Origin of the sequence: Desulfobotulus sp., assembly GCF_034006065.1 — a bacterium.
Taxonomy (GTDB): domain Bacteria; phylum Desulfobacterota; class Desulfobacteria; order Desulfobacterales; family ASO4-4; genus Desulfobotulus.
Window position 1 is genome coordinate 1 of sequence record NZ_JAVETM010000010.1, and the last position, 57,671, is coordinate 57,671.

47 protein-coding genes and 1 pseudogene (1 of these 48 running past the window's edge) are annotated in these 57,671 nt (G+C 55.3%); 19 read left to right on the plus strand and 29 right to left on the minus strand.

The features are described 5' to 3' along the window. Positions 1–275: pseudogene (locus tag RBR60_RS05725) on the plus strand (hypothetical protein); the annotation flags it as partial. Positions 276–343: 68 nt separating this feature from the next. Here RBR60_RS05725 and RBR60_RS05730 read toward each other — a convergent pair. Further along, positions 344–721 carry a hypothetical protein gene (locus RBR60_RS05730; RefSeq protein WP_320354924.1) on the minus strand — a complete coding sequence of 126 codons (378 nt, stop codon included), beginning with the start codon at positions 719–721 and terminating at the stop codon, positions 344–346. Positions 722–930: 209 nt separating this feature from the next. Continuing rightward, positions 931–2,184 (minus strand): hemolysin family protein, encoded by a 1,254-nt coding sequence (locus RBR60_RS05735; protein WP_320354925.1) that lies wholly within the window; start codon positions 2,182–2,184, stop codon positions 931–933. A gap of 208 nt (positions 2,185–2,392) precedes the next feature. Here RBR60_RS05735 and RBR60_RS05740 point away from each other — a divergent pair, with 208 nt between their 5' ends. Further along, positions 2,393–3,433: a lipid A deacylase LpxR family protein gene (locus RBR60_RS05740; protein WP_320354926.1), complete on the plus strand. Its 1,041-nt coding sequence runs from the start codon at positions 2,393–2,395 to the stop codon at positions 3,431–3,433. Positions 3,434–3,452: 19 nt separating this feature from the next. Here RBR60_RS05740 and RBR60_RS05745 read toward each other — a convergent pair whose 3' ends face one another. The 5 genes from RBR60_RS05745 to RBR60_RS05765 form a co-directional block, all read right to left on the minus strand. Beyond that, complete coding sequence (locus RBR60_RS05745; RefSeq protein ID WP_320354927.1) at positions 3,453–4,472, minus strand: oligopeptide/dipeptide ABC transporter ATP-binding protein; 1,020 nt, start codon at positions 4,470–4,472, stop codon at positions 3,453–3,455. After that, positions 4,465–5,496 (minus strand): ABC transporter ATP-binding protein, encoded by a 1,032-nt coding sequence (locus tag RBR60_RS05750; protein ID WP_320354928.1) that lies wholly within the window; start codon positions 5,494–5,496, stop codon positions 4,465–4,467. Before RBR60_RS05750 ends, RBR60_RS05745 begins: the two co-directional genes overlap by 8 nt. 6 nt (positions 5,497–5,502) lie before the next feature. Further along, positions 5,503–6,420, minus strand: a complete 918-nt coding sequence (locus tag RBR60_RS05755; protein WP_320354929.1) for an ABC transporter permease — start codon at positions 6,418–6,420, stop codon at positions 5,503–5,505. Then, positions 6,421–7,395 (minus strand): ABC transporter permease, encoded by a 975-nt coding sequence (locus RBR60_RS05760; protein ID WP_320354930.1) that lies wholly within the window; start codon positions 7,393–7,395, stop codon positions 6,421–6,423. Between the two features lie 120 nt (positions 7,396–7,515). Continuing rightward, positions 7,516–9,069 (minus strand): ABC transporter substrate-binding protein, encoded by a 1,554-nt coding sequence (locus RBR60_RS05765; RefSeq protein WP_320354931.1) that lies wholly within the window; start codon positions 9,067–9,069, stop codon positions 7,516–7,518. A 459-nt stretch (positions 9,070–9,528) separates the two neighbouring features. Here RBR60_RS05765 and RBR60_RS05770 point away from each other — a divergent pair, with 459 nt between their 5' ends. Beyond that, positions 9,529–10,980 (plus strand): sodium:proton antiporter, encoded by a 1,452-nt coding sequence (locus RBR60_RS05770; RefSeq protein WP_320354932.1) that lies wholly within the window; start codon positions 9,529–9,531, stop codon positions 10,978–10,980. Between the two features lie 75 nt (positions 10,981–11,055). Here the strand turns inward: RBR60_RS05770 and RBR60_RS05775 are convergent, their stop codons facing one another. Genes RBR60_RS05775 through RBR60_RS05785 form a run of 3 tightly spaced genes read right to left on the minus strand, consistent with a single transcriptional unit; the run spans position 11,056 to position 13,815 of the window. Beyond that, the gene (locus tag RBR60_RS05775) at positions 11,056–11,520 is read right to left on the minus strand and encodes a methylated-DNA--[protein]-cysteine S-methyltransferase (protein WP_320354933.1); all 465 of its coding nucleotides are present in this window, start codon (positions 11,518–11,520) and stop codon (positions 11,056–11,058) included. A gap of 15 nt (positions 11,521–11,535) precedes the next feature. Continuing rightward, on the minus strand, positions 11,536–12,939 hold the full coding sequence (gene gltA, locus RBR60_RS05780; RefSeq protein WP_320354934.1) for an NADPH-dependent glutamate synthase: 1,404 nt from the start codon (positions 12,937–12,939) through the stop codon (positions 11,536–11,538). An 18-nt stretch (positions 12,940–12,957) separates the two neighbouring features. Further along, positions 12,958–13,815 carry a sulfide/dihydroorotate dehydrogenase-like FAD/NAD-binding protein gene (locus tag RBR60_RS05785; protein ID WP_320354935.1) on the minus strand — a complete coding sequence of 286 codons (858 nt, stop codon included), beginning with the start codon at positions 13,813–13,815 and terminating at the stop codon, positions 12,958–12,960. A 220-nt stretch (positions 13,816–14,035) separates the two neighbouring features. Between RBR60_RS05785 and RBR60_RS05790 the strand changes: the two genes are divergently transcribed. After that, positions 14,036–14,833 carry a TatD family hydrolase gene (locus RBR60_RS05790; RefSeq protein WP_320354936.1) on the plus strand — a complete coding sequence of 266 codons (798 nt, stop codon included), beginning with the start codon at positions 14,036–14,038 and terminating at the stop codon, positions 14,831–14,833. On the opposite strand, the gene RBR60_RS05795 is transcribed toward RBR60_RS05790, so the two are convergent. Both RBR60_RS05795 and RBR60_RS05800 read right to left on the minus strand, forming a co-directional pair. After that, positions 14,830–16,023 carry a hypothetical protein gene (locus tag RBR60_RS05795; protein WP_320354937.1) on the minus strand — a complete coding sequence of 398 codons (1,194 nt, stop codon included), beginning with the start codon at positions 16,021–16,023 and terminating at the stop codon, positions 14,830–14,832. The genes RBR60_RS05790 and RBR60_RS05795 overlap by 4 nt on opposite strands. An 85-nt stretch (positions 16,024–16,108) precedes the next feature. Continuing rightward, positions 16,109–16,960, minus strand: coding sequence for a MoxR family ATPase (locus tag RBR60_RS05800; protein ID WP_320354938.1), 852 nt, complete (start codon positions 16,958–16,960; stop codon positions 16,109–16,111). A 346-nt stretch (positions 16,961–17,306) separates the two neighbouring features. Here RBR60_RS05800 and RBR60_RS05805 point away from each other — a divergent pair, with 346 nt between their 5' ends. Both RBR60_RS05805 and RBR60_RS05810 read left to right on the plus strand, forming a co-directional pair. Next, positions 17,307–17,498 carry a twin-arginine translocase TatA/TatE family subunit gene (locus RBR60_RS05805; protein WP_320354939.1) on the plus strand — a complete coding sequence of 64 codons (192 nt, stop codon included), beginning with the start codon at positions 17,307–17,309 and terminating at the stop codon, positions 17,496–17,498. A gap of 446 nt (positions 17,499–17,944) precedes the next feature. Next, on the plus strand, positions 17,945–19,765 hold the full coding sequence (locus RBR60_RS05810) for an acyl-CoA dehydrogenase (protein WP_320354940.1): 1,821 nt from the start codon (positions 17,945–17,947) through the stop codon (positions 19,763–19,765). A gap of 145 nt (positions 19,766–19,910) precedes the next feature. On the opposite strand, the gene RBR60_RS05815 is transcribed toward RBR60_RS05810, so the two are convergent. From RBR60_RS05815 to pilM, 6 genes are all read right to left on the minus strand, one after another. Then, a complete protein-coding gene (locus RBR60_RS05815) occupies positions 19,911–22,931 on the minus strand; it encodes an Ig-like domain-containing protein (RefSeq protein ID WP_320354941.1) in 3,021 nt (1,006 codons plus the stop codon). A gap of 80 nt (positions 22,932–23,011) precedes the next feature. Beyond that, positions 23,012–25,684, minus strand: a complete 2,673-nt coding sequence (gene pilQ / locus RBR60_RS05820; protein WP_320354942.1) for a type IV pilus secretin PilQ — start codon at positions 25,682–25,684, stop codon at positions 23,012–23,014. A gap of 21 nt (positions 25,685–25,705) precedes the next feature. Continuing rightward, positions 25,706–26,464, minus strand: a complete 759-nt coding sequence (locus tag RBR60_RS05825; RefSeq protein ID WP_320354943.1) for a pilus assembly protein PilP — start codon at positions 26,462–26,464, stop codon at positions 25,706–25,708. A 131-nt stretch (positions 26,465–26,595) separates the two neighbouring features. Continuing rightward, positions 26,596–27,270, minus strand: a complete 675-nt coding sequence (locus RBR60_RS05830; protein ID WP_320354944.1) for a type 4a pilus biogenesis protein PilO — start codon at positions 27,268–27,270, stop codon at positions 26,596–26,598. A 125-nt stretch (positions 27,271–27,395) separates the two neighbouring features. Next, complete coding sequence (locus tag RBR60_RS05835; RefSeq protein WP_320354945.1) at positions 27,396–27,944, minus strand: PilN domain-containing protein; 549 nt, start codon at positions 27,942–27,944, stop codon at positions 27,396–27,398. Then, positions 27,941–28,996 carry a type IV pilus assembly protein PilM gene (pilM, locus tag RBR60_RS05840; RefSeq protein ID WP_320354946.1) on the minus strand — a complete coding sequence of 352 codons (1,056 nt, stop codon included), beginning with the start codon at positions 28,994–28,996 and terminating at the stop codon, positions 27,941–27,943. Before pilM ends, RBR60_RS05835 begins: the two co-directional genes overlap by 4 nt. A 616-nt stretch (positions 28,997–29,612) precedes the next feature. On the opposite strand from pilM, the gene RBR60_RS05845 reads away from it, so the two are divergent. Continuing rightward, entirely contained in the window at positions 29,613–31,118 is a 1,506-nt protein-coding gene (locus tag RBR60_RS05845) for an ATP-binding protein (RefSeq protein WP_320354947.1), read from the plus strand. Further along, positions 31,093–32,499 (plus strand): sigma-54 dependent transcriptional regulator, encoded by a 1,407-nt coding sequence (locus RBR60_RS05850; RefSeq protein WP_320354948.1) that lies wholly within the window; start codon positions 31,093–31,095, stop codon positions 32,497–32,499. The genes RBR60_RS05845 and RBR60_RS05850 overlap by 26 nt, the downstream gene beginning before the upstream one ends. 514 nt (positions 32,500–33,013) lie before the next feature. On the opposite strand, the gene RBR60_RS05855 is transcribed toward RBR60_RS05850, so the two are convergent. The 11 genes from RBR60_RS05855 to RBR60_RS05905 all read right to left on the minus strand — a co-directional run bounded on the left by RBR60_RS05855 (position 33,014) and on the right by RBR60_RS05905 (position 45,126). Beyond that, on the minus strand, positions 33,014–33,685 hold the full coding sequence (locus RBR60_RS05855; RefSeq protein WP_320354949.1) for a tetratricopeptide repeat protein: 672 nt from the start codon (positions 33,683–33,685) through the stop codon (positions 33,014–33,016). Positions 33,686–33,700: 15 nt separating this feature from the next. Further along, a complete protein-coding gene (locus RBR60_RS05860) occupies positions 33,701–34,732 on the minus strand; it encodes an adenosine kinase (protein ID WP_320354950.1) in 1,032 nt (343 codons plus the stop codon). A gap of 32 nt (positions 34,733–34,764) precedes the next feature. Then, entirely contained in the window at positions 34,765–35,229 is a 465-nt protein-coding gene (locus RBR60_RS05865; RefSeq protein WP_320354951.1) for an SH3 domain-containing protein, read from the minus strand. A gap of 148 nt (positions 35,230–35,377) precedes the next feature. Continuing rightward, positions 35,378–36,376: a FeoA domain-containing protein gene (locus RBR60_RS05870; RefSeq protein WP_320354952.1), complete on the minus strand. Its 999-nt coding sequence runs from the start codon at positions 36,374–36,376 to the stop codon at positions 35,378–35,380. Between the two features lie 69 nt (positions 36,377–36,445). Next, positions 36,446–37,633, minus strand: a complete 1,188-nt coding sequence (locus RBR60_RS05875) for a hypothetical protein (protein ID WP_320354953.1) — start codon at positions 37,631–37,633, stop codon at positions 36,446–36,448. A 46-nt stretch (positions 37,634–37,679) separates the two neighbouring features. Beyond that, positions 37,680–38,657: a polyprenyl synthetase family protein gene (locus tag RBR60_RS05880; protein WP_320354954.1), complete on the minus strand. Its 978-nt coding sequence runs from the start codon at positions 38,655–38,657 to the stop codon at positions 37,680–37,682. Then, the gene (rimO, locus tag RBR60_RS05885) at positions 38,645–39,988 is read right to left on the minus strand and encodes a 30S ribosomal protein S12 methylthiotransferase RimO (RefSeq protein ID WP_320354955.1); all 1,344 of its coding nucleotides are present in this window, start codon (positions 39,986–39,988) and stop codon (positions 38,645–38,647) included. The genes RBR60_RS05880 and rimO overlap by 13 nt, the downstream gene beginning before the upstream one ends. A gap of 170 nt (positions 39,989–40,158) precedes the next feature. Continuing rightward, on the minus strand, positions 40,159–40,977 hold the full coding sequence (locus RBR60_RS05890) for a crotonase/enoyl-CoA hydratase family protein (RefSeq protein WP_320354956.1): 819 nt from the start codon (positions 40,975–40,977) through the stop codon (positions 40,159–40,161). A 96-nt stretch (positions 40,978–41,073) separates the two neighbouring features. Further along, the gene (locus tag RBR60_RS05895; RefSeq protein ID WP_320354957.1) at positions 41,074–41,997 is read right to left on the minus strand and encodes an FAD:protein FMN transferase; all 924 of its coding nucleotides are present in this window, start codon (positions 41,995–41,997) and stop codon (positions 41,074–41,076) included. 214 nt (positions 41,998–42,211) lie between these two features. Further along, positions 42,212–44,224, minus strand: coding sequence for an ATP-binding protein (locus RBR60_RS05900; RefSeq protein ID WP_320354958.1), 2,013 nt, complete (start codon positions 44,222–44,224; stop codon positions 42,212–42,214). A gap of 14 nt (positions 44,225–44,238) precedes the next feature. Next, positions 44,239–45,126 (minus strand): hypothetical protein, encoded by an 888-nt coding sequence (locus RBR60_RS05905; protein ID WP_320354959.1) that lies wholly within the window; start codon positions 45,124–45,126, stop codon positions 44,239–44,241. 202 nt (positions 45,127–45,328) lie between these two features. Here RBR60_RS05905 and RBR60_RS05910 point away from each other — a divergent pair, with 202 nt between their 5' ends. The 11 genes from RBR60_RS05910 to RBR60_RS05960 form a co-directional block, all read left to right on the plus strand. Further along, positions 45,329–46,381 (plus strand): tRNA-dihydrouridine synthase family protein, encoded by a 1,053-nt coding sequence (locus tag RBR60_RS05910; protein WP_320354960.1) that lies wholly within the window; start codon positions 45,329–45,331, stop codon positions 46,379–46,381. A 245-nt stretch (positions 46,382–46,626) separates the two neighbouring features. Continuing rightward, complete coding sequence (locus tag RBR60_RS05915) at positions 46,627–48,009, plus strand: sigma-54 interaction domain-containing protein (protein WP_320354961.1); 1,383 nt, start codon at positions 46,627–46,629, stop codon at positions 48,007–48,009. 10 nt (positions 48,010–48,019) lie between these two features. Then, positions 48,020–48,379: a hypothetical protein gene (locus RBR60_RS05920; protein WP_320354962.1), complete on the plus strand. Its 360-nt coding sequence runs from the start codon at positions 48,020–48,022 to the stop codon at positions 48,377–48,379. Then, a complete protein-coding gene (locus tag RBR60_RS05925) occupies positions 48,369–50,129 on the plus strand; it encodes an ATP-binding protein (RefSeq protein ID WP_320354963.1) in 1,761 nt (586 codons plus the stop codon). Before RBR60_RS05920 ends, RBR60_RS05925 begins: the two co-directional genes overlap by 11 nt. Then, positions 50,126–50,503, plus strand: a complete 378-nt coding sequence (locus RBR60_RS05930; RefSeq protein WP_320354964.1) for a response regulator — start codon at positions 50,126–50,128, stop codon at positions 50,501–50,503. Before RBR60_RS05925 ends, RBR60_RS05930 begins: the two co-directional genes overlap by 4 nt. A 28-nt stretch (positions 50,504–50,531) precedes the next feature. Next, on the plus strand, positions 50,532–51,134 hold the full coding sequence (locus tag RBR60_RS05935; protein ID WP_320354965.1) for a hypothetical protein: 603 nt from the start codon (positions 50,532–50,534) through the stop codon (positions 51,132–51,134). A 285-nt stretch (positions 51,135–51,419) separates the two neighbouring features. Continuing rightward, positions 51,420–52,634, plus strand: coding sequence for a response regulator (locus RBR60_RS05940; RefSeq protein ID WP_320354966.1), 1,215 nt, complete (start codon positions 51,420–51,422; stop codon positions 52,632–52,634). A 157-nt stretch (positions 52,635–52,791) separates the two neighbouring features. Next, positions 52,792–53,226 carry a response regulator gene (locus RBR60_RS05945; RefSeq protein ID WP_320354967.1) on the plus strand — a complete coding sequence of 145 codons (435 nt, stop codon included), beginning with the start codon at positions 52,792–52,794 and terminating at the stop codon, positions 53,224–53,226. Between the two features lie 131 nt (positions 53,227–53,357). Then, a complete protein-coding gene (locus RBR60_RS05950; protein WP_320354968.1) occupies positions 53,358–54,833 on the plus strand; it encodes an SLC13 family permease in 1,476 nt (491 codons plus the stop codon). A 70-nt stretch (positions 54,834–54,903) separates the two neighbouring features. Beyond that, positions 54,904–56,415, plus strand: coding sequence for an ATP-binding protein (locus tag RBR60_RS05955; RefSeq protein WP_320354969.1), 1,512 nt, complete (start codon positions 54,904–54,906; stop codon positions 56,413–56,415). Then, positions 56,415–57,671, plus strand: the 5' portion of a protein-coding gene (locus RBR60_RS05960; RefSeq protein WP_320354970.1) for a sigma-54 dependent transcriptional regulator. Its footprint extends 189 nt past the window's final position; the window shows 1,257 of its 1,446 coding nt (coding positions 1–1,257); the start codon lies at positions 56,415–56,417; its stop codon lies beyond the right edge, outside the window. The genes RBR60_RS05955 and RBR60_RS05960 overlap by 1 nt, the downstream gene beginning before the upstream one ends.

A 57,671-nucleotide genomic window follows, 5' to 3' on the forward strand; every position in this document is an offset into this window, starting at 1 on the left:
TACAAACCGCTGACTTTTTCTCCCTCACCCCTCCTCTGGGCCCACCTGGCCTCATCGTACTCAATCCACCTTATGGTCTGCGCATGCAGAAAAAAAACGAAGCCGAAGCCCTGGCAAAAAACCTGGGCCCACAGCTTTCGGCAAAGTGGCGAGGATGGAAGGCTGGAATCATACTGCCCCAGAACACCGCTTTTTCTCCTCCGAAAGGTCTCCGGATCCGGGCCTTTCGCCACGGTGGCCTTGCCATGCATCTTTTCTCCGGGCTTCTTCTCTGACACGCCACAGGAACAAGGCTGGATCCGGAATCAGGGGAAATCTCCTGGAGAAACCATCTTTTTTATGCTCAGGCCTGTTCTTCCAGGGCTGCCAGCAGGTTTTCCGCTTCCTCGGGACTGCGCACAAGATCCGTGGGGTAGCCTGCCTCAAGGCTTCCTGTTTCAAACTGCACATGCTCCGGAAGGGCCTGACGCCGCTCAATCCGGATGGCCCGGACAATACCCGCCCTTTTCAGACAGCGCTGTACCTGGAGGATCACTTCTTCTCCGGAGTCGCCCACACGCCGATACTGCCGCAGATCTGTCACACAGGTAAAACCCGGCGAAAGTTGAGGCAGGATATCCTCAATCTCCGTAAGAAGATTCAGAATTTCTCCGTGGGACTCCAGAATACCGATGGTAATGTACAACCGATTTTTTTCTACATCCGCTCGAATGGAAAACATGGCAACACCGCATGTCGTGGTTGAAAAAGGATAGGGAATCTAAAGAACTCCCACGCCTTTTTTCTTACCCTATTGCATCGCACAAAACAAGGTTCATTTTGAAAGAATTTGTTTCAGGCGTATGAACAACAAGCCAAGCGTGACAGGGCAGGCTTCCGGCCCTATGCGGCCTTCGGGATCTTTTGTGCAGGACACCCCCCTCCGGCCAGTCAGTCTTTCCGAACCTCCACCTCACTCAGCCCCGGAGGCGCATACTTGACCCGCAGGCGCAGGATGCGGTTGCCGTCCATGGTAAGAACCGTAATCACATAAGACGCGATGACAAAGGTCTGATTCTCCATGGGAATGCGGCCGATATGGTGGAGGAGAAATCCAGAGAGGGTATCATAGTCCGGAGATTCCGGCAGGGCTTCCGGGAATACCCGGTTGGCATCCTCCACCGCAATCTTGCCCAGCACCACCCATTCTCCGGCAGCCACCTCCTTCACAAGATCCTCATCCTTGTCGGATTCATCGGAAATTTCCCCCACAATCTCCTCAATCACATCTTCAAGGGTCACAAGGCCGCAGACTCCGCCATACTCATCCACCACAATGGCCATGTGCTGCTTGCGTATCTTGAACTGGGCAAGGAGGGTGTCAATTTTTTTGGATTCGGGTATGAAATAGGGTTTTCGCATGACCTCCCGAAAATCCGGCAGACGGCCGTGGGTGGTCTGAAAACGGAAGATATCCCCCACATGCATCACCCCCACCACCTCATCCAGATTTCCATCAATGAGAGGAATACGGGAAAAACCCGAGGCAAGAATCTGGTTCAAATCCACCTTTTCCTCCAGATCCACCACGAACATATCCCTTCTCGGCGTCATGATCTCATCTGCTGAAATATCATCAAATTCGAAGATATTACGAATCAGATCCTTCTCCTCTTCCTTGATCTCTCCCTCCTTTTGCCCCACCTCCACAATGGAGAGGAGTTCTTCTTCTGTGACGGTGGGCAGACGCTCCAGACGTCCCGTGAGAAGGGGAATGAAATCCAGAAGCCAGATCAGGGGAAAGCAGAGAATGGAAAACCAGTGAATGGGAAAAATCACCATGCGGGCAATGAAAAGATTGTTCCGGGTCGCCAGGGATTTGGGCAGAATTTCCCCGAAAATCAGGATCAGAATGGTCATGATCCCTGTGACAATGCCAATGGCGTGGCTTTCAAACTGCTGGATGGCCAGGGCTGTGGCAATGGCGGACGCCCCGATATTTACCATATTATTGCCAATTAGAATGCTGGCCAGAAGCCGGTGGGGCTTTTCCTTCATCCGCAAAATGAGCTGATCCGCCCGTCCGCCTTCTTTGGCCATATGGTGGGCGCGGGCGCGGGAAATGGAAAAGAGAGCTGTTTCCGAACTGGAAAAAAAACCGGAAAGCATCAGAAAAACAAGTAAAAGGATGGTAAGGGACAACATGAATCGGGCTCCTTTGGCAGGGCAGGAACCACAGCCTCCTTTCGGATAAATTTTTTTCGTGTCCTGCAAGTCCAAATGTGTGAGGACGCATGTGTGGAATAATAATTCCTGCCCTCAGATTCTGCAAGCACCTTTCCATTGCGCTTACTCAGGCTTCCTGATATTTTTTGGATTTGCATCCTGAAAAACCCAAGCCTCGGAAGCTATTATGCTGAAAAAAATACCTTTTCTTGCAATCGTTTTTCTGGTTACCCCCCTCTGCTCCGCCAGATCCGCAGATGCGTCTGCCCCAACCTCCCCCACAACCGTATCCGCCTATTTTGAAAATGATACGATTTTCGGCACAGACCGGGACTATACCAACGGCATCCGCTTCAGCTATGCCTCCGCTCAGGTGCCCTTCGCCTCTCCGGCACTGACCGAAAAAGTGCATGCCCTCATCGACCGCATCCCCCTTGTGGGGGAAGGCACGGACGACCGTCTTTTTGCCTTAAGTTTCGGTCAGAACATCTACACCCCCCAAGACACCCTGAACGAGGCCTACACACCGGATGAAAGGCCCTACGCGGGCCTCAGCTATCTGGGGTTCGCTCTGATGAAACGAAGCGCATGGCGCTTAAGTTCCTGGGAAATCGGGCTGGGTCTTGTGGGAAAATATTCCATGGCCGAAGACACCCAGCGCCTTATCCATGAATGGCAGGGCTGGGACCAGCCCAAGGGGTGGAAGCATCAGCTGAAAAACGAGCCTGTGGTTCAGCTTTTTTACAACCGCAAATGGCTTCTCGCCTCAGGGGAAAACCGGCATGGACTGGGAGTGGATCTGATTCCCAGAGTGGAATGGGGTATTGGCAATGCCTTCACCTATACGGGATGCGGAGCGGAACTCCGCTTTGGCTGGCATCTGCCCAAGGATTTCGGGAACGGACACATCCGGCCTGTGACGGAAACCCATCTGCCCGTAGACACGGAGGATCCCAGACTGAAACCCCCCTTGCAGCGCATGGGGATCCATGCCTTTGTGGGCGCATCCGGATCCCTTGTCCTCCGCAATCTCCTTCTGGACGGCAACACCTTCGCAGACAGCCCCAGCGTCGCCAGGGATCCCTGGGCTGGGGATTTCTCCTGGGGACTGGGCCTCATTGTCCACCGTTTTAAAATCATCTACGCCCGTATCCACAGAACACGGGAATACAAAGCCCAAAAGGACCCCCAGAGCTACGGGGCCATCAACATCTCTTACACCTGGTAACCTCAGGCATTGCCTCGCATCAGGAAATCCTGCCCTCCTCCACGCCGTGGCAGGCCACAAACACGCCAGAGCCCCCCGCAAGCAGCTGGGGAACCTCCCTGCGGCAGCGCTCATTGGCATAAAGACAGCGGCCATGGAAAACGCATCCTGAAGGCAGATGGATGGGGGTAGGCACCTCTCCCTTAAGCTTGATATGCGCAGGCTTTTTCTGTCCCAGTCTCGGAATGGCCGATAAAAGAGCCCGGGTATAAGGATGACGCGCCGTTTCAAAGAGATTGGCCGCAGAGGCCAGCTCACAGAGGGTGCCGAGGTACATCACCGCCACACGGGTTGAAATGTGGGCCACCACGGAAAGATCATGGGTGATCATCATATAGGTCAGCCCCCGCATTTCCTGGGCTTCCATGAGCAGATTCAGAATCTGGGCCTGAATGGATACATCCAAGGCGGATATGGGCTCATCGGCCACAATGAACTCCGGATCCACCATCAAAGCCCTTGCAATGGACACCCGCTGCCGCTGGCCTCCGGAAAATTCATGGGGGTAGCGCTCACCCCAGCGAGGGTTCACCCCCACCTGCTCCATCACCAGGGCCACCCGATCCTGCACCTCCCCTTCGGATATGGACGGATGATGAAAACGTAAAGGTTCTTCCAGAGTCTGCCTTACGGTCATGCGGGGATTCAAAGACGCATAGGGATCCTGGAAAATCATCTGCATTTTGCGCCTGTGTACCAGCATTTCACCACTGTCCAGGTGATCAATGCGGTCTTTTCCATAGTAGATTTCACCGGAATCCGGGCGATACAGCCCCATCACCGTACGCGCCAGAGTGGATTTGCCACATCCGGATTCCCCCACCACACTTAAGGTTTCCCCCTTTTCAAGGGTGAGGCTCACATCATTTAAGGCATGGACCCGCGTTTTCTCAAGGCGGGGACGAAGCCCCTGAAACCGCAATTGATCTAAAAAGCCCCCTGAAATATCAAAATGCTTCACCACCTTGTTCAGGGTGAGAAGCGCAAGATTTTTACCCATTCTCATTTCCTTCCCCATGCCCGGCCGGAAAGCACGGCTCACTCTTTTTTTCCGGAATCTCTCCCACACGATGACAGGCCACCTGCCGCTGAAAAGCCCCCCGCTGCCTCAGCTCCGGCGTCTCATGTCGGCAGAGATCAAGAGCCATCTCGCACCGGGGGTTAAAGGCACAACCCTCGGGAATGGAAGAGAGGTTGGGCATACTTCCGGGAATCTGGTAGAGACGCACACCGGCCTCACGGCTTCCGGGAAGGGCCCGGATCAGGCCCTTTGTGTAAGGATGCTGGGGATTGGCCACGATGTTTTCCGTAGAACCCATTTCCACAATACGGCCCGCATACATGACAGCGATCTTCTCCGTCACCTGGCTGACCACGCCAAGATCATGGGTGATGAGGATCATGGCCATCTTCTGCAGTGTGCACAGCTCCAGCAGAAGATCCATGATCTCCGCCTGTATGGTCACATCCAGGGCTGTGGTGGGCTCATCGGCAATGATGAGATCCGGATCCGTGAGAAGGGCAATGGCAATGACAATGCGCTGGCGCATGCCGCCTGAAAACTCATGGGGATACTGGCGCAGCCGGGTTTCCGGAGAAGGAATGTGGACGGCTTTGAGCTTTTCCACGGAAAGGGCTTCCGCCGAAGCCCTGGAAATCTTGCGATGGGCCATGAGGGTTTCGACCATCTGATCCCCGATGGTCATCACCGGATTCAGAGTCATCATGGGATCCTGGAAAATCATGCTGATGCGGTTGCCCCGCACCGAACGCATTTCCGCAACAGAGAGTCCTGCAAGATCCCGGCCCCGGAAAAAAATCTGGCCTCCGGCGATATACCCAGGCTTACTGATGAGGTTTAAGATGGAAAAGCCCGTCACGGACTTTCCCGCACCGGATTCGCCCACAAGCCCCATGCGCTCGCCCCGGTCCAGGCTAAAGCGTATTTTGTCTATGGCGGTGAAATCTCCGGAGCGCAGAGCAAAGCGCACCTCAAGATCCCTGACTTCAAGCAGATGTTCCATCGAAAATCATCCCTTATAAAGCTTGGGGTTGAGCACATCCCGCAGCCAGTCGCCCAGAAGATTGATCACCAGCACCACCAGCACAAGCAGCATTCCGGGAAAAAGGGTGATCCACCAGGATCCGGAAAAAATATACTCAAAACCGGAATTGATCAGCGAGCCCAAAGAGGGCCGGGTCACGGGCATGCCCAGGCCAAGAAAGGAGAGAGCCGCCTCACTCATCACCGCATTGGCCACCTGCACCGTGGAAATCACCAGCACAGGGGAAAGGGTGTTGGGCAGAATATGACGGAACATGATCCGACCCGAAGGCAGACCGATCACCCGTGCGGCTTCCACGTATTCCTTACCCTTTTCACCCAGAACGGAAGCGCGCACAGTCCTTGCGTACTGGGGCCACTCCGCAAGGCCGATGACAAGAATGAGAATGGGCACGGCAAGCTGCTCGTAGCGCCCCACGCCAAAGGCGGCCTGAAAAATGGCAGAAATGAAAATGGCCACCATGAGGGTGGAAAAGGAAAGCTGCACATCGGCAAGGCGCATGAGAAAGGCATCCACCTTTCCCCCTGCGTATCCCGAAACAAGACCGATGAAAATCCCCAGAACAGCCTGAAGCAGCACAGCGCCGATACCGATCAGAAGGGACACCCGCATGCCGTACATCATGGTGGACAAAAGATCCCTGCCCTGAATATCCGTCCCCATCAGAAAACGGGCTTCCCCCTCCTCCATCCAGGCCGGAGGCAGGTTGGAATCCATGATATCAATGGTGGTCGTGTCATAGGGATTATGGGGAGCCAGCCAGGGCGCAGAAAAAGCCATGATCATCAAAATCACAAAAATACCGAAGCTTGTGAGGGCTACCCGGTCTTTTCTGAAGCTGTAAAAAAGGTAGGATTCTTTGAATCGTTGCCAGTGTATCATCTATTTCCTGCCTGAAATACGAACCTTGGGGTTGACGATGCCATAGAGGATATCCACAAGGGTGTTCACCACCACAAAGAGAAATCCCACCACCATGAGATAGGCCACAAGAAGGGAGGTATCGGCCCGCTGAACGGCCTCCAGAAACATAAAGCCCATGCCATGCCACTGAAAAACCGTTTCCGTGAGTATGGTGAAGGCAATCATGGTCCCGATCTGTACCCCTCCCACGGTGATCACAGGAAGCAGAGTGTTTCTGAACCCATGAACGAACCAGACCCGAAAGGGAGAAAGCCCTTTGGCGTGGGCGAACTTCACATATTCAGACTCCAGCACCTCCATCATTTCCGAACGAATGAGACGGATAAAAAGCGGCAGCATGATGGAAGAAAGGGCAATGGAGGGCAGAATCAGATGAAGCCAGCCATCAACGGTGAGCATACCCGTCTGCCAGCCGCCTATGGACACCAGATCCCCGCGACCATAGGAAGGCAACCAGCCCAGGAGAACGGCGAACACATAAATCAGTAAAATGGCCGTAAGAAAAACCGGAATGGATACGCCCACAATGCTGCCACCCATGATCAGCCGCGAAAAAAAGCTTTTCGGCCGGATGGCTGCATACATCCCCAAAGGAATGGAAAATACCACAATGATCAGCCCCGCGCAGAAAACCAGTTCCAGGGTCGCTGGCATTTTTGCAAGGATCACGTCCAAAGCCGGTTTTTTAAAGAAAAAAGAATGCCCCAGATCCCCCTGCAGAACCCCCTTTAAAAAACGAACATACTGCACAAAAAAGGGATCGTTCAATCCCAGCTGGTCCCTGAGGGCCTCCCGCTCCGCAGCCGAGACACTGACCCCCACCAGATCCCGCACAGGATCTCCGATCTGCTGGCGTATGGAAAAACCCAAAAAGCTGATCACCAGCATAACGAAAGCCGCCTGGGTGATCCGGCGTATAATGAATGCAAACATAAGAAACCCGAAGGGATTGAAGTTGATGAACCCGCCCGTAAAAAACAAATTTTTACCACAGGGGGCCCAGGGCCCCCTGTGGTATCGTTCCGTCTTCCAGGCGCCGTTGCAGGACAGCCCTTACTTCACGACAAGATCTCCGAAGTAGGGGAAATCCATGACGTTGACGATTTTTTCCGTTTCAAGGTTCTTCCTCGATGCCCAGGACAAATCCTGCCAGTGCAGGGGAACAAAGGCGGCGTCGTCATAAAGGATCTGCTCGATCTCCCGCAGCATGGCGTTACGCTTTTCAAGATCCGTCTCCGTCTGACAGGCCAGGGTGAGGGCGTCCACCTTGGGGTTGCAGTAGTTGCCGGAGTTGTACTGTCCGTAGCCCGTCTCTTTGCTGGGGCACATGGCCAGATATTCGGTGAAGTTTCCGGAATCCTCCGTGTCCGAATGCCAGCCGATGAGCTGGATATCCGCCACCTGGGCGTCAAAGGCGTCCCAGTACTGGGCCTTGGGCATGGTCTTGAGATTCACCTTGATATTGATGCGGGAAAGCATGGAAACCACGGCTTCAGCGATACGGGCATCGTTCACGTAGCGGTCGTTGGGCGAGATCATGGATACCTCGAACCCTTTTTCATAACCCGCTTCCTTCATCAGCCTCCGGGCTTTTTCCAGATCATAGCGGGGTTTCAGGTTCTCGTTATAGCCGGAGTACCCTTTGGGGCTCTGCTGCGCCGCGACCGTCGCCCTGCCCCACATGATCTTGTCCACGATGCCTGCGTTGTTCACGGCGTAAACAATGGCCTGACGCACCCGCACATCCTGAAACTCGGGACGACGCTTCTGGTTCATCTGGAGGGTAATGATGCGGGTACCGGACATGGTGACCAGCTTCACATCCGGATGCTGATCAATGCGGTCCTGATCCTGGGGAGGAACCGGCACAATGAAATCCACGTCACCGGACAGCAGCGCGGCCACACGGGTAGCATCGTTTTTGATCGGAGTCAGCACCATTTTGGTGACATTGCCGGGCGAAGTCTTGTCCCAGTATCCGGGAAACCTTTCAAATACCGTACGCACCCCATGCTGACGGAAGGTCACCCGGAAGGGGCCGGTTCCGGATTCATTGGCGTTGGCGAAGCTGGGTCCCGTCTTCACGATGGCGCCCTTGGGCTGGCCGCTTTCGTCAAGGCCGGAGTAAAAGGCACTGTCCATGGGAAAAATATACGTGGCCATGCTCAGCACAAGACCATAGGGCTTGCTGGTAATGATGTCCACGGTGTGGGCGTCCACAGGACGGGCTTCCACAAAGGTTTCAAAAAGACCTTTGAAATCCTGGCTTTCCTTGAGACGGGCCAGGGTCCACTGCACATCCTTGGCGGTGAAGGGATTGCCGGAATGGAAGGTCACATCCTTGCGCAGATGAAAACGCATGGTCAGCTCGTCAATACGCTCCCATTTTTCCGCAAGACGGGGTTCATACTTCATGTCCTGGGTCCAGCGGACCAGAGGATCGAACACCATATGGGAGTATTGCAGCATGCCCCCGGAAAGCTGGACATGGGGATCAAGGGAAACCGGATCCGAGTCAAAGGCCAGTTTGATCTCCTTGGCCAGGACAGGGCCCGCAATACAGGAAAACAGCAGTGCTGCAGCAAGAACAAGCCATCTCTTCTTCATGGTACCTCCGGACTTTTAGGTGTCAAACCAGGGGGACCCCATCAGAATCCCCCGCATTTCATTACGGATTTTCACCTATACCCTTTCATAAAAATTCGGTCAAGGAGAGATGAGCGCTTTCCGCCATCCAGCCGGATCCGGTCTTTCCGCCCCGAACCGGACCATTCGAAACATTTTTAGACAAAAAAGCACTGCCTCCCGCAGGCTTTTGCACCAGGCCCACGGGAGGCGGGCTCTTTCCAAAAAAGTGTTGAATTCCTTACAACCTTGGGCTAGTTTTTTTCACCCTCTTTTGGAGAGCAAAAGACCTGGGATTTCGCCTTTATGGTTTCATTTCTTTTCAAAAAGAATCCACGGGCAATGTTCTCCCAAAGAAACAAACAAAGACCTCCAGGGTCCGGCAGATCATTGAGCTTGCAAAAAAGCTCAATCACATAGACTTATAACAGGAGACCAATCATGCTCAACTGGCGTTCCCCCAAATTTCCGGCTGTCCTCGCCACCGTGCTGACAGCCCTTTTTTTGCCCGTACTGGCCTTCGCCGCCGATGCCGGACACCATGGCGGCCCCCATCTCGATGGCGCCCTGCTGTCCGGCATCTGGGTCATTCCCTTTGCCTGCATGCTTCTGTCCATCGCCATTTTTCCCCTCACCATGCCCCATTTCTGGCATCATCATTTCGGCAAAATCTCCCTGCTCTGGGCCCTGGCCTTTCTCATCCCCTTCACCATCCAGTTCGGCTTTTCCCTGGCGCTTTACGAAACGGTGCACACCCTCTTTCTTGAATACATCCCCTTCATCATTCTGCTTTTTTCCCTGTTCACCGTGGCAGGCGGCGTCCGCCTGAAGGGCAGCCTCGTCGGCACGCCCCTGCTCAACACCACCATTCTTCTCGTCGGCACACTTCTGGCCAGCTGGATGGGAACCACGGGCGCCGCCATGCTGCTCATACGTCCCCTGCTGCGCGCCAACGCCCATCGTCGTTTCAAGGTGCACTCCGTGGTCTTTTTCATCTTCCTTGTGGCCAATATCGGCGGCTCCCTCACCCCCCTGGGAGACCCCCCGCTCTTCCTCGGCTTCCTCAAAGGCGTGTCCTTCTTCTGGACGACCATCCACATGTTCCTCCCCATGGTCATCCTTTCCGCAATTCTTCTCACCCTTTTTTTCATCCTCGATTCCGTTCTCTTCGCCAAAGAAGGCAAACCCATGCCCAAGGGCGAGGCCGCGGGCAAGGGAGAAAAATTCGGCATCGAAGGCACGGTCAATCTGCTGCTCCTTCTCGGCGTAGTGGGCTCCGTCCTCCTTTCCGGCATGTGGAACCCCCATATCTCCGTCACCCTCTACCATGTCCCCATTGAGCTGCAGAACATCGCACGGGACGTCCTCCTTCTCGTCATCGCCGGCCTCTCCCTCAAGCTTACCCATCCGGAAAGCCGCAAAAAAAACGATTTCAACTGGTTTCCCATTCTTGAAGTCGGCAAACTCTTTTTCGGCATCTTCATCTCCATGATCCCCGCCATCGCCATTCTCAAAGCGGGTGAAAAAGGCGCACTCGCCAGTGTCATCAACCTCGTTTCCCACAACGGGGAGCCCGTCAATCTGATGTACTTCTGGCTCACCGGCGTACTTTCCTCCTTCCTGGACAATGCACCGACCTACCTGGTCTTCTTCAATACCGCAGGCGGCGACGCGGCCCACCTGATGACAGACATGGCCGACACCCTCCTCGCCATCTCTGCAGGCGCGGTCTTCATGGGAGCCAACACCTACATCGGCAACGCCCCCAACTTCATGGTACGCTCCATCGCCGAAGATCAGGGCGTAAAAATGCCCAGCTTCTTCGGCTATATGGCCTGGTCCATCGGTATTCTTGTTCCCTGCTTTGTACTGATTTCCCTGATCTTCTTCTAAAAAAAGCCCGGCGGAACGACACGGGGCTTTCCCCTGTCTCCCGCCGGGCTTTTTTCCCAAAAATACCCAAGACGCCTATCTTCCGGCCTCCAGATCCAGCAGCAAACGCTTCCTCGCCAATCCGCTGCTGTATCCGCCCAAACCGCCGCCCGCAAGAATCACCCTATGGCAGGGAATGAAAACAGGCAGAGGATTCTTCCCGTTGGCCCGCCCCACAGCCCTTGCCGCTCCCGACTGGCCCAGCGCGAGGGCCACCTCGCCATAGGAACGGGTTTCTCCATAGGGAATGGCCTGAAGCACACTCCAGACCCGCCGCTGAAACACCGTCCCATCCGGCGCCAGAGGAAGATCAAAACAACGCAGCCTTCCATCCAGAAAAGCCCGAATTTGATCCCCCGCCTCACGCAGCAGCCCATGGCCTTCGCTTGGCACAAAAAAGGGCCCCGCTTCCCCTTCAAAAAGCAGAAAGCGCAGCCCCCTTTCGTCACACAGCAGACGCAGACCGCCAAGGGCCGTGTTCAGGCAGACGCCCTGCAACACATCGCCCTCCATGCCTTACCAGCCCCGCATCAGATAATCATGCATGCTGTCAGCGGCTTTCCGGCCAGCACCCATGGCAAGGATCACCGTAGCCGCTCCGGTCACAATATCACCGCCGGCCCAGACCCCCCGCATGGTGGTTTTGCCGTTTTCCGGATCCGCATCAATGTTCCCCCAGCGGTTGAGGCGAATATCCGGCTCCGAGCTGGTGAGAAGGGGGTTGGCACCCGATCCCACGGCAATGATGGCCAGATCACAGTCCATGGTAAAATCCCCGCCTTCCATGGGCACAGGCCTGCGCCTGCCCGAAGCATCCGGCTCCCCAAGGGTCATGCGTTCACAGGTGACGGTGGTCAGACGGCCCTCCCCATCCCCGTCAAAACGCAGGGGATTGGAAAGGAGGAAAAATTCCACACCCTCCTCCTCCGCATGGTGGGATTCTTCCAGACGGGCGGGCATCTCTTCCCGGGATCTGCGGTACACGATTTTCACGGATTCCGCACCCATGCGCAACGCCGTACGGGCCGCATCCATGGCCACATTGCCGCCGCCCACCACCACCACATTCCGACCTGTGGCCATGGGGGTGTCATAGGCGGGATCATAGGCCTTCATCAGATTGGCCCGGGTCAGGTATTCATTGGCCGAATACACCCCGATCAGATTTTCTCCGGGAATATTCATGAACCGGGGAAGGCCTGCGCCCACACCCACAAAGACCGCATCAAACCCCTCTGCAAAGAGCTCACTCACATCCACGGCCCGGCCCACCACCGTGTTGCAGGCGATCTTCACCCCGAGACTTTCCAGGGTTTTCACCTCCGCCTCCACAATGGCCTTGGGCAAACGGAATTCGGGAATCCCGTAGATCAAAACCCCACCTGGCTTATGAAAGGCTTCAAAAAGGGTCACGTCGTGGCCTTTCAGAACCAGATCCCCCGCCACGGTGAGACCCGCAGGCCCGCTGCCCACAACCGCCACCCGCTTGCCCGTGGCCGCCTTTTTTTCCGGCAAAGAGCCGTCGCCCTTTGCCCGCTCCCAATCCGCCAGAAAACGCTCCAGATTGCCGATGGCCACGGGGCTGCCCTTTTTCCCAAGAACACAGAGCCCCTCACACTGGCTCTCCTGGGGGCAGACCCTTCCACAGACCGCAGGTAGGGCATTCTTTTCCCAGATGGTGCGGATGCCTTCGGCAAACCGGCCCTCGCCAATGGCCTTGATGAACTGGGGAATGGGAACCCCCACAGGGCAGCCCTGAACACACTGGGGATTTTTGCACTGGATGCAGCGGGAGGCTTCGGCCATGGCCATTTCCTCCGTGTATCCCAGGGGCACTTCCAGAAAATTATGCCGACGCACACCCGCAGGCTGCTCCGGCATGGGCTGCCGGTCTTTGGCTGTCTTCTTTCCTTCCTGCATACCGATCCTCCGGATTCTTCAGGCCTGTTCCAGGGTTTTTGTCTGGGCATCCATGCGGCAGTGATGGGCCTCCATGGCGCTGCCTTCCTCTTTTTTATAGGCCTTGAGACGCTGGGCCAGGCCATCAAAATCCACCCGATGCCCGTCAAATTCCGGGCCATCCACACAAGCGAACTTCACCTTGTCTCCCACACTCACCCGGCAGCCCCCGCACATGCCCGTACCATCAATCATGATGGGGTTGAGGCTGACCAGGGTATGGATGGCTTCAGGCCGGGTCATCTCGCTCACCGCCTTCATCATGGGAACAGGACCGATAGCCACCACCAGATCCGGCCTGTCTTCCCCAAGAATCCCCTTCAGGGCATCGGTGACAAAGCCTTTTTTTCCGGTGGACCCGTCATCACTCATGGCAATGAAGACATCGGAAAGCCCGGCCATCTTATCCTTTAAGATCATGAAGTCTGCTGTCCGGGCACCAAGAATGGTGGTCACCCGGTTTCCGGCCTCCTTCATGGCTCTGGCAATGGGATGCAGAACGGCAATGCCCGTGCCTCCGCCCACGCAAACCACATGCCCCACCTTTTCAATGTCCGTGGGACGGCCCAGAGGGCCGATGAGATCCACATACCCCTCCCCTTCCTTCAGACCGGCAAAAAGAGCTGTGGATTTTCCCACCACCATGAAGATCACCGTTACCGTTCCTGCCTCAGGATCCGTATCCGCCATGGTCAGGGGAATGCGCTCCCCCGTTTCCGTAGCCTTTAAAATCACAAACTGACCGGGCCTTGCCTTGCGCGCCACCCTCGGAGCTTCGATCTCGTGGAGAATCACCGAAGATGCCACAAGCTCTTCCCGCCTTACGATCTTGAACATGGTTCCTCCTGTAAGAATATTTTCTTAAAGCTCTCTTACATAAACACAGGCGCTGCGGAAATCAAGTTTCAGGCCCCACAATTAAACACATGTTTAATAAGCAGCGCCCTTTTCCGCACTTTCCGTGAACCGTTTGCCCTCCTGCGGAGTCAGTGCTACAAGGGCCATGGTCTCCGCAAATCGGAGGCGTCATTCCACAGGATCAACAGAAGGAAAAGCCATGCGTTTTTTTGACAGCCACTGCCACATTGAAGACGAAAGGGCCTATGGCCGAGACCAGAAGGAGGTCATTGCACGGGCCCAGGATGCAGGCGTACGCTGCATGATGGTTGTGGGCATCACCCTGGAACGTTCCAGGGCCGCCATTGCCCTGAGCGAAGCCCACCCCGGCCTTTTTGCCAGTGTGGGGGTCCATCCCCATGACAGCGGAAGCTGTAACGGCAGCATCATCAGCGCCCTCACCACCCTGGCCCGCCGCACAAAGGTCAGGGCCTGGGGCGAGTGCGGTCTCGATTTCAACCGCATGCATGCCCCCATGGATGTGCAGGAAAAGTGGCTGGAAGCCCAGGTGGATGCGGCGCTAGCCCTGAAGCTTCCCCTCATTTTCCATGAAAGGGACTCCCGGGGCAGACTTCTCGATATGCTCCGCAGCATATCGCCCTCAGGGCTTTCCGGTGTGGTACACTGCTTCTCCGGAACCCTTGAGGAAATGAAGGGGTATCTGGATCTGGGGCTTCACATCGGCATCACGGGCATTCTCACCCACAAACAAAGGGGGGAGGAATTGCGGAGCATGGTGCGTATGCTGCCCGATGACGGCATCCTCATTGAAACGGACGCGCCCTACCTTACTCCGTCCCCGGAACGCAACCACCACAAGCGCAACGAACCTGCCTTTGTGCCCAGTGTGCTGAAAACCCTGGCTCCCATCCGGAAAACTCCGGAAAAGGAGCTAGCCGAGATCGTCTTCCACAACACCTGCGAACTCTTCCGGGTTCGTCCCGAAGAAATTCCCTAATTCTTACGCATTAAAACCGTGACCGCCTCTTCCAGTCCATCCAGGGAAAGGGCATACATGGGAAAAATCTGGCTGATCAGGTTAATGCTGGCCGTATACCCCCACATCCGGGGGTGTACGGGATTCAGCCACACACTGCGGGGAAAGGTTTCCGCCAGAAACTTCAGATTTTCAATGCTGGGCCGACCACTGCGATCCTGAATATGAATGGCTCCGTTACGGGCCATCAGCTCATAGGGAGCCATGCTGGCATCCCCTACGAAAATCAGCCGGGTTTCCGGGTCTTTCCTGGCAAAATCCATGATACGCACAGGCTTTCTGTATCTGTGGGGGTCTTCCCATACGGTGTCATAGATGGTGTTGTGGAAAAAAAAGGTCCGCACTTCCTTGAACTGGGATCGTGCATAATCAAAAAGGGTCTGCACCACATCCACGTAAGGATCCATGGACCAACCGCCATTATCAATGAACAGCATGACCTTGAGCCTGTCCCGCAGACTGCGGTCGAACATGATCTCAATTTCCCCTGCGTTTTTCAGGGTCTGGCGCAGGGTAGCCTCCACATTCACCTGGTCCCTGGGACCGACGGGCGCCATGTTCCGCAGCCGTTTCAGAGCCTCCCCCACCTGAGACTGGGTAAGGGGGCCGCTTGCGGAATAATCCTTGTAGCGACGCTCCCCAGCCACCTTCACCGCAGACTTGTTTCTGGAAACGCCCCCCACCCGCATGCCTTCGGGGTGATAGCCGGAATGGCCCACAGGCGAGGTCCCTCCGGTACCGATCCAGCGGTTGCCACCGTCATGGCGCTCCGTCTGATCCTTAAGGCGCTCCTTGAAATATTCGATGAGCTCATCAGGAGACAATCTGGCGATCTTTTCCTCATCCAGCCCCAGGGCCCTTGCGATCTCCTTGGGGTCTTTCAGCCATTCATCAAGGAGAGCACGCGCCATGGCCTCCAGTTCAAAACCCTCCTCCACGGAAAGCTCCACCCCCTCAAAATGATGGGCAAAGGCCTGATCAAACAGATCAAAATGCCGTTCACTCTTCACAAGGATGCTCCGGGAGGCCATGTAAAAATCGTCAAGGGATCGGATGAGCCCCATCCCCATGGCCTTATGCAGGGTAAGGAAGGCCGTGGGACTCACCGGGATTCCCACATTTTTCAGAAGATAAAAAAAAGCTACAAACATAGAGGTTTTCCTTCAGGGCCTGTTGACAATGCATTCCGGAAAGAAAAAAAACCTCCCCTCCGGAACGAACCCATCCTCCCAGGAATCAGAGTCCCTTCCGACGGTTCACAAGACGGGTCACCCGCTCATAGTCCGGGCTTTTCTTAAACAGTACCCCAAGAAAGGGAACCTGCCCCTTCACAAGATCTGCGGCCTTGAAATCCGGATCCGCATCCAGCGCCCGCATCCAGTTGATCAGCTCTCGGGTGGCAGGCCGTTTCTCAATGCCATCCACATCCCTCAGCTTATAAAAGGTTTCTATGGCGTTTTCCGCAAGCTTTGTATCCATGGCGGGAAAATGCACATCAATAATGCGCCGCATCATTTTCGGGTCAGGAAAAGCGATGTGATGGAAATTACAGCGGCCGAGAAAGGGATCAGATAGGTCCTTTTTAGCGTTGGATGTAATGATGATCACAGGCCTGTGGTTTGCTCGTACCGTTTCATCCACCTCTATGATATCAAACTGCATCTGGTCCAGGACATCCAGCATGTCATCCTGAAAATCCGTATCCGCCTTATCAATCTCATCAATGAGCAGCACCACACGCCTTTCCGCCGTGAACGCCTGGCCGATCTTGCCCATGCGGATGTATTCCCGGATATTGCTCACATCCCGTTTGGAATCCCCGAAACGACTGTCGTTAAGACGGGTCAGAGTATCATATTGATACAGGGCCTCGATGAGCTTCATGCTGGACTTCACATTGAGGATAGTCAGCGGCATGCCCAAGCTCTCGGCAATGGCGTGGGCCAACATGGTTTTACCCGTTCCAGGTTCCCCTTTCAGCAGAAGGGGCATTTCCAGGGCCATGGAAATATTCACAATACTGGCCAGCTCATCGTCAAGTACATACCGCTTTGCACCGGTAAATTGCACACCGGAAATTTTTTTCATCGTGTTTCTCCTTAAAGACCGTTTGTTTCAAAAAAATCCGGCATCTACAATGGGCAAAGCCCCGCCATTCGTCAAGGCCTTACTTGCACTTCTTACTGGATTTTCCCTCCCAAGGCCTTGGGCTCCCCAGGCAGAATGCGCTGCCCGCACACCTCACCCATTGCTCCTCCGGCCCCCAAAAAATAAAAATCTCCGTCCAAAATCCCTTCTTATCGGAGCCTCTCCTTCTGATCCTCATTGCACATCCCAACTTTGACAATTGACATGGGGCCGACCTTGGTGATAAGGGTCTGTGCTTGATAAAATAAAATTTCCTGCTGAAAAACCATAGACTTGAGGAGCTGTCATGTTTGGCATCGGCATACCGGAACTGATTATCATCCTTGTGATTGCCCTTGTGGTTTTCGGGGCCTCCAAACTCCCCGAAATCGGTTCCGGGCTCGGAAAAGCCATACAGAACTTCAAGCAGGCTTCCAAGACTGGCGAAACACAAAAGCCCGAACTAGACGAAAAAAACAAAAAAGATCCGGAAGCATAAAAAACCCTGCGGCGCCCAACTTTTCTGTGAGCACAAAAGTCATGGGGATAGGCCATTGACATCCGTTGCATTTAAAAGTATGCGTGCAAAGGATCATCGCTTCAGTTTATGGTCGGGGGTAAAATAAATAACCCCTGTAATACCCCGAAACCCTGACCATATCATTGGATCAGACTTTCAGTGAATATGCAGAGGCTGAAAAACATTCAGGTAAACCACAAAGGACCGGATACCTGGGGTCGTATCCCCAACCTGGCGGATTGAAGGGCTTTTCCTGACCCCGCACAAAAACCATAGTTTTTACCACGGCGTCTGTCGTGTCTGCATTGCTGGATTTTTTGTGTCCCCAGCGTTTCCTCATACGGTAACAGGAACACACAATTTTCAGTCTGCACCCAAAGTTCAGGTTTAAAAATCACCAAACCACCAAAAAGGAGAGATGGAAAATGCCACTGATTGAACGCAGAGACCAGGACTTCCTGCTGCACGAAGTATTCAACGTCAGCCAGTTCAGCGAGTTCGAGAAGTATGCGGACTTCAACAAGAAGACCTGCGACATGATCGTTACCGAAGCCAGAAACCTGGCCATCAAAGAAATCCTGCCCACCAACAAGATGGCAGACAAAGAAAACGGTCATCCCGATGCCGTAAAACTCATCGACGGTCAGGTAAAGGTTCCCCCCTCATTCCACAAGCCCTACAAACTCTTCTGCGACGGTCAGTGGCTGGCCATGTGTGACGACCCCGAATTCGGCGGTCAGGGCATGCCCCACCTTCTGGCCATGGCTGCCGGTGAATACTTCACCTCCGCCAACTGTGCCTTCATGATGTACCCCGGCCTGACCCACGGCTGCGGCAACATCCTTGCCACCTTCGGCACCGAAAAGCAGAAGCAGCTCTATGTGAAAAACATCTTCACCGGAAAATGGGGCGGCACCATGTGCCTCACCGAGCCCGTTGCCGGTTCCGACGTAGGCGCTCTGGTCACCAAAGCCACTCCCGTGGGTGACGGCACCTATAAGATTGAAGGCGGCAAAATCTTCATCTCCGGTGGCGACTCCGACATGGTCGAGAACATGGTACATCCCGTTCTGGCCCGTATTGAAGGCGCACCCGCAGGCACCAAAGGGATCTCCCTCTTCCTTGTTCCCAAGTACCGGGTCAATGACGACGGATCCCTGGGTGAATTCAACGATGTGGAAACCGTAGGCATCGAAGAAAAAATGGGCATCCATGGCAACGCCACCTGCACCCTGGCCTTCGGCTCCAAGGGCAACTGCATTGGCGAACTCATCGGCGAACCCAACAAGGGCATGAAGTACATGTTCCTCATGATGAACGAAGCCCGTCAGGGTGTGGCCATGCAGGGCCTTGGCTTTGCCACCGCCTCCTACTGCAACGCCATCCAGTATGCCAAGGAACGCATCCAGGGTCCCAACCTCCTGAAGGCCGTTCTTGAAGGCGACCTGACCGGTGTTCCCATCATCCAGCACCCCGACGTACGCCGCATGCTTCTGTTCATGAAAGCCTATGTGGAAGGCTGCCGCTTCCTGGTTTACTTCCTGAACAGCTGCTTTGACAAAGCCAATACCACGGCCGATGAAAAAGAAAAAACCAAATGGGAAGGTCTCATCGAAATCCTGACCCCCATTGCCAAGTCCTACTGCACGGACAAGGCCGTTGAAGTGGCCTCCACCGGCGTTCAGGTCTATGGCGGTTACGGCTTCATCGAAGAATATCCCCAGGCCCAGCACTACCGCGATGCCAAAATCACGGCCATCTATGAAGGCACCAACGGCATTCAGGCCATGGACCTTCTTGGTCGCAAACTCGGCATGCGCAAAGGCAAGCCCATCATGGATCTCATGGGCGAGATCAACAAAACCGTTGCCAAGGCCCGTGAAAACGGCCTGGAAAAAATCGCTGACAGCCTTCAGGCTGCCCTGAACAAGCTTGGTGAAGTGGCCATGACCATCGGTGCCGCTGCCATGAGCGAAAAAGCCCTGGACGCCTTTGCTTCCGCCACCCCCTTCTGCGAAGTTGCAGGTGACGTGGTTATGGCATGGGCATGGGCCGAGCGTGCTGCTGTAGCCAAGGCCGCCGTTGAAGGTGCCAAGAAAAAAGATAAGCCCTTCTATGATGGCCAGATCGCAACGGCCAAATACTTCTACGAGCAGCTTCTTCCCACCGCCATGGGCAAAATGGACGCTGTGAAGAACCTGACCGCTGCTGTAATGGAATTCCCCGAAGAAGCCTTTGTCGGGTAATCCATCATAGTCACGTAAGGTAAAATCATGAGGGGAGGATCCATCCGGATCCTCCCCTCTTTTTATGCTTAATTTTTTCCCCAAGAAATAAAAAAGGGGGAGCGAAAATCCCCCCCCTTCTACGTTCTTTCAAATCTAAAGCGCCTTAACGCTCATAGACCACGGCCGCCTCTGCACTACCCGCAGTGAACGTAATAACCGCAGCCCTTGGGGCAGGATCCGCTCCGGTGATGGCAACCCTGGAGGTGCAGGAACCCAAGGCGTTTGTGACACAAGAGGGCGCAGTCACATGGAAATCTCCTGTGATCATCTCAACATCAGAGGTAATCTGTACGCCCGGAATCGGAGTTCCACCTTCCGTCAGCGTAAGGACAATATCCCTGCTTCCTGCGATGTTTGTCGGTGCTACGGTCAGCTGCCAGAAAGGCTCGTCAGGACGACGATAGGTGACTGTCACCTCCGCATCTCCTGCGAAATATGTGATGTTGGCGGTATCATCTTTCAGCGCACCGGGTCCTATGGTCACCGTAGATACACAGGTGCCACTGATTCCCGTTGTACAGGCCGTTGCCTGAATGGCAAACGCTCCCTTTGTGATTTCCACCTGAGGAACAATGGTGACAAAGGGTAAGGGGATATCATCGCCTCCGTCTTCCAAGCCCAGCAAGATCTGCGTGCTGCTTTGAATAGTTTTGGGATTCACACGCAACTCCCAGGGCAGGATGGAGGAAAAGACCAGGGTCCCTTCATCCACAAGGCTGGCGCTTTCATCACTGCTGGTTGCCACAAAAATCAAGCGTGCAGATCCCACGGGCTGATGCCGGGTGTCCGCTGCAGGATTGGCCCCCAGGTGGATCGTGTTGGTATTGGCAGGGTAGACCAGTCGCAGTTCCGCAAGGCCATGCTTGGTCTTGACCGTTCCCTTGGTTGCCACAGGAGCGGCACCTTCCTTATCAATACCATAAACCATACCGCCCAAAAGACTGGCGCCCATGGCATAACGAAGTCCTGTCGCTCCATTAGCGTACAGCCTCTGGACATCCAGGCTTCCCGAACTGATATTGCCAGCCACAAAGCGGCTTTTGTCCTCTGCCCTGGCATTAAAGATCACCAGCCTGTCATTCGCCTCCACCATCCGGTTGATGCCATTGCGCAGGACCGATGCCGTTGCCAGATTCACCCCACCATCCGTATGGGAAAATTCCCTCAGATTCGCACTTTGCCTTGTGCGCCCCTGAACGCCGGATGCAATGACCGAATCCAATACCCCAAGATTCACAATCGTGCCATCGGGCACCGCATTCCCATAACGGTCTGTCACAATCAGACCCAGCTTCCGACTGTAAAAGCCCGGTGTGCTTTCCAAGCCATTGTCAGGTCCGTCATTTAAGTTAACAATGGCATCCCTGGAGACCGTACTCAAGGCAATGGTATGCGCTGGACCCGACGCAATGGATATCTGCCGCAGCACTGTCACCACCCGTGGGTTCAGGCTGGCACCCACTGCATCCACAGCCTCAACCTGTATTTCCACAATACCAGGCAGGGTTCCCGCCCGGAGGTTGAAGTTCGCATACCCGTCCTTGGTAATAATTGAAATGGCATCCGTGCTGCTGGCCAGAGTGCCACTGGCATTTTCTCCGCTGATCATCTCCCCGCCACTGGGACGTGCAAGGAACGCGATCCTCAGATTGTTGTAAGCAACATCCGGTACCCGGATGCCGGTTTCGTCCACAAGCTGCACAGTAACACCGGCATTGTCCGTTCTCCCCACGCCTGTTACCGCAATTTCATCATTGCTTATGGAGATCAGACGAATGCTGGCGGGAATCTGGGATCCCAGGGTTCCGAAACCAAGGGAAGCGGAGGCAATGGCCGGATAATCTGCCAGAGAAAGGCTTGCCGCGCCCGGCGTATTGGCCGAACGGACCTTGAAGGCAACACGGCCGGATGCAACTTTTAAGTTGTTTTCAATGACAGTCCCTGAGGATGCATAAAGCCTTACGTTTGTACCATCTTCAATGGGATTTCCATGGGCATCCGCGAGCACAATCGTAACCGTGGCTTCCGAAACCCCATCCGCCGGAATGCTTGCGGGCTGTACGGAAATAAGTGATCGCGTATTGTCCGGAGGCCCGGGAATGAAGGTAACGGTTTTCTCGTCCGCGTAACCAGAAACCCAGGCTTCTACCTGGGCGATACCCGTCCTCACCGGTGCCCGCAGCATGACCTCGGCAACACCGCTTGCGTCCGTATCATCTTCCTGGGCAACAAGGGTTCCCAGCGTTGTACTGAATCGAACCGTAAGCCCAGGAATGGGACGGTTCTGTGTATCCAACACCACAGCCCTCACCGCCCTTTGCCTTACCCCATCGGCAACGATGCTGCTTTCCGCCAGCGTCAGAGTCACCGAGCTCACCCTTGGGGCCTCTGCATTGACGTTAACGGTGATGTCCCGTGATATCTGATCATTGTTGGCCAGCTCAAAGCGGATAGCCTCTGTACCCATCTGAAGACCTGCGGTATAGGTCACGCGAACTTCACCATCCGCGTCCGTAGCCCCTGAAACGGCAGACAGCGTCCCTCCAATTGTGGGGTTGGTCACAATGGAAAAGCGCAGGGTCTCACCCGGTACAGGATTATTATGGGAATCCGTCACGCGGGCGGTCAATACCGAAGTTTCCCCTGCGTTGATGGTCGTCTGAGCTGCGGTCACACTGATCTTGTCTGGTGTTCCTGCAACCAGTGTGACAGAACCCGTTTTGACAACCCCTTCCGCAGAGGCTGTTATCACCGCAGTCCCCACCCGTGTACCGGACGTGAGCTGTACCGTCGCGATCCCTTCCGTACCTGTGGTTGCTGTTGCGGAAGATAAGGTACCCTGGGTTGTATGAAAGTCCACGCGCACACCTTGTAAACCAACACCTGCAGCATTTTTTACGGAAGCCCGGACCACAACGTTGCTGCTTCCATCTGCAACAACCTGACTTGCTCCCATGGTGACGGTCACTTCACTAACGACCTTGCTGTCCGATCCAGGCGTCCCTCCGCCCGACGTGTCCGTCCCCGTTTTTGACCCCCCATCATCCCCGCATCCTGCCAGAGGCAGAAACAAAAATGCCATCAGAAAAAGCACTGCCAGAAATTTGAATCTTTTTGCCGTCATGCGTGTGACATCCTTTCCCGAATATAGACTGTCCCTCTTATGCCAGGGATGATTCACCATCTCAAAAAAAACATGCTCCATCAGTCCAACCTCGGATTTTCAAGCTGAACAATTCTGGGAGTCAGAAAAATCAGAAGCTCTGACTTGGTTTCTTTTTTGGTCTGACTCTGGAAAAGCCAGCCCAGGAGGGGGATCTGACTGAAAAAAGGAATGCGGTTATTCGATGTGGCAAGGTCTGTGGTGACCACGCCACCGATGACAATGGTATCACCGTCATTGACCAACAATTCCGTATCCACCTTTTTGGTCCGCAGCGCAGGACCATCCACGGTCATGGTATGGATATCGTTTTTATCAATGCTCACCTTCATGGCCACCCGGTTATCCGCCGTCACATGGGGCGTCACTTCCAGCTTGAGATCCACATTCTTAAAGGCCGTGATCACATCCCCATCCTTGTTCCGCGTGGTATAGGGGTATTCAAAGCCCTGATTGATGGTGGCGGTTTTATTATCCAGGGTGACAATACGGGGAGAGGAAACAATCTTGGTTTCCCCCCGCTGTTCACTGAGATTCAATCTTGCGTTCAAAGCCAGCTGAGATCCGGCAATGCGGGCAAAGTGCAGGCCGATATTTCCGGCCCCTGTGGGGGTGTTCAGGGAGACATTGTAGCCATAGCGACCGCCAAGGACATCCTTTTGCACCGTTGCATAGGGACTCTGGTTCACACCCCCCGTGTTCCCCTGCCACTCCGCCCCGAGATTTCTTTCAAAATCATCGCTGGCCTCCACAATTCTCGCCTCGATCACAACCTGGGGTGTGATCTTATCGATTCTCGCAATGATGGACCGGGCCTTTCCAATGACTTCCGCCGTATCCGTCAGAATCAGCTGGTTGTTGCGCACATCCGCACTGGCCTTGCCCCGCTCCGTGAGCAAATTCTGCACATGGGGCATGATTTCCGAAGATACGTTGGAGTAGTTGATCAGAATGTATTCTGTCATCAGTGGGGCAAGGTCGCTTTCCCGTCGTTCATTTTCCTGCCTTGCCCGCAGAACCTCCTGGCGAAGGCTTTCTTCCCTGCGCAGGGTGGTCATGGTGGCGATGCGGATAATATTGCCTTCCTCAATCATGCCCAGTCCATTCATCCGGAGAACCAGATCCATAATCTGATCCCAGGGAACAGGATGCTCCAGGCTCATGGTCACCTTGCCGCTGACATCCTTGTCAATGGCGAAGTTCCGGCCACTGATATGCTGCAAAATTCTGAAAACATTCTTGATATCCGTCTCATAAAAATCAATGGATATGGGAGTGCCGGAAAAAGCCTTCACAGGAGCGCCCCCACCCGAAGTCTCCGGGCTGTTCTCTGGCCCAGGGGAGGGAATCTTCTCAGCCATCCGGGCCAGCTGGATCGTCGGATCCGCCGGAAGCTCCCGGGCGATGGGCAAAGGTGGTTGCACCTTTTTTTCTTCCGATCTGCCGATAAATTCTCCCTCTATGGGCCGTGGCCCCACACGACTGGCTTCAAACCGCAGCTCCAGACGATTCCCCTGCTGGTTCACCACATAGGGAACAGGCTCCCTCAGCTCCATCACAAACAACGCCTCTCCATGGGCTCCCATGGAAGGCAACACCTGATCCAGAGCGCTTTCAAACCCTCGGGTGATCAGGGGACGCTGATGATGCTGTGGAAGGTGGGTTTCTTTCAGAAAAAGACGCAACCGCCGATCCCCTTCCATGGTAATCTCATGGGTCACAGGCTGTGTTGTTTCAATGAAGACCTGGGAGCGTCCTTCGGGAAGGGCCGTAAAACCAAGATCCTTTACCTCCGCAGGGCCGCTTTTTTTCTCAAGACTTGCCACTGCAGCCTTTCCACCCGAAGCCCCGGACACGAAAATCGCATACCCTTCAGCAACGGAGCGGGATTCATAGGCCCGGAGACTTTCTTCTGTGGTATCCAGCACCACCCGGACCTTATCCGGGTATGCATAGTGGCGTACGCCATGGACATGGGGACTTCCCACGGCAAGGCGTTGTTCGCCCCTGAACGGGGAACGGAGCCCTGCGATGTCCAGCACAATGCGCGGAGGATTCTCAACGGTAAAAACATGCACGTCCCGAAGGGGCGCGCTGGCAAGAACATTCACCCGTACGCCTTCGCCCTCCTTTTCTGACCGTATGTCGACAAGGCGGGGAACCGTATCCGCGCCAGGGGGGGTAACCGCCTTTTCAGTCCCTTCCGAAAGCGTCCCTTTTTCCACAGGGGCTCCACTTCCACCGGCATCGGGAATCCTGGCCAGCCCCCCCCCAGAAACCCCAGGGGCTTTTGTATCAAAGGCAATGCGAAGGGCGTTTTTCCCCTCGCTTTTCACCTCGTAGGGAATATCATCCCGCAATACAAGTCCCAGGCGGACTTCCGCCTCGGAAATATTTTCTGCAAAAAATGACAAGACTGCTCCGCCATAGGTTTTTTCCGGCAGGGCATCTGCAGCCAGGACCGTATCCGGAAAATACAGCCGGACCCCTGGAGGATCCTTTTCCTTGACTGCCGTATAGGTCAGATACCCTTCGGAAGTCACAAGCAGGCTTGTTTCACTTTCCGTGACCTCAAGCGCCATTTTCTCAATCCGGTTACGTGGCGCTTGCGCCACCTCCGAAACCCCTTCCACCCCCGATCGGGGTGTACAGGCCACCAGAATACCGGCCACGAGAACAACGCCTGCCATCCGCAATCTGTTTTTTATGCTCACCTTGCCAATCCCCCACATAATCTATTCTCCGGTCGGCTTCTGGAGTTTCAGTTCACGCCGCTCTTCCCGGACGGATCCGGAAAGATCCTCGACGATTTCCGTTACCACAACGCGGTCTCCTTCAATGGCCGTGACCTTGCCCGAGTGCAGGCCCATATAGGTGCCCATGGATACCACATACCCCCGCCCACTGGATTCTTCCACCATGGCCCTGGCACCCATGGGAGACCGGACAATCCCCACAAGCCTGAGCTGGCTCAGATCCACCTTTTCCAAAGGCGTCTGCGGAACCCGCCGCTCCAAACGCTTATCATCCTCCCTTTTCACCTGGGGCCTTTCCTGAATCAGGGGTCTGAAAGGGTCAATACGTCCCTCCGGATTGTAGACACGGGCATCCGCCACAAGGGAGAGCGTCATCTTCTCATCCCGGATGTCCTCTTCCCGGATCAGGCCATGAATCGTTGCATGACCGCCTGCCTCCTGCTTAAGGACTTCTTTTTTTTCTGCATCCGGAACTTTCGCTTTGACGCTGGTTTCTTCAGCCTGTTTTTTTTCCGCTTCCGTCCCTACTCCCGAAGCAGGTCCAGGTTCTGCACTCACCACCGCTTCCGGGGAAGCCACTGAAACCGCCTGGTCCCGAACACTGGACATCTCCTCTGGAGGCTTTTGGCCGGATTGGTTTTTCTCGTCCGAAACCAAGCCTTCTTTTACCCCTTCCGACACCGCTGGTTTTTTTTCCGCTTCCGCCATGTCTTCAGAAAAAATAATGGTGCGTCGCACCACTTCCGCCTTTTCCCGGGGCGCAGGCGGAGGCGGCGGATCTCCGCACGATACCAGGAGGACAAGACTCAATATCCCGCACAGGCAACTTCCCCCCACAGATCCAGGTTTATGCCCTTTTTTTGCTCTCATCATTTCCTGCGACCTCCCTTTGCAGGTTCGGCGGGTTCCGGTTCCACAAATCGGTATGTCACAATCTGGCAGCGCGTCCGAAGCGTTGATCCGCCATCCCTTCCTCTCTGAATCTGCATGTCCACATCCCGCACATTCACCACGCGGTGCATACGGGCCAACATATCAAGAAAGGCCACCGTTTCGTGAAAGCCCCCCACCATCTCAACGGAAACCGGGATTTCTGCGTAAAACTCCCGACGGACTTCCGTTTCTGGCTTAAACAGCAGAAAATCCAGTCCAGCATCCCGGCCCGAAGCCGAAATACTGGCAAGCAGCATGGGGATTTCGCGACTTTCCGGCAAGGCCCGCATGGCCTCCTTGAAAGCCAGATCCATCTCCGCCTTTTTTTCCTGAAGCGGTTTCAGCTGCCGCAGATCCGTACGCGCTTTCTGAATACGCCCATCCGCCCGCCGGATATCCTCCCCCAGTTTTGTGAGGGTCTGCACCTTGGGAAGATAGAGAAAATAAAAAAAACCACCACACAGCAGGCCCAGGGTAAGCACAACCGCCAGGATGCGCTGGGGCCGGGTTAAGGCATTAATCTGATCAAAAAGGGGCTGCAACTGCGCAGAAAGCGTCTGCATCTGCCCCTTCAGAACTCCGCGAAAAGCCTTTTTTCGATCTTCTGTCATGGTTTTTACCTTCTGTTGATGCGCCCTTCCGATCCGTCTCCATGGGCTTTTGGGTTTTCATTCACGTATAAAGCCATGGAACAGGCCCCACCCCGGGCCACGGAGCCCATCCCCCCGAATCCAGATCAGGTATCTTTTTTTCTCTGGCATACAAGGGAAAAGGCCCGCAGCGCCACCGTTCCCTGCATCTGCTGGCGGACGCTTTCAAGGCTCACGGAAGAAAAAAAGCCATTTTTTTCAAGATTGGTCATAAAGTCCGCTACGGTTTTATCATCCAGAGCAAGCCCTGACATCTGCACCCGGCTCTGATCCCCCTTATAGGACAGAAGCCACATGCGCTGAGGAATCACATCCTCGGTAAGGGCTTCAAAGATCTCCACCGGCAGGCGACGTCCCTCTTCAAGGGATCCCAGCACCTTCATCTTCTGCTCTAAAACTTCAAGCTCCTTGCGGATCACCCCCACCTGCCTTGCCTGGGCTTCCAGGCTGGAGGCTTCCTTCTGCCTCTGGGCAAGAAGTTCCTTCTGCTCCCCGATCTGGGTCTCCAGGCGGACCGCAACCACTCCCATCACCAGAAAAACCAGTACCAGGGAGAGCATAAAAATGGAAATCTGACGCCGGATGTTCTCTTTTTTACGGGCTGCCCGGAAAGGCAAGAGGTTAATACGTATCATTTGTCTTCCACCCTTCTCAGCGCCAGTCCCATGGACACCGCAGCCTGAGGAGCCATCTTTCGGATGTAGTCTCCTTCAAATCGGTCCGCATCCACATGCACCGTTGCAAAGGCATCCAAAAGGGATACCTCAGACCCGGTCTGCACAGCCAGGGCGTCCACAAAGGTTTCCGCATGGGCACCCCCCCCGGACACCACGATGCGCTCCACGCGATCGCCCGGATAGGTGGAATAGAAAAAGTCCATGGCTCTGCCGATTTCCGTACACCATTGCCCGACAATTTCGCCCACAATGCCGTCCAGTTCACCGGAGGAAATTTTTTCTCCGCCCCCCGCCAGTTTCAGCGCCTCGGCTTCTTCTTCCGAACATCCCGCACGGCCTCGGATTTTCGAATTGATCTGCCGCGTTCCCAGGGACATATCCCGGATGAAGACCGAGTCACCATTTTTGATGATGTTCAAGGACATTTTGGCCGCTCCCACGTGCAAAAGCACAACCTCGTCTGCGGAAAGGCCATAAATTTCCTCATAGATATTCTGCACGGCAAAGGCCTCCACATCCACCACACAGGGAGTCAAGCCCGCAAGCTCCACAACATCCACATACTGGGTGACCACCTCTTTTTTCGCGGCAACAAGAAGGACATTCAGCTGATTCGGGTTCTGGGCAGCGGGTCCAATCACCTGAAAATCCATGCGGATATCTTTGATATCAAAGGGAATGTACTGTTCCGCCTCCACAAGGATGCTCTTTTGCAGGCTGTCTTCATCCATGACAGGCATGGTGACTTTTTTTATGATGGCCGAATGTCCACCGATGGAGAGCGCCACCTTCTCATTCCGGATATGATATTTCGAAAAAAGCTCCCGGATCACAGTGGCCACATGCTCCGGATCCCGGATAACGCCGTCTTCGATGGCTCCGGGATTCAAGGGCATAGCCCCGAATGATTTCAGGGTTTTTCCCTTTTTTGACGTCACAACCTCTGCTGCCTTGACCATGGCAGAACCAATGTCCAGCCCCACAAGATGAGTTGTTTTTCCAAACAGCATGGCAGCCTTTCTTACCTGGTGAGTAAACGGAAAACCCCCTTTTCTCCCCGAGCCGTTCCAGAAGACCCGATCCCCTTGCTGGGCTCGTGTGAAGGATTTCCCGGATTCTGCGCTCCCTTCACAGGACCGCTTTTTAATGGATATAGACCATGAATTAGGGGCAATCTTCCGACAAAACACTGTTCAAGTCAACATCTTTGGAAAGAGCTTCACGGATGCAAAGGCTCTCGTTCCTGATACGGGTACAAAAAAAACACATAGCGCCTGAAAAGGCACATGGGAAGCTCCCCTGTGCCCGGCATTGGGAATGCCTGCCATGGGTCCCCTGAAGCCGGACAGCCTTTTCTTTATCCGACCGCCTGGATAGGCATCCAGCCGGTTTTTGAGCGAAAGCCTTACGGGGACATCTGGAAAAGCAAATACCAGGCCATGCCCAGAAAGGCGCCCCTGCTCCCCTTTCCAAGGGCGCAAACCCCAAGACTTGACATTTTTTGACAATTTTTACAAAAAAATGTCAGCCCCTGCCCTTGAGCTTCCCACACAAATCCTCTACATTGGCACCGGCAAAGATGCCTCTGCCCAGCCCCTCACCCCTTCACAGGAAACGCAGCACCCCATGAGCGACTTCAAGCTTATTTCCGCGCCCAGCCCCCCTGAAAAGGGTCCGGACATCTCCGCGCGGCAATCCTTCACCCTGGTGAAATATTTTACCCTCAGCAGCCTCATTCTCATGTTCATTGGCGCCATCATCCTTTCCACCCTGCATACCCATCTGGTCCGGAATCTCCTCATCCAGAAAAGCGAGGAATACGGACAACTTCTGGTGGAAAACCTCAATCACCAGATTTTCATGCAGTTTCTCATTCCCGTCTATCTCCAGTATGGTCAGATCCAGCTCAAAGATCCCCAGCAATTCCAACGTATGGACGCTGTGGTACGCAACACCCTCCACAGCTTTCGGCCGGACATGGTCAATATCTATGACCTCGACAATGTGATTTCCTACAGTTTCAACTCAGAGATCATCGGAGAAAAAAATCTGGGCGGCACCGGTTACCAGAGGGCCATGGCCGGTGAATCCACAACCTCCTTTGTTCAGATCGGCAATCTCTGGGAAATTCTCTTCCGCTTTCCAAGGGTTACCCGCATCACCACCTTTGCCCCCCTGCGCATGGAAGGGTCCGCCGCCTCCCTTACAGGTCCCATCATCGGCGTAGTGGAAATCGTTCAGAACGTATCCGAAGACTACAGGAAGATCTTCCGCCTCCAGATTCTCGTCATCCTCACCAGCAGCCTTGTGATGGGGGTACTCTTTCTCATCCTCAGGACCATTGTAAAACGGGGAGAAGCCATGATAGAGGAGAGAAATCAGGAACAGCTCAGGCTCAAGGAAGAGGTGAACCAGAATCGCCATCTTTCAGCCATCGGCGAAATGACCGCCAGCATTTCCCATGAAATCCGTAATCCCTTGGGCATTATCCGCAGTTCCGCTGAACTGCTCAAAAAAAAGATTGACCGCTTTGAACCGGGAAATCCCATTGCTGATGTGATCATTGAAGAAGCAGGCCGAATGAACGCCATCATCACAGATTTTCTCACCTATGCCCGCCCCAGATCCATGAATCCCAGGCTCTGCCACCTGCGGGACATTCTCCAGAAAAACCAGATATTCCTTGCCCCGGAGCTGGAAAAAGGCGGCTATGATCTCCAGATTTACTGCGCGCCCAGGGTGGATGAGATTTGCGCAGACCCGGATATGCTTTACCAGGCCTTCCTGAACCTCATCCTCAACGCCATGCAGGCCATGCCCCAGGGCGGAAAAATCCGTGTTTCCATTCACAATGCAACGGAGTGGACCCATGTGTTTTTCGAAGACAGTGGCAAGGGAATCTCCGAAGAGGTTCTCGCCAGAATCCGGGAGCCTTTTTTCACCACCAAGGACAAAGGCACAGGCCTCGGACTTGGCATCGTGGAAAAAATTCTTGCCGCCCATGGGGGGAAGATGGAAATTTCCAATCGACAGGAAGGGGGACTGCGGGTAAAAGTCTCCCTGCCCTCCACCGCCCCCACCTCTGTCACCGGAGAGGAGTCCTGCCATGGAAACCATACTCATTGTGGATGATGAAAAGAATTATCCCCGCATTCTCAGCGCTGTGCTGGAAGAAGAAGGGTACGAAACCCTCAGCAGCCATTCCGGTGAAGAGGCCTTGCAACTTCTCCAGGACGCGGATGTGGATCTTGTACTCACAGACATGCGCATGCCCGGCATGGATGGCATTGCCCTGCTCAAAGCCATCAAAACCAGTAAACCCGACCTTCCCGTTATTATGATGACAGCCCACGGCACCGTGGAAAAAGCCGTGGAAGCCATGCAGCAGGGGGCCTACACCTATATTCTCAAGCCCTTTGAAAACGAAAGCCTCATCCAGCACGTGGCCAAGGCCCTGGACCTTTACCGCGTGGTCCGGGAAAACCGCAGACTGCGGGCCATGGTGGCCGAACGTTTCTCCTTTTCAAGTCTCATCGGTAAAAGCCAGGCCATGCAGGAAATCTACGCCACCATTGCCAAGGTTGCCCCTTCCACGGCCTCCGTACTCATTGAGGGAGAATCCGGAACAGGAAAGGAGCTTGTGGCCAGAGCTCTGCATTTCAACAGCCCCAGAAAGGACAAGGCCTTCATTGCCGTCAACTGCGCAGCCCTTGCGGAAAACCTTCTTGAGTCCGAATTGTTCGGACATGAAAAGGGCGCCTTTACCGGCGCTGTGACAAGCAAAAAAGGCCGCTTTGAGCTGGCCGATGGCGGCACCCTTTTTCTGGATGAAATCGGGGAGATCAGCCCCTCCATGCAGGTGAAGCTTCTCCGTGTTCTTCAGGAAAGGGTGATTGAACGGGTGGGCGGAACCCGGACCATTGCCGTAGACTTCCGCCTCATGGCCGCCACCAATAAAACCCTGAAAGACGAGGTTCCGGCGGGGAGATTCAGGGAAGATCTCTATTACAGGCTCAATGTCATTCATCTTAAAATCCCGCCTCTGCGGGAACGGGAAAATGACATTCTCCTGCTCGCCCAGCATTTTCTCCAGAAATACGCCGCCCAGAGACCGGATGGCTCCTCCCTCTCCGGCATCGCCCCTGCCTGCCGCCAGGCACTTCTTGAATATGGCTGGCCCGGCAATGTGCGTCAGCTGGAAAACGTCATGGAAAGGGCCGTTCTTCTGGCTTCCGGCCCCCAGATTGAGCCTGAAAATCTTCCAAGAGAGATGCTGGAAGCAGGGCAGGGCCACTCCATTCCTCTGGAGCTGCCCGATACCTCCCTTGGCGAAACTCTCGCCCATGTGGAAAAAATCCTCATTGAACGGGCGCTGAAAGCCTGCGACCATGTCCAGGCCCATGCCGCAGCCCGTCTGGGGATCACCAAAAGCGGTCTGCACCAGAAAATCAGAAAATACGGCATCTCTCTGGGTAATCTCAGCCAGCCTCCGGGACAGGATGCGGATTTTTGAACCCAGACTCTGAAAAGGTTCATAAAAATAAACCGCGAACAAAAAGTATAAAAATCGGATAGTTAAAACAAAAACACTGCCACATCTCCTGGGATTGGGTTCATTTTTATGAACCCCTCCTCTCACCATGGCCCCCTCTGCCAGGTCCACGGCTATGCCCCCAAACCCAATCCAAAAACACAACATATTGATTATAAAGAATAATTTTTTTTATAAAATTCTTTTAGACGCATTGGCACAGCTATTGCTTTTGAAAAGAACAAACAGCGCGCATTCTCCAAAGAAAAGCGGACCGACTGACCCCGGTCCGCTTTCTTATTGTGCAAAAAAATCTCCATACCCCGCCAAACACACCCTCATCCCCCAGGCACACCCCTGACCCGCCTCCCGACTCCACTGAATCAGCCGTTTTTTTTAAGGATACGGGCCCAAGGTCTTGGGCGTAAACCCCGGAGGGTCAAAACCCAACCCGGAACATAACCAGACTGGGATTTGACCGAATATGCTGCTCGTTTTATAAAGATCCCGTCTCTTTATAAGGAGAATCCGGATACTGGTCCAGCAGACGGCCAAAGGTTGCCCGTCCCTTTTCCAACTCGCCCAGCCCCGCCTGAAGGCGGGCCATATGGAACAAGGCGGACTCCTCAAGAAAACCCTTCTGCGAGGCCGCCCGACTGAAGTCGGCCAGGGCCGCCTCCGCATTTCCCAGGGCCATGTATACATGAGCCCTTTCCCAAACAATCAGATTGGCCCAGAATCTGTCCTTGCCCAACACTGCCAGAGCCGCATCATAGGCTTTGAGCGCCCCTTGTGCATCCCCATTTTCCAAAAGCATGCGGGCTTCCTGCACGCGGGCCATACGGCCTGCAACGGTTCCGGGACGGGTGAGGGCAAGATCCCGTATTTCTTCCATAAGTTTTGGAGAAACACGGTTATTCTCCATCTCTGAAGCCTGAAGTACAAGGCCAAGGCGCGTGGCAGCTTCCTGCTCCGCTCCCTTTTTCCAGCTGAAATAGGCCCCTGTCCCTCCCACCACCAGTACCACCGCCACCCCGGCAAAAAGCACTTCTTTCACATGGGTATAGCAAAAATCCCAGACCCTCGTGAAAAAACGGGACATGGGATCATCCTGTACCAGGTCAAAGGGAATTTCCGGTGTTGTGCTTTTACTTTTCTTTTCTTCCATAAGATTAGGTTCTCCTCAGGCAACAGGAGGGGCCAAGGCCCCGTCCGGAGATAAAAAACGGGAACGGATCCGATCCCATCCTTCTTCGGGAATCTGCGCTCCCACCACACAACAGACCTCATACCCGCAGGCCGATGCCAGAGCCCCGCAAAGGGAGATCTCCGCGCCCTCGGCCAGGCCATAAAGGAAACCCGCAGCCCACAAATCTCCAGCCCCCGTGGTATCCACAATTCCCTTTCCAGGGAAGGCGGGGACGATCCAGGTCTTTTCTCCCAACCGGATACGGCTGCCTTCCCCCCCCAGCTTGAGCACCACGAGCGAAGCCTCCGCAGCCATGGCGGCCAAAGCCTTTTCCGGATCAGAAAACCCTGTGTATGCAAGGGCTTCGTCCTCGTTGGCAATGAGGATATCCACATGACTTTTCACCTTGGCCCGTAAAAGCGCACCCGCAGCCTCCACCACCGTAAAGCTTGCAAGATCCATGGCGATGACCGCGCCAGCACTGCGGGCCTTTTCCAGCACAGCACAGGCCAGTTCCGGATTGAAAAAAAGATACCCTTCCATAAAGACAATGGAGGCTTGCGCAAAGGCCTCATCGGAAAGATTTTCCGGAACAAGTTCAGACGACGCTCCAAGGAAGGTGAACATGGAACGCTGGGCGTCCGGCGTGATAAGGGAAAGCACCCTGCCCGAAGGCGTCCGGGATGTGCTGAGTAAAGGGACAACCCCCGAAGCGCGCAGGGCCGCCTCAAAGGCCTCCCCCGTGGCATCCTCTCCCCTCTTACCCAGAAAAACCGCCTGCCCCCCCAGTCGGGCAAGTCCCTGCATGGTGTTGCAGGCAGCCCCACCGGACACAATTTCAGGCTTCTCAGGAATCCGCCCCATACAATGGTCCAGAAAAGCGGAATCCACCAGTGTCATGCCCCCCTTGACCTCACTGATATCACGCAGCACCGCATCGGAGGTCTGCACCAGAATATCGGTAAGGGCGGATCCCACACCCAGAATGTTTCTTCCCCTGGCCCTTATCCGGCCTCTCACATCCATGCATCCTCCATTTTCATCCAATCCCTCAGGTTTCACCACACAAGATTTTCATGAACCCAGCCTTCATCGCCATCCGCATGGCGGATCCGTATCCACTGGCCCTGACGTCCCAGCACCCGGAATGGCACACCCTTTTCAACAGTGAAAACAATGGGATGCCCGGTACCAGGACCGGAACGCACATTGGCCCTTGCACTTTTCACCACAACAGCCGGGGTCCGGCCCAGAAGATTTTCCGCAACCCAGCCCTCATACCCCTCAAAATCCCGGAATCGAACCCAGTTGTTTCGTCTTTCCAATACTTCCACAGGGTAGTTGGCCTCCGCCTGCCAAAGCGTGCTGTGTTCTGTGCCCGGACCGGAACGCACATTGATAATGGATCTTTCCACAGTCATACGTTCTGCGGCATGCAACAGGGGAGCCAGCCAGAAGAAAGCCGCCACAAGACCCACAAATCGCAAGCCGGTTGTTGTCCGCCTTCTTGCTTCTTGTGTCAAAATCGCCTCCTTATATGTCCTTTTCCGTTTGCAAGGCCTGTACCCGTACCATTTTCCAGAGAAATCACAGGCCTTCTGTCCAACCTCCATAAATACCCATGCCCGCAAGGGCATGGCTCCCGCAGCCGCCTTTCCCATCCAGGCCTTTTCAAGCCCCATCGTCCTCCCTTTCCATCAGGATATGGCGCGCCTCACTGACGCGAAGGGACACAGGCACACCCCGCACCTGAACTTCCACGGGATTGCGCAGCGGCAGGTATTTTTCCACCAGCACGAGACTTCCCGGCGTCATGCCCATTTCCAGCATGCGCCGCCTCACCATGCTGCAGCCTCCCACCTTGACAATCCGTCCCCTTTCCCCCTCCTTCATGGCGGAAAGAAAAACCTGACGGCCCTCTGCCTCTTCTTCCCCGAATCTGTGGGGACAATGGTTCCGGGTGATCAATCCTGGAACAGGGCAACTCATATCCGGCCTTTTTCTGCGCACAAGAATTTTTTCCGTAATCCCAAGGCCCAGGGAATAGCGTCGGCCTTCCACAGCCACCACCACATGCCCCCGTCCCTGACCGCTGATCACTTCTATGGGATCCCCCACCCGCAGGCCCATGCTCAGCAAACGCATGCGGCTCAGGCTTCCGCCGAGAAAGGCGTCAATGAAAAGCCTTTCCCCTACCCTGGCCTGGGCCAGGGTCATTGTGCCTGTCCGCTCCAGATTGCAGGACTCGCACAAGCCATAAAGTTCCATGCGATGCTGCAGCAGGATAAAACCATGCCGGGTGGCAATGCGCTCCTGCAGGGCCTCAAGGTCAGCATCCTCAAATTCGATGATCTTGCCACAACGGTTGCAGATCAGGTGGTCATGGTGCTGTCCGATATGGTGATGCTCAAAACGCGGAGGCTCCCCTTCCAGGTGCAGCTTGCGGGCAAACCCGAAGCGATGCATGAGATCAAGGGTTTCTGCCACAAAAAGACTGTTCAGATCCGGCCTTAAGGATCTGACCTTTGCGCTCAGCTCTTCAAAGGTCGGATGACTTTCCGTATCCAGAAAAGCGTCCATGACAAAAAGCCGACCTTCAATGTCATCAATGCCTTCTTGAAGAAAAAGCTTTTCAAGCTGCCGCTTTTCCTGATCATGGATATGCTTCATGGCCCCTATGGTCTCCACCCGCTCCGAGATCCCTGCATCTGCTCCCTCTCCAATCCATTTCCAGACATCCTAGGGAGAGGAGATCAGGGTCACCTGCATCCGCCCTTCCTCCACATCGGAAATGCGGATGCCAAACCGCTCATAGCTCTGACTCAGAAGGGCTGAGGCCAGATCAGACGTACGCCCCTGGTAGCGCACCCGGATATCCATGCCCTGAGCTGAAATTTCCCTGCGCTCAATGGAGACAACCCCTTCAATTTCTCCCAGCACCTTACGGAAATGCACAAAACGGGACAGGTACTGATCGCCCCGGATATCCATGCGGATTTCAGAAACCGCAGCATCCCGGGCGGCCCTGCGCAGCCAGGCCGACCGCAGCTCCTGGGCCATACGGCTTCCGGCCTTTGAACCCAGCTGATACAAAGCGTCCCTTTCACCGGCTGCCGCATGCTCGTTCACCACCACCAGGGCATCCTCCACCTCAGCAAGCACATCACCTTTTTCCGTATTCAGGGCGATGAGGGAAATTTCCGCGCGAAAGGACTGCAGCCGTTCTCCCATCACATTCCCGCCAGGCGCCACCCGCGCACGACCGACCAGGACCACGGGAGCTCCGAACAAAGCCCCCATACGCTGGGCTTCCCGCATATCCAGAACTCCGGCCACTGTCCTCTCTCCGCCCAAAAGGGAGCGGCCATCCGGCAGAACCATGGAAAACCCCGCAGGCTCCAGCACAGCCACAAGGCCCTCCATGCATCGGCCACCGGTGCCTGAAATCCCTGCGTTGGGCTCCCACCATCTCTTCGGTTCCGCATCCCCGAGGCCCTGCTCGGAAACCATAAAAAGAATTCCCGGCATCCGGGAAAGGCCCAGCCCCAGATCCTTCATGCGCTGTGTGAGACGCTCCAGGTCCAGAGAAACCCTGGCCACCACACGATAACCTGGCCCTTCCTGCACCGTCGCCAGGATACGAAAATCCCGCACATAGGCCGCCGGATCCTCCTTCAGCAGAGGAGCCAGCGCACCCAAGGAAGACTGCATGCCGGTCTCAGGAAGACTTTCCAGGATAAAACGTTCCACCGCCTGCCTGAGGGCCGCCTGTTCCGCCCGGTTCCGGGCATCCACAGCCCCCTGACCCTGACCGCTCACCGCGCCCATCACGAGAAAAGACCGCGCGCCCTGCCCCTGGGCCCAGGCCCACGAAAACCCGGAAACCAGCACCAGCAGGATGAGATATCCCCCACATTTTTTCAGCATGTTCCGCTCCGCGAATCTTGGTGTTATGTACGCAGTAAAACCTTTTTCAATGCCTGCGGCCAAGGGCGTACTCCGCAAGGAGAGCCAGGATTTCCCTCTCCTCCCCCCCAGGGAGATTGTCCAGGGCCAGGCAGGCTTCCTGCACATGGCGCTTTGCCCGTTTCAGGGTCCAGTCCAGCCCGCCTGCTCCGATCACCCCTTCCCTGGCGCGCAGAAAGTCCGCCTCCGTGAAATCCGTTCCTGCAATGCGCTTCAGAAACGCGCATAAAGGGGCATCTCCGGATGCAAGGGTATGAATAAGGGGCAAGGTGGCCTTGCCTTCCCGCAAATCCGCCCCTGGTTTCTTGCCCAGGGTTTTTTCATCTTCCGTATAATCGAGAAGATCGTCTGCCATCTGAAAAGCCATACCCAGCTCACGGCCATAACGGGTCGCAGCTTCCACCGCTCCTTCTCCCGCACCGGCCAACAGTGCGCCGGTTTTGCAAGCACCCGCAATCAGGACCGCAGTCTTGCGTTCGATCACCCGATCATAGGAAGCTTCGGAAATTCCGAGATTTCCCTTGTTCCGAAGCTGCTCAATCTCTCCCTGGGCCATGTCTTCGGTAATACGGGCAATGGTGGCAATGATTTCGGGATTTTTTGTCCGGGCTGCAAGGTTCAAGGATCTTGCAAGAAGAAAATCACCTGTCAGAACAGCTTCCGCCGCACCAAAAAGGGTGTGGGCTGCGGCCTTCCCCCTGCGTCGCAGGGCCTCGTCCACCACATCATCATGGATCAGGGTTGCCGCATGCAGAAACTCAAAAATTCCGGCCACATCATACACAAAAGCATCCCGTCCCCCCAGACTCCGGTACAGGAGTACACACAAAAGGGGGCGCAGTCGCTTGCCACCGGAAAAAAGAATATGACCGCCGATTTCCCGGACCAAGGCCAACTCCGGCGTCAGGTTTGCCTCAAGCCGCCCTTCGATTTTCTCAAGATCCTTGGCCACCGCCGCCACAATCTTTGCTTTCAGGTCTCCCATGGGTCCACCACATTTCCCGCAAGGTCATAATCAAAGGCATCCGTAATGCGCACATGCACCACATCCCCCACAGAAAGCTGGCCGCCATCCACATAGGTGATCCCATCCACCTCCGGCGCCTGCAGGGGGGTGCGTCCCTGGGCCATCTCTCCTTCCTCCACCCGCTCAATCAGCACAGGAAAGATCCGATCCAGCTGCTCCTGGTTCTTTTCCCAGGAAATGCCCGCCTGAACCTCCATGATGGCATCCCTGCGCCCAGCAGCCACCTCCGAGGACACATGGCCCTTCAGATGATGGGAGGGAAGATCGTCCATATCCGAATAGGTGAAAACGCCCAGGTGATCAAAACGGATTTCTTTTACAAAATCAAGGAGACTTAAAAAATCCGCCTCCGTCTCACCGGGAAAACCCGTAATCAGGGTAGTGCGCAGCACAATGCCCGGCACCTTTTCACGCACACGGGCAAAAAGCTCCGTGAGAAAAGCCCGGGTATAAGGCCGCCCCATGCGACGCAACACCGCGTCCGAGGCATGCTGTATGGGCAGATCCAGATAGGAGCAAAGATTTTCTTTTTCCGCCATGCGCTCCAGGAGGCAATCACTCAGGGTTTCCGGATGACCATAGAGAATGCGCACCCAGCACCCAGGCGCCGCATCACATACGGCGGTCACAAGATCCGTAAGCATCTCGCCTGTCCCCAGATCCCGGCCCCAATCCGTGGTTTCCTGGGCCACGAGCACCAGCTCACGCACCCCGCTGTCCGCCAGCATGGTGACCTCTTCCACGATGTCTTTCAGCGGCCGACTCCGCTGCACCCCGCGCAGACGGGGAATAATGCAGTAGGTGCAATGGCGGGAACAGCCTTCCGCAATCTTCACATAGGCAAAATGCCCCTGGCTGAGAACCCTGGGCATGGCGGCGTCATGCAAAGGCGCACTTTCCGGAACAGGGCAACAGACCCGGAATTCCGGCTCCGGAGCCGCTTCTTTTTTTTCCAGAAAATGGATGATGGAAAAATACGCCGCCGTGCCCGCAAAAAAATCCACCTCCGGCAGGGAACTTTCAATATCCGTCTGAAAACGTTCCGGAAGGCAGCCCGCCACAATGAGAAAGCGACAGGCACCTTCCCTGCGGTAAGCGGCCAAGCCTAAAATGGTGTCAATGGAGTCATCAATGGCGTCCTGGATAAAACCACAGGTATTCACGATAATGGCGTCCGCCCCTTCGGGGTCGTCTACCTTGTCAAGGCCCGCAGCCAGAAGGTGACCTGCCAGAACCTCGCTGTCCACCTGATTCCGGGCGCAACCCAGGGTTTCAATATAAAATTTCATGGGCAGGAAAACCCGACCTTTCTTCCATTAAAGAAGACCAAAATGAGGAGGGGCCCTTTTAAAAAAAGGCCCTTTTCCGAATCCAGCTTCTTCTTTACACAAAAAAAACTGCGGTGCATACCCCCCAAACCCCAGGGCCTCACCGCAGCTCTTTTTTCATCGACCCGGATCTATTTCCCGGTAAATTTCGGTGCCCTGCGCTCCGCAAAGGCGGTGAAAGCCTCCATGAGGTCATCGGAGGGCACGATATTGGCGCTGATGGACGCCACATAATCCAGGCCATCACCCACGGTGCGGCCCCTTCCGAAATTCAAGACATCCTTGGATGCCTGCACGGCCAACGGCGAGTTACCCGCGATTTCCAGGGCCATGGCCTCGGCTGCGACCATGAGACTTTCCTGATCCGGATACACCTCATTGACAAGCCTTACGGCCAAGGCCCTTTTTGCGTCAATGGTCTTGGCCGTAAAGGCCAATTCCCGGGCAACCCCTTCGCCCACAATGCGAGGCACACGCTGCAAGGAACCCACATCCGCCACAAAACCCACAGCCGCCTCCTTGAGGCAGAAGGTGGCATCTTCGGTGCAAAGCCGGATGTCGCAGGCGCTGATCATGTCAAGACCCGCACCAATACAGAAGCCATGCACCGCAGCAATCACAGGTTTGCGGCAACGTTCAATGCAGGTCATGGTTTCCTGGAGCATCTTGATCTTGGGAATAAAGCGCCACTTCACCCCGCCCTTCTGCTCTTCCATGAGTTCGGGCATAGCCCCCACCATTCCCATGAGGTCAATCCCCGCGCAAAAGGCAGGTCCCTTGGCCGCCACCACAATCACCCGGACTTCCGGATCTGCATCCAGCTCCGCATAAATGGCCGGTGCATCCTCCCAGGCCGGAAGATGCATGGCATTCTTCTTTTCCGGACGGTTCAGATAGACCCAGGCCACGGCCCCCTTTTTCTCCACCAGATAATAACTGCTCTCCGCCATCCCGTCTCCTTTGGATTCTTCGTCATCGTATGGATCAAAATGCAGGTACTCCCGCATACCTCAAGCCCCTTACTACTATCCCATTCGGGGGCTGCGTCAAGGCGCTTTTTCCAGAAAACCGGGACTCACCCAGCTTTCCACGCCCTTTTCTTCCCCTTCCCGGATAATAAGCGCCTCCACCCCGTCCAGGCCGAGAATCATCTCCTGCCCAGCTTCCATACCCATCACCATAATGGCCGTGGCCAGGGCATCCGCCACCATGCAGTCCGCATGGCGCACAGAGGCGCTGATGATGCCCCTGTCCACAGGCATTCCGGTCACAGGGTCCATCACATGGGAAAAACGTCTGCCGCCTGATTCAAAAAAGTTCCTGTAATCCCCACTGGTGGCAAGGGCGCCTTTGCACATCTCAAGGCGCATCCAGATGTCCGAAGGCCCAGCCCCCGCTTCAGGACGGCTGATCCCCACCCGCCAGGGCTGCCCATCGGGCCTGCACCCAGACACCCGCACCTCGCCCCCGATTTCCACCAGATAATGGACAAGCCCCAGTTCTTCCAGGGCCTCGGCCACCACATCCACCCCATATCCCTTGGCAATGGCTCCAAAATCCAGGCGCACGCCGTCTTCCTTTTTCCCCAGGCGGCCCTCTTCATCCATAATAAGCTTGTCAAAGCCCACCCGCCTTCTGGCATCCTCCAAGGCTTCCTTTTCCGGAACCCCACCGGCATACCCCCCAGGTCCAAAGCCCCAGAGATTCACAAGGGGCATCACCGTAGGATCAAAGGCCCCTCCGGTAATGCGGTGCATTTCCGATGAAACCTTCAGAACCCGAAAAAAAAGGGCGTCCAGCGCCAGGGTTTCACCGGCTTTCATGTCATTGAAACGGGAAAGGGTGCTCGTCGGCATAAAGGCGGACATGGACCCATTGATCTCAAAAAGCCTTTCTTCCACAAGCTTCTGAACCGTTTCAGGCTTCACCGATGGGGGAAGCGCACAGCGGATATGCCAGGTCGTGCCCATGGTTTTTCCTTCAAAATCCACCATGGCGGCACTGCGACCGCATCCGTAAAATCCAAAGAACACCAGAAAAAAACAAAACCACCCCCACCGTTTCCCCCCACGCATCTGCCCTGACCTCCCTCTCCTCGGCATTGATTCCACCGGCCCTGCTCCATTCCCATGCAGGAAAAAACCTTGATTTTTAAGCCTTTCCACCCATACACCTCAAATCACCTCAGGCCAGAGGCCAGCCTTTTTTGCCCGAAAAAGCCTCCACCATGGCCTGGCGCAGCTTGCCATACTTGATGGGCTTGGGCAGACAGAAATCATAATCCTTACCCACAAAACTGCATCCACTGCGGAAAAGCCCCGCAGATAAAAGCCCCCGCACCCCATGGCCCTGGCCGCCCGTGAAAAATCCCTTTCCCAGCAAAGAAAATCCCGCCACCTCATCATCCACAAGGATCAGGGAAAAGGGCTTTTGGCCCTGGCAGAAAGCCGGAGCTTCCCCGGCCTGGCCCAGAACCTCCACCTCCGCACCCCAGTCCCGCAGATAGGAGGTCAGAACCCGCACAAGAAAAGGATGGGAGACGAGCAGGAGAACCCTGTGGCCTTCCAGCAACGGATCCGCCCTTTTTCCTTCCTCCAGACGGCCCAGCACAGCGGTAAACCAGAAGGTGGTTCCTCCGGAATCGTTGGAGAAAAAACCCATATCCCCACCCATGAGCCGCACAAGCTTCTGAGAGATCACAAGGCCAAGCCCCGTTCCCCCATAACGTCGACTCATGGAGCTGTCCCCCTGGGAGAAGGGCTGAAAAATTTTGTCTGCATATCCTTCGGGAATGCCGATTCCCGTGTCTGAAACCTCAAAACGCAACACAAGGTCCTTTTTCGTTTCACGCACACAAAAGATCTTTACGAGAACCTCCCCCTCTTCCGTGAACTTAACGGCATTCCCCGCAAGGTTCACAAGGATCTGCCTTAAGCGAACGGGATCCCCCACCAGGTTCTGGGGAATTTTTTCCTCCATCCAGCCCAAAAGCCCGATGTTGCGGCTTGCCGCAGCAATGGTCACCACGTCAAGGCTTTCTTCCAGAAGCTCCCTCAGATGCAAAGATTCCAGGCAGAGGGTCCCATGCCCGGCATCCAGTTTTGAAAAATCCAGGACATCGCTGATGGTGCTGAGAAGCCCTTCTCCGGAAGACCGGATCATCTCCACATAATTGCGCTGGACCGGACTCAGATCCGTTTCCATCAGAAGTTCCGCCATGCCGATCACCCCGTTCATGGGCGTGCGGATTTCATGGCTCATATTCGCGATGAACTGCCCTTTGGTCGCACTGGCCGCCTCCGCCTCACCGGCGAGAATCTGGTTTTTTTCCGTAAGATGCTCCAACTGAATAAAGCTATCCACCACCTGGCGCTGCATGCGGCTGAAAACCTCCTGCAGGGCCTCCATTTCGCGGGTACTCACATGGATGTTTTCCGGACGGAAGGTTTCCAGTTTCTGCCGCAGAGCCAGGGGCGTTTCCGCTTCTTCCAGAAGGGCCAGGCCTTCGGTGAACTGAGACAGGGGCTTTAAATGACGGTGCAAAACCAGCACCACCCCGCCCACCAGGGTCACAAGCAGAGCAAGGCCGCCAATGCCAGCGAGAAGGCGTTGCTCAAGAATCTGTTCATGCAACTTGCGGGAAGAAAACCCCATACGAAGGTACCCCATGAGCGTATCCCCATACAGGACAGGACAGAGGGCATCCAGAACAGGCTCCCCCGCTTCTCCCCTTTCCACACCCATGTAACGGACAGGGGCCTCCAGCCGCGTATGGCGGATTTGAAAGACGAGGGATCTGCCATAGGGAAAAAGGGGCAGGTCGCGGCGATCCACCAACCTGAAAAGGGCCGGATCCGGTGACACCACCCCGGCATCCGAGGTATCCAGCAGGTGGTCGTCCTGGGCAATGAGCACTCTGCCGCTGGGGTCAGTCACAAGAAAATAAAGAATGTCCGGATCATTGAGAAAATCATGGGAAAGATTCACCGCAAGGTTGGCCCAGTTGGCATGGTACAGAAGCTGCCCCCCACGGCGTGAGGTTTCATTGATGGTGGCATGGATTTTTCCATAGGCGGATTCCTTCAGGGCCTGCCCCACCCTGTGGGAGATGAAAAGCGATAAAACCCCCACCTGCACAAAGACCACCAGGGAGACCAGAAGCACCATCCGGGTCTGTAAACGGGGTTTTGAGGGCATGTTCCTGGTCCCTTTCATTCCACAAGGATCTCATACACAAAAAAGAGACCATCCGGATTGGGAAGCTTTTCCCCGAGATCCGGGTACTTCAGAACCGGAACCCAGAGCGCCCAGGGGCCGCCGCAGGGGAGGGAAAGCGGACTTTGGTTTTTGTAGGAAATCAGAAAAAGGTCCCTGCCCTCCACTTCACTGCGTTTCAGCCGGAGATCCCTGCCAGCAAGGGACTTCAGCACTAAAGTTTCCCAGCTCAGATCCCGGCTCTTTAAAAGATCCTCCAGAACAAAGCCCGCCACAGGCTGCCTGCCGGGAAAGGCCGCAATCTGGCGATATCCCTTGGGAACGGAAGGCTGCATTTCACGGATACGTCCCTGTGGCCCCAGCGCTTCTTTGCCCGCCACAAGAAGGACCTTTTCTCCCTGAACAAGCCGAAGCGCTCTGCCATCAGCGCTGTTTCCCGTTACAAAGGCCGTCACGTACCAGGCATTGAGGGAAGGATGCAGCCCTTCATAGGCTGCAAAAACAAGCTTCTGCGGCCCCCCCCTGTGCCTTGGAATGGGAAGACCATTTTGGGACCAAACCAGCATGGCCCCCATTTTCTTCACAAAATCAGCGTCCAGGTGCACAAGATACTGATCATCGCTCAGCAAGGTGATGCTTTCTTCCTCACCCATCAGACGGGCAAGCAGAACGCCTTCAAAGGTTCCGGCCCCATCTCCTGGGAAATTCAGATCCTTGCTTACCACTTCCAAAGCCATGGATTTCAGAAAAGAAGAATCCAGAGCCTCCGGCACTCCCGCAGCCTGCACCCGCAAAAGGGAGGGCGGGGTCTCCCCATGAACCAGGCTCGCCCAGAACAGACACAAAAAAAGAAACGAGGCCCCATGCAACCGGAATATCCGCATTCGTCCCTCCTTCAGGGAAAAGAAAAGTTTTTCCTCATCGCCTTTGCAGCCTGGCAATGCAGGTCTGCTTCCGCTATGATAGCCCAGTTAAAAGACGCCCCAACACCCGCCAGACGGCAGCTCTGTGCGCAACACCCTTAGTTGTTCATCCCATTTGATGGTTTCCCACTCTAACCTTCCCAACATGAAAGCGTCAAGCCGCATGCCATTTCCCGGGAATTCCTGGCTTCCGGCCCCTCCGGAGTCTCTCATCACCCAACTCACCCAACCCCTTGTCGTCCGGGGAAAAACACTCAGCAACCGTCTGGCCCTGGCACCCATGGCAGGGCTCGGGCATGTGGCTTTTCGCGAATGTGTGGACCATTTTGGCGGATGCGGCCTTCTTTTTACGGAAATGTGCAGCGCAAAGGCCCTTCCCCACGAAAATCCCGCCATCTCGGAAATGTTCCGCTGGCGAGAAGAAGAGCTCCCCCGCCTGGTCTGCCAGATTTTCGGAGCCGACCCCGATGCCATGGCAAAGGCGGCCTTACGCATTGAAAAAGAAGGTTTTTTTGGAGTGGATCTCAATTTTGGCTGTTCTGTGGCCGCCATCTGCAAGCAGGGCGCAGGCGCGGCCCTCCTCAAGACACCGGACCGAGCCCTTGCCATCGTGGAAAGGGTCAGGGCCGCCGTCCGCATTCCCCTTTCCGTTAAATTCCGGACAGGGTGGGAGGAAAGCCCCGAAGGGGCGGTGAACCTCGCCCGCCGCCTCCAGGATGCGGGATGTGATTTTCTCACCTTTCACCCCAGGATTTCTCCGGACCGCAGATCCCGGCCCCCACGCTGGTGGCATATCCGCGCCGTAAAAGAGGCTGTATCCATCCCCGTATTGGGCAATGGCGATCTTTTCACCGCAGAAGATGGTCTTCGCATGCTGAAGGAAACGGGATGTGACGGCCTGAGCATCGGCCGCATGGCTGTGGCAAGGCCCTGGCTCTTTGCCCTGTGGGCAGGCACCCTCTCCCAGCCTCCGGATGGCCAAACCCTCCTCATCCGGATGCATGAAACCTATTGCCGTCACTTTGGAGAACTTCGGGGCTTAAGGCTTTTTAAAAAAATGCTGCCCTATGCCATGGCCGTTTATCCCTTTGGCCATCCCATGCATGCCCACCTCCGGGCCGCCACAGACAAAGAAGATCTGAGAAAACGCCTGGCTCAAGTCTTTGAAAACCACCCGCAACCCACGGAAAGACCCAATGGCAACCTCATGGTGTAAACATTGTGAACACGCTTCAGACCCCAAGCCTTAAAACTTGTACACCACACCCCTTGCATCCGCACCTGGTTTATAATAGGTAAGGGCTGAAAAAATGCCTCTTTGCCATAACATCGGCCTGCCCTTACGGCCCCCCTCAAAAAAGCATTGGCTTTTTGTCGGGCGTAAGGGGAAAACATTCCCACACAGGCCCTTTCCAGAATACCCAGATGCCAACAACGTATCCATAAGGGGCCGGAGTCGTCATGCCCATTGCCCATATCACAGAGCTTTTCCGCGCATCCCTTGATTTTCAGAAATTTCTGGACCACATCCCCATGGGCGTCCTCATCGTGAATCCTGAAAGACACATCCTCTGTGTCAACCATGGTTTTGAGGCCCTCACCGGCTTTTCCGCAGACCAGGCCCTGGGACTTCCCTGCCGGGATATTCTGCGCAGTCGCCAGTGCATGCTCCACTGTCCTGTGCAAAAGGCTCTGGACACAGGAGAAACCCAGAGCCTTGAAACAGACATCATTTCAAGGGATCGCCAGCGTATTCCCGTGCGCATGACCATTGCTGCCCTCCATGACAACCAGGGAAAAACCTGCGGTTTCATTGAAACCCTGGAAGACTTAAGACCCTTCCGGGAGCTGGGAGAAAAGCAGCGTCAGGCCTACAGCTTTTCCAAGGTGGTGGGCCGAAGCCCCCAGATGGAAAAAATCTTTCAGATTCTGCCCGTTCTGGCCCAGAGCGACGCCTCGGTTCTCATCACCGGAGAAACCGGAACAGGTAAGGACCTCGTTGCCGAAGCCCTGCACCAGAGCTCAGAACGAAGCCGGGGGCCCTTTATCAAGGTGAACTGCGGTGCCCTGCCCGAAACTCTCATGGAGTCTGAGCTTTTCGGCCACATGAAAGGGGCGTTCACCGGCGCGCACGAGAACAAGCCCGGCCGTTTCCGCTTAGCCCACGGCGGCACCCTCTTTCTCACGGAAATCGGGGACCTTTCCCTAAGCCTTCAGGTGAAACTCCTTACCTTTCTTGATGACCGCATCATCTACCCATTGGGCAGCACCAAGGGATTTCCCGCCAATGTGCGCATCATCGCCGCCACCCACAGAAATCTCGAGGCCATGGTCAAAGAAGGCCTTTTCCGTCAGGACCTCCTTTTCCGGCTCAATGTGGCCCGGGTCCACCTGCCCTCCCTACGGGAAAGGGAAGATGATATCCGCCTGCTTCTGGATCACTTTCTCATCACCTTCAACCAGCACCTGAAAAAGAGTCTCAAAGGCTATACCCCCGAAGCTTTAAAAATTCTCCTTGCCTATCATTTTCCCGGCAATGTCAGGGAATTACGCAATATCGTAGAGTATGCCGTGAATGTCTGCCCCAAAAACACCATTGAAATTTCCCATCTCCCCGCCTATCTCACCAGCATTGCCTTTTCCCAGGAATCCGCTCCGGAAAAAAGCCATCCTGCATTTTTTTCTCCCCAGGCCACGGAAGCTTCCTGGAACACGGTGGAAAGACAAATGATCCTTAACGCCCTGGTTCAGGCTGGCGGCAGAAAATCCAAGGCGGCCACCCTGCTCGGCTGGGGCCGCAGCACCCTGTGGCGCAAGATCAAACAATACGGCATCGACGCATGAGGAAGGGGCCATGGAAAAAATACTGATTCCCATTTATAATCAGGATATTGCTCCCCGTTTTGACCTTGCAACGGAAGTGGTCATCCTCATCCGCGAGGCGGGCAACCCCCTACCCGAGGAACGAATGATGGTGCTGCCCCAGGCTTCAGCGGAACAGCTCTGTCACCTCATCCTCAGTGATGGCATCAGCACCCTGATCTGCGGCGGCATTGAGGAGGAGTATTTCCAGTATCTTTCCTGGAAAAAGGTACGCATTCTGGATTCAGTCATCGGCCCCTGGCGAAAGGCGGCGGATCTTTTCATGGAAGGCCGCCTGAAAGCCGGAGATATTCTCCGCAAACGCCGCATGGAGGGCCTGGATGGTGCTTAGACGTCTCTGGCACAAAGCGGTCAATACCATGCTGACCTTTCCCGAGGACAGCACCTCTCCCCAGCGCTATGTCACCCTGAAGCGCAACATCATCCTCATCATGAGCCTGGTCTGCATCGTTCCCCTGGCTCTGATGGCGGGAATCAACTACAGCCTGTACAGGGTGAATCTGGAAAGCGAAATTCACCGGCCCATCCAGGTCATGGCCGAGGATACCCGGCACGCCTTTGAGCTTTTCATTGAAGAACGCCTGTCCACGGTGCGCTTCATTGCAGGGGCTTACACCTATGAGGAACTCCGGGACGACCACACCCTCCAGCGGGTGCTGCGCACCATGCGCTCGGAATTTGTGGGCTTTGTAGACCTGGGCCTGATCAACAAGGAAGGCTCCCTGGTGAGCTATGCCGGTCCCTATGATCTTTTAGGAAAGGATTACTCCCAGCAGCCCTCCTTTCAGGAGGTATCGGTCCGGGGCGTTTATATCTCCGATGTTTTCATGGGCTACAGAAAATTTCCCCATGTGGTGATTGTGGTCCAGCGCATGGCCGAAGACGGCCGCACCTGGTTTGTCAGGGCCACCATTGACACAGGCCGCTATGAAGCCCTCATCGCCAGTATGTCCCTGCATCCTGAATCCGACGCCTTTCTTGTGAACCCCCAGGGCATTTTCCAGACCAATTCCCGTTTTTACGGTAAGATTCTCGAACAATGCCCCTTTCCCGTACCTCCGGGAATTCACGGCACCCACACCATCCGCACACGCACCCCCGAAGGCCGGGAAGTGCTGGTGGCCTTTGCACCCGTGCGATCGGATTATACCCTTGTCATTGTCAAACCCCTTTCCGTGCTGCTGCGGAACTTCTACACCCTCAAGGTGGAAATGCTCGTGATCTTCGCCGTGGGGGTTGTGGCCATCCTCCTTGCGGTGGTGGGAGTTGCAGATGTGCTGGTGCAGCGCATACGGAATGCCGACGAAAGAAGGGCCACCGCCATCCAGGAGTTGCAGCACACCCAGAAACTCTCCTCCATCGGTCGCCTGGCCGCAGGGGTTGCTCATGAAATCAACAACCCCTTGGCCATCATCAATGAAAAAGCCGGCCTCATGAAAGACCTTGTGGACCTTGCCGAGCCCTTTGACCGTCAGGACCGCTTCCTGACCCTCACAGAGAACATCCTCCAGTCCGTGGAACGCTGCAAAGCCATCACCCACAGGCTTTTGGGCTTTGCCCGACGCATTGAGGTCCAGTTTGAGGAATTGGACATCAATGCCGTACTTCAGGATACCCTGGGTTTTCTCGAGCGGGAAGCCACCTACCGCCAGATTGACATGCAGCTCCACCTGGATCCTGCCCTGCCTCCCCTGGTCTCGGACAAGGGCCAGCTTCAGCAGGTTTTTCTCAATCTTCTCACCAATGCCTTTGCTGCTGTGGAAAACGGTGGCTGCATCCGCATGCGTACCCAGTTTGACCCCAGAAAGAAAATGGTCCTCGCCTCCATTGAAGACAATGGCTGCGGCATGAACAGTGAAGTGCAAAAGCACATCTTTGATCCTTTTTTTTCCACCAAAAAAGGCAGTGGAACAGGGCTTGGGCTTTCCATCACCTATGGCATCGTCAAGAAGCTGGGGGGCAGCATCCAGGTCCGCAGTGAAGAAGGCAGAGGCAGTACCTTCACCATTTCCCTTCCCCTCCGTGGAGAAGCCATGGAGCCCCAGAACACCGACACCCCGCAGAACAAGGAGACGCCATGAACAGCAAGCTGAAAATTCTGCTGGTCGATGATGAACAGGAGTTTGTGGTCACCCTGGCCGAGAGGCTGGAACTCAGGGGCTATCAGGTCCACATTGCAGAAGACGGGGAAACAGCCCTCGCCTGCTTTGAACCCCAGGCCTTTGACCTTGTGGTTCTCGATCTCATGATGCCCGGCATCGGAGGCCTTGAAGTATTACCGAGACTTAAGGAAATCCAGCCCGACATTCCCGTGATCCTCTTCACAGGCCACGGATCCACCCGGGAAGGCATGGAAGGCATGCGCCTTGGGGCCTTTGACTACCTCATGAAACCCCTCCACATTGAGGAGCTCATCCGAAAAATACGGGAGGCCGTCCCTTCCCGCACCTCCTGAAACCCACTCTTTGAAGGAAGCTTTTTTCGTGAATGACTTTGAAAATTTCCGCGCCGCTGGCCGGATCAATGCCTCCCTGACCCATGAATTGCGCAATGTACTGGCTGTCATCCGGGAAACCGGCGGCCTGCTCCAGGATATCCTCGCCATGGCTGGGGCAGACCCCGCCCATCCCAAAACCCAGCGCCTCACCCAGGGGCTTGGAACCATACGGGATCAGGTGATGCGGGGCAGCGAGATCCTTGATCGCATGAACCGCTTTGCCCACAGCGCCGATCACCCCCTGGAGCATTTCGGTATCCGGGAAGCCAGTCTTGAATTTTTTCAGCTCACAGAACGCTTCTTAAAACTGGCCCAGATTACCCTGATTCCGGATACCCTGGAGCCCGATATTCCCATGGAGGCTTCCCGCTTTTATTTTTTTACCGCCCTTTTCCAGGCCATGGAAATCTGCCTGGACCTGCCCAAAGACAGCCAGATCCGGGTTTCCTTTTCCAAAGACCCAGGCCTTTATTTTCATGGGGCCCATGGGTTCTCTGCCTTAAGCTCCCGGACCCTTTCCGGCGGCTTCCTCCTCCGGGGAGACACCCAGGGCCTCTGGGTGGGCCTATCTCCGGAAATAGTTTCATAAAGTTTCATAACATGTCAAACCCTTCGTTCTATGATGTTTCATTTTCTACTCAAAAGAAAACAGACCGCCCCTCCTCCCAGGAAGGGCGTCCTTTTTTAAAAAGGAAGCCTGGGTCAAAAAAACTGTCAGACCGGCCCATTCTTCCAAAAAAACTTTATTTTTTCACTTATCTCCCCCCAAGACCGAAAACATGGCCTGCAACTTGCTTGTGTAGCCCATGATCCAAAACCAGGATGAAACCCCGTCCCTCCGGACCCGGTCCTTTGAACCCCTTAAGGAGCCTCCATGACCATCCTTTCCCTTTTCAGCGTACGATACGCCGGAAGTGAAACCCTGGTGGACGATCTGTGCCAAAAAACGCGCTCCCGCCTTTTCCGGGATGCCGACATCCTGGAGCGCTGCTCCCTTCAGCACCACATCCGACCCGCCGTACTTGAAAAAGCCCTTTTTGCAAAACCCAGCGTGTTCAACAACTTCACCCATGAAAAGGAACACGCCATTGCCTGTCTGAACGCCACTCTTGCCGACCTGCTGGATACGGAAGGTCAGATTTTCACCGGCCATACGGCCCTGCTGCTCCCTTCCTTTCTCTCCCATGCTCTCCGCATCCTCATCACAGCCTCCCCTGCCTGGCGCATTGCCCAGGCCTGGAACATGGGGACCCCGGAAAAGGAAGCCCTGGAAGAAATTCAGAAATCCGACCAGAAAACCCAACTCTGGACCCGGCAGATCTGGGATGGCCCCCTCTGGAGCCCGGATCGTTACCACCTCATCCTCGCCATGGAACAGCAGAAAGACCCTGTGGCAGAGATCCTGGAAAAGATGGAAGACCCGGCCTTTCACATTACGGATGCAGGCCGCTGGGCCATGGAGGACTTTCGCCTTGCCAGCCGTGTGACCCTGGCCCTGAGCCACAAAGGTCACCATGCCACTGTCACTGCGGATTCCGGCAGAATCCGACTCATCATTGAAAAGAACGCAGCCCAGCCTTCGGCCCTGGCGGACGAACTGCACCACATCGCCTCCGCCGCCGAAGGCGTCCGGGATGTGGAAATCTGCATGGGCGCCCTGTCCCATGCGGCGGGCATTTACCGCAGATACGACCCTTCGGTGCACTACCGTGTTCTGCTTGTGGACGATGAAAAGGAATTTGTTCAGACCCTGGCCGAACGTCTGCGCATGCGCAATGTGCCCAGCCACGCCGTATGCTCCGGCGAAACAGCCCTCGCACTGCTCAAGGAGGATCCACCCGACCTGATGGTTCTTGACCTGAAAATGCCGGGCGTGGACGGGTTTGAGATTCTCACTCGGGTAAAAAAAAGCCACCCCGGCATTGCCATCATCATTCTTTCCGGCCACGGCACAGAGGCGGATCGCCAACGCTGCATGGAACTCGGGGCCTTTGCCTATCTCCAGAAACCCACAGACATCAACCAGCTGACCGCCACCATGAAACAGGCTTATACGCGTATCCGCGCAGAACGGAGCGCCCCTTCATAGATTCTAAGGATATCCCCATACTCAAAACGGATTTTTTCATGCAGCCCAGAAAGGAAAATGCAGCCTGAAGATGAAAAAACGGCTCCCAAGGCCTGAAAACAAAAAAGAACCCCGAAAAAGGATCGTTTTCCATCCCCCGATCTGACAAGGAGAAAAAATGAAAATCAAAGTATTGCTTGTGGATGATGAGGCACCCTTTGTGGACGCCCTGGCCGAAAGACTTTCCCTGCGGGACTTTGCAGTGAAAACCGCCTATGACGGAAGCCAGTGCCTGACAACCCTCACAGAAAATCCAACGGACACGGACGTGGTGGTCCTGGATCTTCTCATGCCCGGTATCTCCGGCCTTGAGGTGTTAAAGCAGATCAAGGAAATCGCGCCCCTGATCCAGGTCATCCTGCTCAGCGGCCAGGCCACCGTGGAGTCCGCCATTGAAGGCATGAAACGGGGTGCCTTTGATTTTCTCATCAAACCTGCGGAAACCGAGGCCCTTTCCGCAAAAATCACCACCGCCTTTGCCATCAAGGCCGCCCATGAGGAACGCATCCGCAATGCGGAGGTGGAAAATATTATCACCCATAAAGGCTGGTAAGTTTCATCAGACGTGATAAGAGAGACCCTTATCCAAAATCGCAAAAAAAGGGCAAAGCCTTCGGAAATATGGTTTTAAAAAAAGTTCATACATAACCCCGAGTCACAAAAACCCTTAAAGGAGTAGTCACCATGAATGCCTCCGCTGTACCCAAAAAGGCCGCCGTTGACTGGAATCGGCTCTTTTTCATGTTCTTAGGTCTTTTTCTCTTCTGCATCATCTACTGGGCTCCGCCCTTCCCCGATGCAGTGGATCCTTTGGGAAAATCCTTCACCCTTTCCCCCCAGGCCAAGGGAGCCATTGCCATCTTCATGCTGGCAGGCACCTGGTGGGTCTTTGAAGTGGTACCCATCGGCATCACCAGTATCCTCATCGGCGTCATGCAGGTCATGTTCCATGTGCGCTCCGCCAACGATGCCTTCAAAGACTTCATGACCCCCTCCGTACTCTTCATCTTCGGCTCCATTGTCATCGGTCTTGTGTTCACCAAAACAGGACTCACCAAGCGCATTGCCTATAAAATGCTGGGGATTGTGGGCGAAAAAACCCACCTCATCATGCTGGGCTGCTTTGTGCTCACCGTGGCCCTCACCCATGTCATGGCCCACACGGCTGTGGCCGCCACCATGTACCCGCTTCTTCTGGCCGTTTATGCCATGTACTCCGACGACCCCACCAAGCCCACAAAATTCGGCAAAGGCCTTTTCATCGGCATGGCCTATGTGGCCGGAGCAGGCAGTATCATCACCCTTCTCGGTGCAGCCCGTGGTCCCGTGGCCCTTGGTTTCTACAAAGACATCGTGGGCCGGGAAATCTCCTTTTTTGAACTCACCTACTACATGGCTCCCCTGGGCTGGCTCATGATGTTCCTCATCTGGGGCATGATTCTCCTCCTTCTTCCTCCGGAAAAAAAGCGCATTGAAGGCGTAAGGGAAAGGGCCGCAGAACTGGCCGCCCAGCAGGGCCCCATCACAGGAAGGGAAATCACCGCTGCGGTGGTGGTTCTCACCTGTATCGCCATCATGTCCCTTGGCAGCTTCATCCCAACCCTGGGCAAGCTCGACAAAACCGGCCTCATCCTCATCACCACCCTGATCTTCTTCTGCTCCCGCATCCTCACCATTGACGACCTTGAAGCCGTACCCTGGAACATCATCCTGCTCTTTGGCGGCGCCATGAGCATCGGTTTCTGCCTCTGGCAGACCGGAGCCGCCCAGTGGATGGCCGTTCACTGGCTGGCCCTCTTTGAAAAGGCCCACTGGTTCGTCTTTGTCATGGGCATGGCCGTCTTTGTTCTTGCCATGACCAACTTCATCATGAACGTGGCGGCCATTGCCATTTCCATGCCCGTGGCCCTGGTCATCGCCCCCTATCTTCAGGTAGCACCCGAGGTCATCACCTTTGCAGCCCTGGTCACCGCAGGCATGCCCTTCATGCTTCTTGTGGGTGCGGCACCCAACGCCATTGCCTACGACTCTAAACAGTTCACCACAGGAGAATTTTTCAAATACGGGGTTATTGCCAGCATCCTGCTCCTGGCCGTGCTCAGCCTCTTCATCCTTGTGATCTGGCCCCTCATGGGTATGCCCGTTACCTTGCGCGGATAAGAAGTTTACACATATCGGCTGTTTTCCGGGAGACGGCAACCGCCGTCTCCCGGACTTTTAAGGAGTCGCCATGCCTGCTCCCTTCCGGATCCACAAAAAAAACGAAGACAGCATCCTCAGCTTAAGAAGCCGTCTTTACCTTTCCCTTGGCGGAATTCTCCTTCTGGTCAGTGCGGGCATTGGCATCATGGGCTGGTACACCCGCACCCTGGAAAGGCTTGTGACCGAAGACATTCCCATGGGTATTGCCGCCTTCCAGTCCGCCGAAGCCCTGGAAACGGCCCTCATCCACCAGAAGGGGTTTGTCACCTACTACATGCTGGACAGGGATCCGGAGTGGCTGCGCAGGCTGGGGGAATACCGCCAGATCTTCCGGGAAAAACTTGTGGACGCGGAAAAATGCGTCCAGAATCCCGCCCAAAAACAGCTTCTCAATGACATCCGGGATAACTATGCCCGGTATATCGAAATGAAAGACCAGGTCATCGCCCACTACGTCCAGGAACGCCTGGAAGAGGGCAGGGCCAGACACCCGGAAATCCGGGTGCTTTTTTTCCGCATCATGCAGCACTGCGAAGATTTCAAATCCCTGCAGGCCCAGGCCCTCAGCCGCCTGCAGGAACATGTGAGCCGGGAAACCCAACAGGTCAGGAATGTCACCCTCCTGATCCTTCTTATTACCGCAGCCCTCATCCTGGTTCTGGGAGTGGAAATTTCCCGGCAGATCCTAAGACCCCTAAGGCGTCTTGCCCTGGAAACCGGAGTCTCAGCCATCAGGGGGGGCAATGAGGTCACCGCCATCAGCCGGGGTGTGGAGGGGCTTCTCCGCAACGCAGGGGAAGCCACCCGTGAACTGCACCGCAGCCGGGAAAACCTGGAACAGGCCGAACGCATGGTGGTGGTGGCCCGCCTGGCCGCAGGCATGGCCCACTCCATCCGCAACCCCCTCACCTCCGTCAAAATGCGCCTCTTTTCCCTTTCCCGCTCCCTCAGGCTGGATGCGGATCAGAAGGAGGATTTTGAGGTCATTTCCGGAGAAATCCGGCACATTGATACCGTTGTTCAAAATTTTCTGGAGTTTTCAAGGCCTCCCAAACTGAAAATCCAGTCCATCAGCCCATCGGATGTGGTAGACCGCACCCTCACCCTCTTAAGCCATCGTCTGGCCTCCTATGAGGTTTTGGCAAAGCTTAACAGAACAAGCCCACTTCCCTTCATCTCCGGAGATCCGGAACAGTTGAAAGAGGTTCTCGTCAATCTCATGGAAAACAGCTGCCAGGCCCTGGATGGCAAACCCGGCCACATTGAGATCACCGAAAGCCTGGATCTTTCCGATCCCAAAGCCCCAAAGGCCGCCATCCGCCTTTGCGATTCCGGCCCCGGCATCCCCGAAGACATGCTGTCCCGCATCTTTGAGCCCTTTGTCACCACCAAAGAAGACGGCACAGGCCTTGGCTTAAGTATTGCATTCCGGATCATCGAAAACCACGGCGGCACCCTGACCGTGACTTCAGAACCGGAAAAGGGCGCCTGCTTTGACATCCGCTTACCCCTCATTGCCCAGGAAGAAGGAGAGGCCTGATGGCCCACATCCTCATCATTGACGACGACGACCAGCTCCGCACAAGCTTTCAGAAACTGCTCACCCGGGAGGGCTTCCAGGTCACCGCCGCTGCTTCAGGAGAGGCGGGCTTAAAAAGCTTTCGGGAAAACATCCCGGATCTGGTCATTGTGGACATGCAGATGCCCGGCAAAAACGGGCTCGAAACCTTCACCCTCATCAACAGGGACCACCCCCGTCTGCCCGTCATCATCATGACCGCCTACGGCACCACGGATTCAGCCATTGAAGCCACCAAGGCCGGAGCCTTTGACTATATCCTGAAGCCCTTTGATATTCCGGACATGCTGGATCTCATCGGAAAAGCCCTGGATGCCAGCCGCTTCATGAAAACCCAGGCTTCCCTGGAAAACCCAGAACCCGAAATGGTCAATGAGGCCATCATCGGCCGCAGTCCCGCCATGCAGCAGGTGTACAAGTCCATCGGCCGCGTAACAGCCACGGATGCCACCGTTCTCATCCGGGGGGAATCGGGCACAGGAAAAGAGCTGGTGGCCAGCGCCATCTACCAGCACAGCAGCCGGGGCAAACTGCCTTTTCAGATCATCAACTGCGTGGCCATCCCGGAAACCCTTCTGGAATCCGAGCTTTTTGGCTATGAAAAGGGGGCTTTCACCGGCGCTGTCCAGCGCAGGGTCGGAAAAATCGAACAGGCCAACGGCGGCACCATCTTTCTCGATGAGATCGGAGACATGCCCCTTTCCCTTCAGTCCAAGCTTCTGCGCCTTCTTCAGGAACGCAGCATTGAACGCATCGGAGGTCGGGACACCATTCCTGTGGATGTGCGCATCATTGCTGCCACCAACCGGAACTTAGAAGAGGCCATTACAGACGGACGATTCCGGGAAGATCTCTACTATCGCCTCAATGTGGTCAGCCTGACCCTGCCGCCCCTGCGGGAAAGAAAGGGCGACATCCCCCTTCTCACCGATTATTTCCTCAAGCGATTTTCAAGGGAAGCGGACATGGAAAACCCCGGCATCACCGATGCGGCCCGCAGGCGTCTGGAAGCCCATGACTGGCCAGGCAATATCCGGGAATTCGGCAATACCCTGCACAAGGCCATCATCTTTAACCGAGGCGCTCCCATTTCCGTGGAAGACCTGGACATGGATACGAACCAATCCTCTCTCCTTGCCACAGAAAAACGACTGCCGGATCTGGAGACGGGTTTTCGCTCCTGGATCCGTGCGGAGCTGGAAAGGGGAGCTGGAGAA

Coding starts and splice junctions, on each gene's coding strand:
- RBR60_RS05835 (WP_320354945.1), bottom strand. CDS start 27,944: ATGATACGTATTAACCTCTTGCCTTTCCGGGCAGCCCGTAAAAAAGAG.
- RBR60_RS05900 (WP_320354958.1), bottom strand. CDS start 44,224: ATGCCCTCAAAACCCCGTTTACAGACCCGGATGGTGCTTCTGGTCTCC.
- RBR60_RS05895 (WP_320354957.1), bottom strand. CDS start 41,997: ATGGGCACGACCTGGCATATCCGCTGTGCGCTTCCCCCATCGGTGAAG.
- RBR60_RS05880 (WP_320354954.1), bottom strand. CDS start 38,657: ATGGGAGACCTGAAAGCAAAGATTGTGGCGGCGGTGGCCAAGGATCTT.
- gltA (WP_320354934.1), bottom strand. CDS start 12,939: ATGCAGGAAGGAAAGAAGACAGCCAAAGACCGGCAGCCCATGCCGGAG.
- RBR60_RS05830 (WP_320354944.1), bottom strand. CDS start 27,270: ATGACAGAAGATCGAAAAAAGGCTTTTCGCGGAGTTCTGAAGGGGCAG.
- RBR60_RS05940 (WP_320354966.1), top strand. CDS start 51,420: ATGACCATCCTTTCCCTTTTCAGCGTACGATACGCCGGAAGTGAAACC.
- RBR60_RS05810 (WP_320354940.1), top strand. CDS start 17,945: ATGCCACTGATTGAACGCAGAGACCAGGACTTCCTGCTGCACGAAGTA.
- RBR60_RS05950 (WP_320354968.1), top strand. CDS start 53,358: ATGAATGCCTCCGCTGTACCCAAAAAGGCCGCCGTTGACTGGAATCGG.
- RBR60_RS05915 (WP_320354961.1), top strand. CDS start 46,627: ATGCCCATTGCCCATATCACAGAGCTTTTCCGCGCATCCCTTGATTTT.
- RBR60_RS05740 (WP_320354926.1), top strand. CDS start 2,393: ATGCTGAAAAAAATACCTTTTCTTGCAATCGTTTTTCTGGTTACCCCC.
- RBR60_RS05855 (WP_320354949.1), bottom strand. CDS start 33,685: ATGGAAGAAAAGAAAAGTAAAAGCACAACACCGGAAATTCCCTTTGAC.
- RBR60_RS05755 (WP_320354929.1), bottom strand. CDS start 6,420: ATGATACACTGGCAACGATTCAAAGAATCCTACCTTTTTTACAGCTTC.
- RBR60_RS05870 (WP_320354952.1), bottom strand. CDS start 36,376: ATGAAGCATATCCATGATCAGGAAAAGCGGCAGCTTGAAAAGCTTTTT.
- rimO (WP_320354955.1), bottom strand. CDS start 39,988: ATGAAATTTTATATTGAAACCCTGGGTTGCGCCCGGAATCAGGTGGAC.
- RBR60_RS05850 (WP_320354948.1), top strand. CDS start 31,093: ATGGAAACCATACTCATTGTGGATGATGAAAAGAATTATCCCCGCATT.
- RBR60_RS05920 (WP_320354962.1), top strand. CDS start 48,020: ATGGAAAAAATACTGATTCCCATTTATAATCAGGATATTGCTCCCCGT.
- RBR60_RS05735 (WP_320354925.1), bottom strand. CDS start 2,184: ATGTTGTCCCTTACCATCCTTTTACTTGTTTTTCTGATGCTTTCCGGT.
- RBR60_RS05760 (WP_320354930.1), bottom strand. CDS start 7,395: ATGTTTGCATTCATTATACGCCGGATCACCCAGGCGGCTTTCGTTATG.
- pilM (WP_320354946.1), bottom strand. CDS start 28,996: ATGCTGTTTGGAAAAACAACTCATCTTGTGGGGCTGGACATTGGTTCT.
- RBR60_RS05815 (WP_320354941.1), bottom strand. CDS start 22,931: ATGACGGCAAAAAGATTCAAATTTCTGGCAGTGCTTTTTCTGATGGCA.
- RBR60_RS05770 (WP_320354932.1), top strand. CDS start 9,529: ATGCTCAACTGGCGTTCCCCCAAATTTCCGGCTGTCCTCGCCACCGTG.
- RBR60_RS05790 (WP_320354936.1), top strand. CDS start 14,036: ATGCGTTTTTTTGACAGCCACTGCCACATTGAAGACGAAAGGGCCTAT.
- RBR60_RS05955 (WP_320354969.1), top strand. CDS start 54,904: ATGCCTGCTCCCTTCCGGATCCACAAAAAAAACGAAGACAGCATCCTC.
- RBR60_RS05890 (WP_320354956.1), bottom strand. CDS start 40,977: ATGGCGGAGAGCAGTTATTATCTGGTGGAGAAAAAGGGGGCCGTGGCC.
- RBR60_RS05785 (WP_320354935.1), bottom strand. CDS start 13,815: ATGTTCAAGATCGTAAGGCGGGAAGAGCTTGTGGCATCTTCGGTGATT.
- RBR60_RS05750 (WP_320354928.1), bottom strand. CDS start 5,496: ATGGAACATCTGCTTGAAGTCAGGGATCTTGAGGTGCGCTTTGCTCTG.
- RBR60_RS05925 (WP_320354963.1), top strand. CDS start 48,369: ATGGTGCTTAGACGTCTCTGGCACAAAGCGGTCAATACCATGCTGACC.
- RBR60_RS05745 (WP_320354927.1), bottom strand. CDS start 4,472: ATGGGTAAAAATCTTGCGCTTCTCACCCTGAACAAGGTGGTGAAGCAT.
- RBR60_RS05805 (WP_320354939.1), top strand. CDS start 17,307: ATGTTTGGCATCGGCATACCGGAACTGATTATCATCCTTGTGATTGCC.
- RBR60_RS05730 (WP_320354924.1), bottom strand. CDS start 721: ATGTTTTCCATTCGAGCGGATGTAGAAAAAAATCGGTTGTACATTACC.
- RBR60_RS05945 (WP_320354967.1), top strand. CDS start 52,792: ATGAAAATCAAAGTATTGCTTGTGGATGATGAGGCACCCTTTGTGGAC.
- RBR60_RS05930 (WP_320354964.1), top strand. CDS start 50,126: ATGAACAGCAAGCTGAAAATTCTGCTGGTCGATGATGAACAGGAGTTT.
- RBR60_RS05860 (WP_320354950.1), bottom strand. CDS start 34,732: ATGGATGTGAGAGGCCGGATAAGGGCCAGGGGAAGAAACATTCTGGGT.
- RBR60_RS05875 (WP_320354953.1), bottom strand. CDS start 37,633: ATGCTGAAAAAATGTGGGGGATATCTCATCCTGCTGGTGCTGGTTTCC.
- RBR60_RS05910 (WP_320354960.1), top strand. CDS start 45,329: ATGCCATTTCCCGGGAATTCCTGGCTTCCGGCCCCTCCGGAGTCTCTC.
- RBR60_RS05765 (WP_320354931.1), bottom strand. CDS start 9,069: ATGAAGAAGAGATGGCTTGTTCTTGCTGCAGCACTGCTGTTTTCCTGT.
- RBR60_RS05795 (WP_320354937.1), bottom strand. CDS start 16,023: ATGTTTGTAGCTTTTTTTTATCTTCTGAAAAATGTGGGAATCCCGGTG.
- RBR60_RS05845 (WP_320354947.1), top strand. CDS start 29,613: ATGAGCGACTTCAAGCTTATTTCCGCGCCCAGCCCCCCTGAAAAGGGT.
- RBR60_RS05905 (WP_320354959.1), bottom strand. CDS start 45,126: ATGCGGATATTCCGGTTGCATGGGGCCTCGTTTCTTTTTTTGTGTCTG.
- RBR60_RS05800 (WP_320354938.1), bottom strand. CDS start 16,960: ATGAAAAAAATTTCCGGTGTGCAATTTACCGGTGCAAAGCGGTATGTA.